The organism is Hymenobacter qilianensis, assembly GCF_014489555.1.
Classification (GTDB): Bacteria; Bacteroidota; Bacteroidia; order Cytophagales; family Hymenobacteraceae; genus Hymenobacter; species Hymenobacter qilianensis.
Window position 1 is genome coordinate 2,927,026 of the sequence record NZ_CP060784.1, and the last position, 57,230, is coordinate 2,984,255.

Annotated in this window: 51 protein-coding genes and 6 pseudogenes (1 of these 57 running past the window's edge); 26 read left to right on the forward strand and 31 right to left on the reverse strand. The window is 53.9% G+C overall.

The genetic code is table 11. The features are described from left to right. Window positions 1-574, reverse strand: a pseudogene (locus H9L05_RS13495) (threonine aldolase family protein) (it extends 475 nt beyond the left edge of the window). 105 nt (window positions 575-679) lie between these two features. Here H9L05_RS13495 and H9L05_RS13500 point away from each other — a divergent pair. Continuing rightward, window positions 680-1,048, forward strand: a complete 369-nt coding sequence (locus tag H9L05_RS13500) for a hypothetical protein (RefSeq protein ID WP_187734362.1) — start codon at window positions 680-682, stop codon at window positions 1,046-1,048. A gap of 102 nt (window positions 1,049-1,150) precedes the next feature. On the opposite strand, the gene H9L05_RS13505 is transcribed toward H9L05_RS13500, so the two are convergent. Further along, window positions 1,151-1,645: a metallophosphoesterase family protein gene (locus H9L05_RS13505; protein WP_187731412.1), complete on the reverse strand. Its 495-nt coding sequence runs from the start codon at window positions 1,643-1,645 to the stop codon at window positions 1,151-1,153. 230 nt (window positions 1,646-1,875) lie between these two features. On the opposite strand from H9L05_RS13505, the gene H9L05_RS13510 reads away from it, so the two are divergent. Further along, entirely contained in the window at window positions 1,876-2,577 is a 702-nt protein-coding gene (locus H9L05_RS13510) for an NUDIX hydrolase (protein ID WP_187731413.1), read from the forward strand. 22 nt (window positions 2,578-2,599) lie between these two features. Further along, window positions 2,600-3,088 (forward strand): hypothetical protein, encoded by a 489-nt coding sequence (locus tag H9L05_RS13515; protein ID WP_187731414.1) that lies wholly within the window; start codon window positions 2,600-2,602, stop codon window positions 3,086-3,088. Here the strand turns inward: H9L05_RS13515 and coaD are convergent. The 3 genes from coaD to H9L05_RS13530 all read right to left on the reverse strand — a co-directional run bounded on the left by coaD (window position 3,075) and on the right by H9L05_RS13530 (window position 5,153). Then, entirely contained in the window at window positions 3,075-3,557 is a 483-nt protein-coding gene (gene coaD, locus H9L05_RS13520; protein ID WP_187731415.1) for a pantetheine-phosphate adenylyltransferase, read from the reverse strand. The genes H9L05_RS13515 and coaD overlap by 14 nt on opposite strands. A gap of 51 nt (window positions 3,558-3,608) precedes the next feature. Beyond that, entirely contained in the window at window positions 3,609-4,496 is an 888-nt protein-coding gene (locus H9L05_RS13525; RefSeq protein WP_187731416.1) for a DUF3822 family protein, read from the reverse strand. A gap of 159 nt (window positions 4,497-4,655) precedes the next feature. Beyond that, window positions 4,656-5,153, reverse strand: a complete 498-nt coding sequence (locus H9L05_RS13530; RefSeq protein ID WP_187731417.1) for an NUDIX domain-containing protein — start codon at window positions 5,151-5,153, stop codon at window positions 4,656-4,658. 46 nt (window positions 5,154-5,199) lie between these two features. Between H9L05_RS13530 and H9L05_RS13535 the strand changes: the two genes are divergently transcribed. The 3 genes and pseudogenes from H9L05_RS13535 to H9L05_RS13545 all read left to right on the forward strand — a co-directional run bounded on the left by H9L05_RS13535 (window position 5,200) and on the right by H9L05_RS13545 (window position 7,833). After that, the gene (locus tag H9L05_RS13535; RefSeq protein WP_187731418.1) at window positions 5,200-5,634 is read left to right on the forward strand and encodes a PaaI family thioesterase; all 435 of its coding nucleotides are present in this window, start codon (window positions 5,200-5,202) and stop codon (window positions 5,632-5,634) included. A gap of 143 nt (window positions 5,635-5,777) precedes the next feature. Continuing rightward, window positions 5,778-7,189, forward strand: a pseudogene (locus H9L05_RS13540) (ATP-dependent DNA helicase). A gap of 107 nt (window positions 7,190-7,296) precedes the next feature. Beyond that, the gene (locus tag H9L05_RS13545) at window positions 7,297-7,833 is read left to right on the forward strand and encodes a DUF1573 domain-containing protein (RefSeq protein WP_187731419.1); all 537 of its coding nucleotides are present in this window, start codon (window positions 7,297-7,299) and stop codon (window positions 7,831-7,833) included. A gap of 86 nt (window positions 7,834-7,919) precedes the next feature. On the opposite strand, the pseudogene H9L05_RS13550 reads toward H9L05_RS13545, so the two are convergent. From H9L05_RS13550 to H9L05_RS13570, 5 genes and pseudogenes are all read right to left on the reverse strand, one after another. Then, a pseudogene (locus H9L05_RS13550) lies at window positions 7,920-8,296 on the reverse strand (DUF423 domain-containing protein). 85 nt (window positions 8,297-8,381) lie between these two features. Then, complete coding sequence (locus H9L05_RS13555) at window positions 8,382-9,062, reverse strand: YggS family pyridoxal phosphate-dependent enzyme (protein ID WP_187731420.1); 681 nt, start codon at window positions 9,060-9,062, stop codon at window positions 8,382-8,384. 167 nt (window positions 9,063-9,229) lie between these two features. Next, window positions 9,230-10,282: a vWA domain-containing protein gene (locus tag H9L05_RS13560; protein WP_187731421.1), complete on the reverse strand. Its 1,053-nt coding sequence runs from the start codon at window positions 10,280-10,282 to the stop codon at window positions 9,230-9,232. 88 nt (window positions 10,283-10,370) lie between these two features. After that, on the reverse strand, window positions 10,371-11,195 hold the full coding sequence (locus H9L05_RS13565) for a hypothetical protein (protein ID WP_187731422.1): 825 nt from the start codon (window positions 11,193-11,195) through the stop codon (window positions 10,371-10,373). A 138-nt stretch (window positions 11,196-11,333) separates the two neighbouring features. Beyond that, complete coding sequence (locus H9L05_RS13570) at window positions 11,334-12,236, reverse strand: DUF58 domain-containing protein (protein ID WP_187731423.1); 903 nt, start codon at window positions 12,234-12,236, stop codon at window positions 11,334-11,336. 37 nt (window positions 12,237-12,273) lie between these two features. On the opposite strand from H9L05_RS13570, the gene H9L05_RS13575 reads away from it, so the two are divergent. Further along, on the forward strand, window positions 12,274-12,672 hold the full coding sequence (locus H9L05_RS13575; protein WP_187731424.1) for a DUF4296 domain-containing protein: 399 nt from the start codon (window positions 12,274-12,276) through the stop codon (window positions 12,670-12,672). 159 nt (window positions 12,673-12,831) lie between these two features. On the opposite strand, the gene H9L05_RS13580 is transcribed toward H9L05_RS13575, so the two are convergent. From H9L05_RS13580 to egtB, 9 genes and pseudogenes are all read right to left on the reverse strand, one after another. After that, on the reverse strand, window positions 12,832-13,182 hold the full coding sequence (locus H9L05_RS13580) for a tRNA-binding protein (RefSeq protein ID WP_187731425.1): 351 nt from the start codon (window positions 13,180-13,182) through the stop codon (window positions 12,832-12,834). Window positions 13,183-13,204: 22 nt separating this feature from the next. Then, on the reverse strand, window positions 13,205-13,792 hold the full coding sequence (locus H9L05_RS13585; protein ID WP_187731426.1) for a DUF922 domain-containing protein: 588 nt from the start codon (window positions 13,790-13,792) through the stop codon (window positions 13,205-13,207). Window positions 13,793-13,904: 112 nt separating this feature from the next. Further along, complete coding sequence (locus H9L05_RS13590; RefSeq protein ID WP_317174961.1) at window positions 13,905-14,882, reverse strand: MATE family efflux transporter; 978 nt, start codon at window positions 14,880-14,882, stop codon at window positions 13,905-13,907. Between the two features lie 11 nt (window positions 14,883-14,893). Then, the gene (locus H9L05_RS26220; RefSeq protein WP_317174962.1) at window positions 14,894-15,265 is read right to left on the reverse strand and encodes an MATE family efflux transporter; all 372 of its coding nucleotides are present in this window, start codon (window positions 15,263-15,265) and stop codon (window positions 14,894-14,896) included. Window positions 15,266-15,361: 96 nt separating this feature from the next. Continuing rightward, window positions 15,362-15,511 (reverse strand): hypothetical protein, encoded by a 150-nt coding sequence (locus tag H9L05_RS13595; protein ID WP_187731427.1) that lies wholly within the window; start codon window positions 15,509-15,511, stop codon window positions 15,362-15,364. Continuing rightward, window positions 15,478-16,266 carry a pyridoxal phosphate-dependent aminotransferase gene (locus H9L05_RS13600; protein ID WP_187731428.1) on the reverse strand — a complete coding sequence of 263 codons (789 nt, stop codon included), beginning with the start codon at window positions 16,264-16,266 and terminating at the stop codon, window positions 15,478-15,480. Before H9L05_RS13600 ends, H9L05_RS13595 begins: the two co-directional genes overlap by 34 nt. Beyond that, window positions 16,263-16,514, reverse strand: a complete 252-nt coding sequence (locus H9L05_RS13605) for a hypothetical protein (protein WP_187731429.1) — start codon at window positions 16,512-16,514, stop codon at window positions 16,263-16,265. Before H9L05_RS13605 ends, H9L05_RS13600 begins: the two co-directional genes overlap by 4 nt. Before the next feature lie 5 nt (window positions 16,515-16,519). Next, window positions 16,520-17,487: pseudogene (gene egtD, locus H9L05_RS26895) on the reverse strand (L-histidine N(alpha)-methyltransferase). 100 nt (window positions 17,488-17,587) lie between these two features. Then, a complete protein-coding gene (egtB, locus tag H9L05_RS13615; RefSeq protein WP_187731430.1) occupies window positions 17,588-18,892 on the reverse strand; it encodes an ergothioneine biosynthesis protein EgtB in 1,305 nt (434 codons plus the stop codon). Between the two features lie 391 nt (window positions 18,893-19,283). Between egtB and H9L05_RS13620 the strand changes: the two genes are divergently transcribed. The 8 genes from H9L05_RS13620 to H9L05_RS13655 all read left to right on the forward strand — a co-directional run bounded on the left by H9L05_RS13620 (window position 19,284) and on the right by H9L05_RS13655 (window position 27,389). Then, entirely contained in the window at window positions 19,284-19,559 is a 276-nt protein-coding gene (locus H9L05_RS13620) for a KGG domain-containing protein (RefSeq protein ID WP_187731431.1), read from the forward strand. Between the two features lie 190 nt (window positions 19,560-19,749). Beyond that, window positions 19,750-20,832 carry an o-succinylbenzoate synthase gene (locus H9L05_RS13625; RefSeq protein WP_187731432.1) on the forward strand — a complete coding sequence of 361 codons (1,083 nt, stop codon included), beginning with the start codon at window positions 19,750-19,752 and terminating at the stop codon, window positions 20,830-20,832. 69 nt (window positions 20,833-20,901) lie between these two features. Continuing rightward, window positions 20,902-22,197, forward strand: coding sequence for an aspartyl protease family protein (locus tag H9L05_RS13630; RefSeq protein ID WP_187731433.1), 1,296 nt, complete (start codon window positions 20,902-20,904; stop codon window positions 22,195-22,197). A gap of 90 nt (window positions 22,198-22,287) precedes the next feature. Next, window positions 22,288-23,454 (forward strand): lysophospholipid acyltransferase family protein, encoded by a 1,167-nt coding sequence (locus H9L05_RS13635; RefSeq protein WP_223284428.1) that lies wholly within the window; start codon window positions 22,288-22,290, stop codon window positions 23,452-23,454. Between the two features lie 27 nt (window positions 23,455-23,481). Beyond that, on the forward strand, window positions 23,482-23,739 hold the full coding sequence (locus H9L05_RS13640; RefSeq protein ID WP_187731434.1) for a hypothetical protein: 258 nt from the start codon (window positions 23,482-23,484) through the stop codon (window positions 23,737-23,739). A 42-nt stretch (window positions 23,740-23,781) separates the two neighbouring features. Then, window positions 23,782-24,774, forward strand: coding sequence for an alpha/beta hydrolase (locus H9L05_RS13645; protein ID WP_187731435.1), 993 nt, complete (start codon window positions 23,782-23,784; stop codon window positions 24,772-24,774). Between the two features lie 238 nt (window positions 24,775-25,012). After that, window positions 25,013-25,519: a phasin family protein gene (locus tag H9L05_RS13650; RefSeq protein WP_187731436.1), complete on the forward strand. Its 507-nt coding sequence runs from the start codon at window positions 25,013-25,015 to the stop codon at window positions 25,517-25,519. Window positions 25,520-25,706: 187 nt separating this feature from the next. Continuing rightward, window positions 25,707-27,389: an ABC1 kinase family protein gene (locus H9L05_RS13655; protein ID WP_187731437.1), complete on the forward strand. Its 1,683-nt coding sequence runs from the start codon at window positions 25,707-25,709 to the stop codon at window positions 27,387-27,389. A 32-nt stretch (window positions 27,390-27,421) separates the two neighbouring features. Here H9L05_RS13655 and H9L05_RS13660 read toward each other — a convergent pair whose 3' ends face one another. The 4 genes and pseudogenes from H9L05_RS13660 to hppD all read right to left on the reverse strand — a co-directional run bounded on the left by H9L05_RS13660 (window position 27,422) and on the right by hppD (window position 32,384). Then, window positions 27,422-27,928 (reverse strand): hypothetical protein, encoded by a 507-nt coding sequence (locus tag H9L05_RS13660; RefSeq protein ID WP_187731438.1) that lies wholly within the window; start codon window positions 27,926-27,928, stop codon window positions 27,422-27,424. 78 nt (window positions 27,929-28,006) lie between these two features. Next, entirely contained in the window at window positions 28,007-29,170 is a 1,164-nt protein-coding gene (locus tag H9L05_RS13665; protein ID WP_187731439.1) for a porin family protein, read from the reverse strand. A gap of 136 nt (window positions 29,171-29,306) precedes the next feature. Next, a pseudogene (locus H9L05_RS13670) lies at window positions 29,307-31,042 on the reverse strand (phospho-sugar mutase). 209 nt (window positions 31,043-31,251) lie between these two features. Continuing rightward, window positions 31,252-32,384 (reverse strand): annotated as a pseudogene (gene hppD, locus H9L05_RS13675) (4-hydroxyphenylpyruvate dioxygenase). Between the two features lie 182 nt (window positions 32,385-32,566). On the opposite strand from hppD, the gene H9L05_RS13680 reads away from it, so the two are divergent. After that, on the forward strand, window positions 32,567-32,965 hold the full coding sequence (locus H9L05_RS13680) for a hypothetical protein (RefSeq protein ID WP_133272204.1): 399 nt from the start codon (window positions 32,567-32,569) through the stop codon (window positions 32,963-32,965). A gap of 120 nt (window positions 32,966-33,085) precedes the next feature. After that, the gene (locus H9L05_RS13685; protein ID WP_187731440.1) at window positions 33,086-33,442 is read left to right on the forward strand and encodes a DUF952 domain-containing protein; all 357 of its coding nucleotides are present in this window, start codon (window positions 33,086-33,088) and stop codon (window positions 33,440-33,442) included. A gap of 58 nt (window positions 33,443-33,500) precedes the next feature. On the opposite strand, the gene H9L05_RS13690 is transcribed toward H9L05_RS13685, so the two are convergent. From H9L05_RS13690 to H9L05_RS13700, 3 genes are all read right to left on the reverse strand, one after another. Continuing rightward, a complete protein-coding gene (locus H9L05_RS13690; RefSeq protein ID WP_187731441.1) occupies window positions 33,501-35,417 on the reverse strand; it encodes an ABC-F family ATP-binding cassette domain-containing protein in 1,917 nt (638 codons plus the stop codon). Between the two features lie 111 nt (window positions 35,418-35,528). Then, window positions 35,529-39,029, reverse strand: coding sequence for a PAS domain S-box protein (locus H9L05_RS13695; RefSeq protein WP_187731442.1), 3,501 nt, complete (start codon window positions 39,027-39,029; stop codon window positions 35,529-35,531). A 308-nt stretch (window positions 39,030-39,337) separates the two neighbouring features. Then, window positions 39,338-39,571, reverse strand: a complete 234-nt coding sequence (locus tag H9L05_RS13700; protein ID WP_187731443.1) for a hypothetical protein — start codon at window positions 39,569-39,571, stop codon at window positions 39,338-39,340. Window positions 39,572-39,686: 115 nt separating this feature from the next. Here H9L05_RS13700 and murI point away from each other — a divergent pair, with 115 nt between their 5' ends. From murI to H9L05_RS13730, 6 genes are all read left to right on the forward strand, one after another. Continuing rightward, window positions 39,687-40,523, forward strand: a complete 837-nt coding sequence (gene murI, locus H9L05_RS13705) for a glutamate racemase (protein ID WP_187731444.1) — start codon at window positions 39,687-39,689, stop codon at window positions 40,521-40,523. A 179-nt stretch (window positions 40,524-40,702) separates the two neighbouring features. After that, window positions 40,703-41,362 (forward strand): hypothetical protein, encoded by a 660-nt coding sequence (locus tag H9L05_RS13710; protein WP_187731445.1) that lies wholly within the window; start codon window positions 40,703-40,705, stop codon window positions 41,360-41,362. An 87-nt stretch (window positions 41,363-41,449) separates the two neighbouring features. Further along, window positions 41,450-42,622, forward strand: a complete 1,173-nt coding sequence (locus H9L05_RS13715; protein ID WP_187731446.1) for a glutathionylspermidine synthase family protein — start codon at window positions 41,450-41,452, stop codon at window positions 42,620-42,622. Window positions 42,623-43,256: 634 nt separating this feature from the next. Then, window positions 43,257-44,948, forward strand: coding sequence for a hypothetical protein (locus H9L05_RS13720; RefSeq protein WP_187731447.1), 1,692 nt, complete (start codon window positions 43,257-43,259; stop codon window positions 44,946-44,948). Then, the gene (locus H9L05_RS13725) at window positions 44,885-46,459 is read left to right on the forward strand and encodes a T9SS type A sorting domain-containing protein (protein WP_187731448.1); all 1,575 of its coding nucleotides are present in this window, start codon (window positions 44,885-44,887) and stop codon (window positions 46,457-46,459) included. The genes H9L05_RS13720 and H9L05_RS13725 overlap by 64 nt, the downstream gene beginning before the upstream one ends. 136 nt (window positions 46,460-46,595) lie before the next feature. Then, window positions 46,596-48,854 (forward strand): T9SS type A sorting domain-containing protein, encoded by a 2,259-nt coding sequence (locus H9L05_RS13730; RefSeq protein WP_187731449.1) that lies wholly within the window; start codon window positions 46,596-46,598, stop codon window positions 48,852-48,854. 76 nt (window positions 48,855-48,930) lie between these two features. Here H9L05_RS13730 and H9L05_RS13735 read toward each other — a convergent pair whose 3' ends face one another. From H9L05_RS13735 to H9L05_RS13745, 3 genes are all read right to left on the reverse strand, one after another. Beyond that, complete coding sequence (locus H9L05_RS13735; protein ID WP_187731450.1) at window positions 48,931-49,257, reverse strand: HesB/IscA family protein; 327 nt, start codon at window positions 49,255-49,257, stop codon at window positions 48,931-48,933. 91 nt (window positions 49,258-49,348) lie between these two features. Beyond that, the gene (gene iscU, locus H9L05_RS13740; RefSeq protein WP_084446771.1) at window positions 49,349-49,765 is read right to left on the reverse strand and encodes a Fe-S cluster assembly scaffold IscU; all 417 of its coding nucleotides are present in this window, start codon (window positions 49,763-49,765) and stop codon (window positions 49,349-49,351) included. Between the two features lie 96 nt (window positions 49,766-49,861). After that, window positions 49,862-51,076, reverse strand: coding sequence for an IscS subfamily cysteine desulfurase (locus H9L05_RS13745; RefSeq protein ID WP_187731451.1), 1,215 nt, complete (start codon window positions 51,074-51,076; stop codon window positions 49,862-49,864). Between the two features lie 166 nt (window positions 51,077-51,242). Between H9L05_RS13745 and mce the strand changes: the two genes are divergently transcribed. The 3 genes from mce to H9L05_RS13760 all read left to right on the forward strand — a co-directional run bounded on the left by mce (window position 51,243) and on the right by H9L05_RS13760 (window position 53,765). Continuing rightward, window positions 51,243-51,647, forward strand: coding sequence for a methylmalonyl-CoA epimerase (mce, locus tag H9L05_RS13750; protein WP_187731452.1), 405 nt, complete (start codon window positions 51,243-51,245; stop codon window positions 51,645-51,647). Between the two features lie 39 nt (window positions 51,648-51,686). After that, window positions 51,687-52,259 carry an L-threonylcarbamoyladenylate synthase gene (locus H9L05_RS13755; protein ID WP_187731453.1) on the forward strand — a complete coding sequence of 191 codons (573 nt, stop codon included), beginning with the start codon at window positions 51,687-51,689 and terminating at the stop codon, window positions 52,257-52,259. 75 nt (window positions 52,260-52,334) lie between these two features. Further along, window positions 52,335-53,765, forward strand: a complete 1,431-nt coding sequence (locus H9L05_RS13760) for a CCA tRNA nucleotidyltransferase (RefSeq protein WP_187731454.1) — start codon at window positions 52,335-52,337, stop codon at window positions 53,763-53,765. 311 nt (window positions 53,766-54,076) lie between these two features. On the opposite strand, the gene H9L05_RS13765 is transcribed toward H9L05_RS13760, so the two are convergent. After that, the gene (locus H9L05_RS13765) at window positions 54,077-56,722 is read right to left on the reverse strand and encodes a PspC domain-containing protein (protein ID WP_187731455.1); all 2,646 of its coding nucleotides are present in this window, start codon (window positions 56,720-56,722) and stop codon (window positions 54,077-54,079) included. A gap of 48 nt (window positions 56,723-56,770) precedes the next feature. Continuing rightward, window positions 56,771-57,130 carry a PadR family transcriptional regulator gene (locus tag H9L05_RS13770; protein ID WP_133274623.1) on the reverse strand — a complete coding sequence of 120 codons (360 nt, stop codon included), beginning with the start codon at window positions 57,128-57,130 and terminating at the stop codon, window positions 56,771-56,773. Window positions 57,131-57,230: the final 100 nt, after the last annotated feature.

Consider the following 57,230-nt stretch of genomic DNA (forward strand, 5'->3'; position numbering starts at 1 on the left):
CCATATTCCTGCGCCGACTGGCCAGTGGCAACCAAAGCGTTATAAACGCGGGCACCATCAAGGTGTAGGCTCAGGCTGTGGCGACGCGTCACTTCTGCTATTTGCTGAATGCTTTCCAGCGAATAGCAGCTGCCACCGCCACGGTTGCTGGTATTTTCGAGGCACACAAGGCGGGTGTCAGGATAGTGCACGTTATGAACAGGGCGAATAGCTGCTTCCACCTGCGCCGCTGAGATGCGGCCACGGTCGCCGGGGAGTAGGGCCGTTGAGGCACCCGAGTGAAAAGCAATGCCCCCACTTCCCAGAGATAGACGTGAGCAGTCTGCTCGCAGATAACCTCAGCCAAAGGCTCAGTCTGCGCTTTGATAGCAATCTGGTTAGTCATGGTGCCGGAAGGGCAGAACAGGCCGGCCTCCAATCCAAACTGAGCGGCGGCGGTTGCTTCTAGCTCCCGTACGGTGGGGTCTTCTTCGTACACATCGTCGCCGACCGGAGCGCGGAACATGGCTTCCAGCATGGCTGGTGTTGGACGGGTGACGGTATCAGAGCGCAAATCGATAATAGGTTCAGACATAGGGCTTGGGCGTGAGAATACAGATATACAAACGATGGTTTCAGGATTCAAAAATAAGACTTACTTTTGCCCCTCCTTTACAAATCGACTTTAACCGACCCGGATATGAGCGTCACCCGACTGAAGCGCAAGCACCGCAAGAACATTGCGCGCCAAAATAACAAGCAGCGTATCATTAAGCAGCTACTCCTCACGCCCGTTCTTAAGAACGTGGACATCGAAGAGCTGAAAGCCAGCTTCAATGGCGGCGCTGCGCCTGCCCAATCTGCAACGAAGGCTGAAAAAGCTGCTGCCCGCTCACAAAAGCAGGCTGATGCTAACGCTGCCGATGCAGCATCTCAGTCAGCTCCTACCCAGTCGGTAGAAGCCAACCAGACTGGTACTGAAGGTTTCGACGAGGCTGAAGCCGTAACCAAGCCAGTAAACGAAGACGGCCAGGAAGGCGACAAGCCTAAGCCTGAAATTGCCCTCTAAATTGGCCTGCCACCGGTGTCGGTTGGCTCTATAAATTACAAAAAGCGTCTTTCTTGCAAGGGAAAGACGCTTTTTTGTTGCAGATTTAGTTAGAGGAAATAGTTATTTCAGCCCTAGCTCTACCACCTGTAGCTTTTGAATTTTGCCCCCCAGCACCTCAAATAGCAACAGCGTGCGCACTTTGTGAAAGCCATGCCGGCCAGCAGCGCCCGGATTTAGGTGTAATAATCCCAGGTTCGGGTCGGGCATTACTTTGAGAATATGAGAATGACCGCTGATAAATAAGCCCGGACGCTCTTGGGCAAGCAATGGTCTGGCCGCCGGGCTGTAGTGGCCCGGATACCCACCAATATGCGTCATGAGCACGTGCAGGCCCTCAATCTCAAACGACTGGACCAGCGGTTGGGTGCGGCGTACATCCTGGCCATCAATGTTGCCGTAGACGCCGCGTAGGGGGGCAATTTCGGCCAGTTCCTCCGCTACAGCAGCAGTTCCGAAGTCGCCGGCGTGCCATATTTCGTCGCGGCCGGTAAGATGGTGGCAAATGCGCTCATCGAGGTAGCTGTGGGTATCTGATAGTAAGCCAATTTTCTTCATTCAAAGCAGGAATAGGATAGGAGGCAGGAGAGTATAAAACGCATAAAACATTGAATACGGCTTAGAAATCAACTATACTAGTTGAAACAACGGCATTCACCAACTCTTAAACATACTACCTCGTATCTTGCCCATCCGTTAAGTAATTTTCGTTTGCGGATATTTATCCGGTGTTTTACGGCAAGCTTTGCCTGATTTTTCTCTTTCCGCCCTCTCTTCATATTGCCCCGATGAATGTGTTCATCAACGACATTCCGCTGATCATCAAGAAGAACAGCGAGAAAGTATACAAGCACCGCTACGACCTGATTCTGAACGCGGAAGATGAGTTTATCTCCAAGGATCTGGTAGGCGACGTGCTGATACGCGACGTAACCGACGTGTTCGTCGATCGGTTATTGCGGCTGATGGAAGTGAAAAAGCTGAAAAAGCTGACCTCGCTGACCTTGCTAGCCCGCAAAAAGAAGCGCCTCATTCTGCATCTTAAAGACCAGTTCCGCATCGTGAAAGCGGCCGGGGGCTTGGTAGTGAAGGATGGTATGGTGCTGATGATCTACCGGCTTGGCAAGTGGGATTTGCCCAAAGGCAAACTCAAAAAGGATGAAGATCCGGCTTTGGGCGCCCTGCGCGAAGTAGAGGAGGAGTGCAACGTGAAGGTTGAGCTAGGTGATGAGCTGCCCAGCACCTGGCACTCCTATGCCTACAATGGCAATAAGATTCTGAAGAAGACGAATTGGTACGTGATGAAATGCCTCGACGATTCGCTCATCAAGCCTCAGGCCGAGGAATATATTGAGGAAGTACGCTGGATGACGCCTCAGGAGGCGCTGGCAGTACTTTCGGAGTCATATGCATCAATCACTTTAGTCGTGCGGCACTACTTGAGCGAAAAGGTTGGCACGACCTCTGCCGAAGAAGCTCCCGCGAAGTAGCATCTTCGCTACGTGGGAGCCTATGCGTTTATTTTACTCGTTTGTTTTTGTAGTCTTGGTCCTGAGCGCGGGGGCATGCACCCGCTCGCAGTCACCGAGTGAAAAAAAGCCCCCCACTGCGGTAGAGCCTCCCGTCACTGTACCAGTGGCCGTAGACCTGCCTTCCTTAATTGGCTATTCAATCGAGGAAGTTCGCCAACACCTTGGCGCACCGCGCGAAACGCAGGTGGAGCCGCCTGCTGCCCAGCCTAAACCACGGAAAGGCAGGTCGTTTCGGATAATAGATGAGGGCTGGATAAACACGTTTGAGACAGGCGGCGTTACGCTCATTGTTACTTTCAACGCCCGCACCCGTAAAGTGCGCGATATCGTGCTTACCGGCAGCAATGAGGAAGAACTCATGCAGCGCGGTAATCTGACTCTTACGGCACCCTCATACATCGTGCTGCCAGTATTTGCCCCTGAGGCAGCCACAGAACTATTGGGCGTACGGGTAATTAAGCGCCGCTAGCAGCTGCGTAAGCCGGTAATTTGAAGGGCACAAAGCTGTCTACATTGCCGCCAAAGCGGTGAACCTCCCGGATGATGGTGCTGCTGATGGCGGCTAAGGCAGGCGCCGTAATCAGAAAGACGGTCTCCAGTTCCGGATTCAGGTGGCGGTTGGCCTGCGCGATGGTATTCTCGTACTCAAAATCCGTGGTGTTGCGCAGTCCGCGCAACAGGTAGCGCGCGCCTACCTCGCGGGCAAAGTCAGCCGTTAATCCTTTGTAGGATCGTACAGACACGCGCGGCTCATCCCGAAAAACTTCCTCAATCATCGTCACCATTTGCTCTACGGGCAGGTAGCGGCTTTTGCTGCTGTTGTTGCCGATGGCAATAATCACCTCGTCGAACAAATTTGCCCCCCGGCGCACTACATCAAGGTGCCCATTGGTAAACGGGTCAAATGAGCCGGGAAATAAGGCAACGCGGGTTTTCATACAGTACAAAGAATTTGAGCACGCACAGGATAAGCAAGCAGACAATCTGCTTTACTCACAAAGATGCAGGCTATATAACTCGAAATAGCGGTACTCAAACACCTCATTCAGCCGATAGCTGTACGACAGATCCAGGGGGCGATTGCCAAACTTGAGGTGGCGAATGTACTTGCGCAGAATAGTAAACAGCTCGGAGTGGTGCATTAAATCGCCCCACAGCACCACTGGGTCCTGATCAGGATTGAGCTGAAGTTCCTGCATCACCAGGATGGTGTAGTAAATGAGGTCTTCGGCCGTGGTGAAGGCAAACGTGTTGCAAAACTCCGGACGCTTGCCCCGCACGGCCACAATCGTAACCTCCTGATGGCCAATGCTCAGATACAGGCGGCGGGGCGTGGCCTGCTGGCTCTGATGTACTACTCCTTCGAGCAGAGCGCTGGTTTGGTGGATGAGGCGTCCAGTGGGATATACGCTGCGAAACCAATCAGCAAGCGCTCTTTCGACTGCAAACACACTCACCATCTCCAAACCCGGGTGCGTGTAGTGATGCACGGTTTCATGGCCCGGATCGAAGGCGTGGTGCAATTGCAGATAACGGCTCTCGTCGCCGGCCCGGAAAAGAGGCTGGGGCAACTGCGTAAAATGACGGTTCTGCACCGCCAGCCGAACGTGGTTCCAGCCCGCCTGACCTACCAGATCGTGTTGGGCAGCCAGGGTGCGATATTGTCCGGCCAGCGAGGTAGCGGAGGGTGCGGAGTATTCTTCCAACACCACAAACTTATTGCGACGCACATCGGCTACACCTACGCGCAAACCCGCAGGTCCTGCTGTCAGGTAAAGATTGTAAGTGCCTAGCTGGGCAGCATCGAAGGTTTCGTCGCGCAGATCGAGCAGGGAAGTAGGCGACGAGGAGGAAAAAGTAGAAGAGGAAGCGGACACGGCAGAAAGGGCAATAAGCGCCAGGTAGGCCGCTAAAGGTAATGAGAGAATGGCTGAATGGCTAGATAGCTAAATGGCTGGCGGTTAAATGGCTGATTGTTCAACGAGCTGTAGACGCAACTAACTATCTAACCGCCAGGTGTCTAACCATTGTTCTATTTACTTAAACTGGATATTCGGAATGTAGATGTCATCAGGGCTGATGATTTGATGGAGAATGGGGTGAACCTGTGGAAGAGGCATTCCAACCAGCTGCCGGGGCGTGTGGAAGGCCAGCTGCGTAAGTAGCTGTGCATCTGCGGCATGTTCTGGGTCGGAGCCGAGCTTGGGAAGGGCAGCGGCATCTACGGGTTTTACCTCAAAAAACAGCTCCAACGCCTGCAGATTATCGCGCTGAAACTCGTGGAGATGTAGAAAGCGGCCTACTTTAATATCTAACCCGGTTTCTTCCTTAAACTCCCGGACCAAGCATTCCTTCACCGACTCGCCAAAATGCCAGCCCCCGCCCGGCGGCGACCAAAAGAGAGCAGCAGTGGGCAGCATTCCGCGGTGACCAGTAAGTAAGATGGCACCTTGGTGCACGAGCAGGCCGCAAACGCGCACGCGCACTTGGCCAGTATAGGCGTTGAGCAAATCGGGGTGGGATTCGGGGGGCATAAATGGATTGGTGGGGCCGGCCAAAACCGGGTATCTTTGACTATTGATGCCTCCTACGCAAAACTCCGCCCCAGCGCCCGATTTAGTCGACCGAATCCGGCAAAAGCTCACCCGCCAGCAGTTTATGCACCACATTGGTGCCAACCTCACGCTCATTGAGCCCGGCCGCGTCGAAGCCGAGCTACCCCTCGAACTTAAGCACCAGCAGCAGCGCGGCTTCGTGCACGGCGGCGTTATTGCCACCATGGCCGACCTGGTAGCTGGTTTTGCCGGCGTCACGCTCATCCCGGATAACTACGGCATGGTGACGGCCGATCTGAAAGTGTCTTACCTGAATCCGGGAGTTGGAAAAAAAATAGTAGCTAAAGGCTGGGTGCTGAAAGCCGGCCGCCGCCTGCATTTCTGCGAAGCTGAGGTGTGGTGCGATGACGTGCTGATTGCCAAAGCCACCGCGACAATGGCCGTGATTGAACCTCAGTAGGGTATATCTACTTTAGATGAACGGAACGTCATGCTGAGCAGCGCGAAGCATCTCGCGTGTTTGATTGCAATGGTAACCTAACGGCGCGAGCGAGATGCTTCGCGTTGCTCTGCATGACGTTCTGGTTTTAACATATTTAAATTATGCTCACTGTCCGCACGCCTTCTGTCCGCGATTATTTTCCTTACGAACCCACTCAGGATCAGGCCCAGCTATTTCGGCAGCTCGATGAATTTCTGAAAGACGACCTGCCCGGCCGCAAGGTTTTTGTGCTGCGCGGCTACGCGGGTACGGGCAAAACCACCGTGGTCAGTGCTCTGGTGCAATGGCTGCATCAGCTGGGTCGAAAGTACACGCTGATGGCGCCTACGGGCCGGGCAGCCAAGGTGATGAGCGCTTACTCGGGCGTAGCGGCCAGCACTATTCACAAGAAAATTTATCGCCAAACCTCCGGTACGCCCTCCGAAAGCCTGAGCTTCCAGCGCCAGCCCAACCGCACCGCCGATACGCTCTATATCGTGGACGAGGCCTCCATGATTTCCGACGAGAAAGCGTTTGGCGAGAATGGCTTGCTCGATGACTTGCTGGGCTACGTGTTCGAAAAGCCCACCAACCGCCTGCTGCTTATCGGCGACACGGCCCAGTTGCCGCCTGTAGGCCAATTGCTTAGCCCTGCCCTCGACCCTGAGCTGCTGGCCGGGCGCTTCCGAGCGAAGGTAGATTCGGTGGAGCTGCGCCAGGTGATGCGTCAGGCCGAGGAATCGGGGATTCTGGTGAATGCGACTATCCTGCGGGAAGAATTGCGGGAAGAAAAGCCCCACATCCAGTTTCATACCCGCGGCTACTCCGATATTTTTCCGGTGGGGGCGAAAAGCTGGAAGACGGGCTGCGCTGGGCCTACAAAAACTTCGGCCACGAGAATACGACCATCATTTGCCGTTCCAACAAGAACGCGAATATGTATAACCAGCACATCCGGCACGCGCTGTTTGGGGCGGAGGAGGAGATAGAGGCCGGCGACTACCTCATGGTGGTGCGCAACAACTACTTCTGGCTGCCCAAAGACTCCGAAATGGGCTTTCTGGCCAATGGCGACTTCGTGCAGGTCAGCAAAATCGTGCGGCGGCAGGAGGAATTTGGCTTCCGTTTCGCCGATGCCCGCATCCGCTTCGTCGATTACCCCGACGAGGAAGAAATAGAGGTAAAGCTGCTCCTGGATACCCTGCACACCGACGCGCCCGCCCTGCCCGCCGACCGCAGCAACGCCTTGTACCAAACCGTTTTGGCCGATTATGCGCACTTGGGCACGAAGCGCGAGAAAAGCGCCGCTTTACGCAAAGACCCGTATTTGAACGCTTTACAGGTGAAATTTGCTTATGCTCTTACCTGCCACAAGGCGCAGGGCGGGCAGTGGCAGGCCGTATTCGTCGACCACGGATTTTTGAAAGAAGACATGGTGAACGCCGAATTTGCCCGCTGGCTGTACACCGCCATCACGCGTGCCGCCGATCGGTTATTTTTGCTTAATTTCAATAGTAAGCTGCTGGCTGAATAAGTTAAAACGTATATCTGACTTGGGGCAAGCAATTTGTGTTAAGCCTTTCTTATCTGAAATCGATAACTCAACCATTTCTACCTCTCAACACTTTAAGCATTCAACTCATGAAAAAAGCACTTGTTCTGGCCTTGTCGCTTTCGCTGGCTGGCTTTGCCGCCCAAGCCCAAACGGCGGCCGTGAAGCCGGCCAACGCCCAGCAAAAAGTAGCTGGCCCGCAGATTCAGTTTGAGGAAATGAAGTACGACTTCGGCAGCGTGAAGCAGGGCGATATCGTAGAGCACGTGTTCAAATTCAAGAACATAGGCACTGCGCCGCTGGTCATTGCTAATATCGGTACTACCTGCGGCTGCACCGTGCCCGACTGGACCAAGGAGCCCATTATGCCCGGCAAATCGGGTACCGTAACGGCCAAGTTCAACAGCGCCGGTAAGCTGGGAATGCAGAATAAAGTCCTCACCATTGAGTCGAACTCAGCCGGTGGAAACACGATGGTAGCGCTGGTAGGCGAAATAAAAGACGCCGCCACGGCCACTACCGAAGCTATACCGGCCAAAACCGACGTTTCGACCGGGGAAGGCGACGCCAAGCAGAAAACCAAGATTGGCGACAGCAAAATCAAAGCGAAGCGTAAGTCTTCGTAATTAGAAAGCCCACAAAAAAGCCCCCAGATGCTAAATAAGCTTCTGGGGGCTTTTTTGTGGGCTGATAGCAAAGTGAATTCCTGCCCTTATAGTTGGCGGACCGCCCATAGCAGTCCTAACCAGCCGGCAATCAGCAGCAGGCCGCCAATGGGCGCTACGGCTCCCATTTTAGTAATGCCAGTAAAACAAAGCGTGTAGAGCGAGCCGCTAAACAGTAAAATGCCCCCAGAAACAGCCAGGCGGTTAAGCTCAGCCCGCGAATGTCGGGGCGCATGGCCAGCAGAATACCCACGGCCAGCAGCGCCAGCGTATGGAAAAACTGATAGCGCACAGCGGTTTCAAACGTATCGAAGCGGCCGGTTTCTTCCAGCATTTTGCGCAAGCCGTGTGCCCCGAAGGCGCCAATGCCCACGCCTAAAGCGCCAAGTAAAGCCGCGATTTGTAGAATTAAGCGAGCCGTCATAGTAGATCGGATGAGATGTATCGTGTGATGGAGAAGCGGTTTTTAAACCAGGAAAGAAAGTGGCTACTGAGCTTGAATTTTGTTGTTAGTCTTGTGGAACTGGCCGGGCACCAAAAATAGCGCTGCCCACCCGAATAAGCGTGCTTCCCTCTTCAATGGCCAGCTTATAATCGGCGCTCATACCCATCGAAATCTCCTTGAACTCGGGCTGGGGGGCAAAATACCGCTGCTTCAGCAACTCAAAATAGCCTCGCAGCTCCCGAAACTCGCGGCGGAGCTGGTCCTCATCGTCGGTGAAGGTGGCCACGCCCATCACGCCCGTCAGCTGCACGTGCTGCAAGGTGCGGAATGCCTCTGATTGCAGGATTTCTTCCGCTTCAGGCAGGCTCAGGCCCGACTTTGTTTCTTCTGCGGCTATATGAAACTGGAGCAACCCGTAGATAACGCGGTTATTTTTAGCGGCTTGCTTTTCAATTTCGAGTAGCAGCTTTAGGCTGTCGATACTTTGAATGGTATGTACAAATGGGGCGATATACTTCACTTTGTTCGTTTGCAGATGGCCGATAAGATGCCACTCCACGTCGGGGGGCAAATCGGGCTGCTTGGCGGCCATTTCCTGTACTTTATTCTCGCCAAAAAGCCGCGCGCCAGCATCATACGCTTCGCGCAAACGCTCTACCGGATGCGTTTTGGTGACGGCTACCAGGCGGCAGTTAGTGCCCTGCAACTCGTTTTGAAAAGCATGGAAATTCTCAGCAATAGACATTTAATTTCGATTAGTAATGATCAATTAATGCTGCTTAACATCAGCCCGTCATGCAGAACGAAGTGGAGCATCTCGCTCACACCGTTGGATTACTAATCTCTCGTCAGCATGCGAGATGCTTCGCGTTGCTCTGCATGACATACGTTTTGGACAGTGCAAGTTTTGATTTAGTCCTCCAAGGCATTGGTCAAAAACGTATTTTTCAACCCCAGCCAAACAAGCCACAAACCTATACAGCAGAACAGATACAAGCGGTAATAGTCTTTGGTGTTGCGAAAACGGGTCTGTTTAATTTCTGATTTTTCGAACGTATCAATCTGGCGAAACACCCGGCGCAGGCCGGCATTGTCGGTGGCGCGGAAAAACTGGCCTTCGCCGGCCTCGGCAATCTGGCGCATCGTGGTCTCGTCGAGGCGGGTTTCAACGTAGCGCACCCGGCCAGTTTCATCCGTTCCGTAGGGCACCGTGCCATCTTGCCCCAGCCCCACGGTGTAGATTTTAAGGCCGAAAGCGTGGGCCAACTGGGCGGCGGTGAGTGGGTCGAGGCTGCCGGCCGTGTTTTCGCCATCCGAAATCAGAATGATGACTTTCGTGCGGCTGCGGGAGTCGCGCAGGCGGTTGGTGGCTACGCCCAGGGCCGTACCGATGGCAGTGCCATCGTTGGCAATCATGCCCAGCCGCAGACCGTCGAGGCTTTCGCGCAGCAAATCGTAATCGGTGGTGAGGGGCGCCAGCGAGTAGGCATCACCGGCAAAAACCACCAGGCCCAGCCGGTCGCCGATGCGCCCGGCAACAAACTCCCGGCCTACGCGCTTGGCCGCCTCCAGCCGGTTGGGCAGCAAATCCTGAAGTTCCATTGACCCCGATACATCCATAACCAGCAGGATATCAATGCCCTCGCCGGTTTGCACTACGCGCTCGTCTGTGCGCTGGGGCCGCGCCAACGCCACGATGCCGAAGGCCAGGCTGAACAGCAGCACGATATCGGGCAAAAAGCGCAGCAAAGCGCTCCAGTCGCGCCGGGCCTGGCCCGCCACGAAAGCCACATCAAGGTGCGGGCGCCGCCGATGCACCAGCAGCCAGCGCAAGCCAAACAGCAGGGGCAAGGCCGGAATCAGCAACAACAGGCGCGGCTCCTGCCAGGTGTAGCTGCTCAGCGTGGCATAGCGCAGCCCATCGATTACGGGAGCCAAAAAGCGTTGCCAAAGCTGTTCAATCATGGTTGGTTTTAGTCCTTAAATACTGCGCAAATATGCCCGCTATGCATCACATGCTTTTCTGTCGCTGCCGCAACCCCCCCCGTTATTATCAGCTTCGGGCAGCTCCGCTAAGCAAGGTATAACGCCGGTCAGCAAAGTCGCGCAGCAGGTCGAACGCGGTGCCGGTTTCCGTATCGTCTTCGTTGAACTGATTGCCGTAAATCAGCCGATCCGTAATGCGCAGGGCGCGGCTCACCGACACGTCGTTTTGATAGTAAGCCACAATTTCGCGCGTGGTGAGGCTGTTGATGGTGTTGTTTTCGAGGGTTGTGAGGTAATTTTTCCAGAGCGTGATGGCGCGCTCCATATTGGTGAGGGAGCGCGACAGCTCAAACCGCTCGATGTGGCGCGCATACTGAGCCAGGAAGTACGCGTGGTTTTTGCGCAGCTTGTAGAGCTGGTAGCGGCGGCGCCAGTAGCTGCCAAACCCAAACCACAAGCCCGCGCTCACAAGGACTGCAATGCCCAACCCAGCTAGCCAAAACGGGTAGTTAAAAGCCTCATCTACCGGCAGTAACGTAGTGTTCTGCTTCAGCACGGGCGTAGTGGGCGGAATAACTTCTGGCACGGGCGCCGTGCGTACCAGTCGAATACTGGCAGCTGAAGTGTTGACCGTCAGCGTGTCGTGCCCGCGCAGAATCATCACCGGCAGACTCAGGCGCTGCACCGAGTCGAGGCTGAACGTGCGGAGCCGATACACGGTGCGGTCGAAGCTGCGGCCGCGGCGGGTGAGCGTAGGCTGGAAGGTTTTGCCTACATACTCGAAAGGCTTAAACGCGGCCGTAGAGTCAGGAAACACTACCTCCAGCTTGGGGTCGTGCCGAAAGGTAAGCTCATAGCTCACGATTTCTCCCACGCGCACCGTTTGGCGCAAAAATCGCCCCTGTGGCTGCTCGGGGGCAATTCCTGACCCTGCACAAAAAACGGAAGAAACAGCAGCCCTGCGCTAAGTGCCATCGACTGTAGATAGCTCCACAATAGCCTGGCTGGGGGGCTTTTTTTAGCTGAAACCTTACGCACGGCCGCCCCGCTGATTGCGCCGCCGAAACAAGCTGGCCAACTGCGTCACATAGTCGGCGTCGGTGGCAATGGATAAAAACTCCGTGCGGTGGCGCCGGCAGATCTGCCCGATCTGCTCGCGGTTCTGCTCATACGTGGCCCGATACCGCGCCCGAAACGACTCAGACGAAGTATTTACCCACATGGTACGGCCGGTTTCCTGATCATGCAGCGGCACAATGCCGAGCGGCGGAAATTCCCGTTCGCGCTTATCGAGCAACTGTAGTACCACCAAGTCGTGCTTGCGGGCCAGCATGGTCAGCTCCCGCTCGTAGTTGGTGTCGATAAAATCCGAAATCAGGAGCACAATACTACGGCGCTTCAGCATTCCCAAGGCCTGTTTGATGCCGGGCCCTACTGCCGTACGCGGGGAGCGGGGCGTCAATTCAAACAGGCGCTTAATGAGGCTATAGGCATGCCGGATGCCCTTTCCGGGGGCCAAATACAGCTCCTTCTGGTCGGAAAAAGCAAGGATACCGAGCTGTGCATCCTGGCGGGCCGCCGCCAACGCCAGCAGGCCGCAGATTTCGCGGCCCACATCGAGCTTACGCCGGCCGGCCGCGCCAACTTGCTGGGAGGCGCTCACATCGAGCAGCAGCAGAACTGATTGCTCGCGCTCCTCCTTGTAGGTTTTGACGAACGTGCCGTGCCCTTTGCTCGATACGGCCCAATCGATGGCCCGCACCTCATCGCCGTACTGGTAGAGGCGCACGTCGTCGAATTCAAGCCCCGTTCCTTTAAAGACGGAGTGAAAATTGCCCTGCAGCTGCGCATCCACTGTCTTGATGATGCGTATCTCCATCTGCCGAAGCTTACGTATGAGTTGCTGGAGCGGAGTGAGGTCGGCGGTATTCATTTCAGCTAAACTACGGGTTCCTCCTAACTTTGCCGTTGTGAAAAAGCTCCCTGCATCCCTTTTATCTACCCTGACTCTGCTGCTAGTGCTGGCATTTACGCAGTGTCAGCGCCCCGAAGAGCCCTTGGCGCCACAGCCGTTGCTACCTAAAGCCAAAATGGTGGCTATGCTCATAGACGTGCATTTGAACGAGAGCCGCGTGGATGCCGCCGCTTTGCCCCCCGACTCGGCCCGCGCTGCCTTCAACCTGCTGCATCGTCAGTTGCTTACTCGCTACAACGTTACCGACACCATTTTTCAGCGCAGCTACCGCTACTACGCCATCCACGACAAAGACCTGGACGACATTTATGGCGCCGTAATTGACAGCCTCTCAGCCCGCGAAGCGAAGCTGGGGGCCAAAGATCAGGCGGAAGCCGCCAAGCGTCGGCAGTAAGAAGTTTTTTATTTAATCGCCATTCGGCCGTCATGCAGAGCGGAGCGAAGCATCTCGCGTGCTGATGAAGGATTACTAATCTTAGTAAACACGCAAGATGCTTCGCTCCGCTCTGCATGACGGCCGAATGGCCTCGTTGACTTAATGCTTATTTAAGAATCATATCAGCCGGCTGCCATTGGGCACTGCGCCTGCCACCGACGCCAATACGATATCACCGTTTTCGTCGGCAGCGCCGGTGACCAGCACTTCCGAACGGAAGGGACCAATTTTCTTAACCGGAAAATTAACCACACACAGCACCTGCTGGCCAACAAGATCCTCGGGTTGGTAATGGCGGGTAATCTGAGCGCTGGAGCGTTTGGTGCCAATCTCGGGGCCGAAGTCGATCAACAGCTGATAAGCGGGTTTGCGTGCTTCGGGAAAAGTTCGGGCTTCTAACACCGTACCGACACGCAAATCAACGCGCTCAAACTCTGACCAGGTAAGCGGAGCTAAGGATGTTTCCATGCCCGAAAAGTAGCAAAAACAACTATTTCGCGGACGTAGGCTTAGACGCGTACTGCTCCAGCAAAGCCATTCGCTGCTTCACCTGAATCTCCCAGGTTTTCTGACGGTCCAGGTTCAGGCCGTGGTTGGTTTCCTGGTCGTAGCGTGCTTCCTCTTTTTGCCACTCCGTAAAAATGGCGTTGGTTGCGTTCTTAAAAGCGGGTTGCAGGCGTTTGCAGTCCAGCTTAAGCAGCGCTATTTTCTGGCGCATGCGCCGGGCGTGCAGCTCCGTTATGTTGAAGTGGATCTGCTCGTGACGCAGCAAGTTGGGCGTGGCCGTGGCTGAGTTGCGCACCCATGATTCGGTAGGTACGAATACGGCCTGCACCGAAGACGTGAATTTGAAATCGACGCAGCCCGCCTTTACATCAATGGTGGCTGAGGTAAGAGCCGCCAGCCGGTCGGCCGGGGTAGGCTTGCTCTTAAAGTCGGCCCAGGTAAGCGGCCGGTTCGCCGACCAAACGATGGTGCCAGGCGCATCGGCCGGTGCCGGGGTGCTTTGGGGTGGGCTAACAACCGTCAGGAAAGGCAGCAGAAGGGAAATAAAGGAAAGCGATAAGCCATGCAACATAAGAGAGGAGTCTGGGGGCTTTTTAGGAAAGAAAAGCGATTCTGGGGTATGAACGCAGCTACCTGCCGGTTGCGTGCAAACGTTCTTTCTAAAAAATAATGCCAGCCTGGCTTTAATGCACCGCCATAGCGGCCGGCACCGGCACCGCGCTATGCTGACGGAAGCGCCAGAGCAACAGCCCGGCTACCAGCGTAAGGCCTGTAAGCAAGCCTATCCAAATGCCGATTGCGCCCATATTCAGCTTAAAGCCAAGGAAGTAGCCCAGCGGCAACGCCACGGCCCAATAAGCCAGCAAAGCCACCAGCGAAGGAATTTTAACATCCTCCAGGCCGCGTAGTGCGCCCAGCCCTACTACCTGCAAGCCATCCGAAATTTGAAACAGCGCCGCAATTAAGAGCAGCGTAGCCGCCTGCGCTACCACGGCCGCATCGTTGTTGTAGAAGTACGGAATAAAGTCGCGGGCCAAGATCAAGATCAGAGCCATCAGGCTCATAAACAGGAACGTGAGGCCGTAGGCGGTAAAGCCAGCCTGCCGCGCACCTTCCGCGTCGCCGAGGCCGCGCATATTGCCCACCCGAATGGTAGCCGCCGCCGCAATACCGCTGGCCGCCATGTAGGTAGCCGAAGCCACATTGATGGCAATTTGGTGGGCCGCAAGGCTGGTAGTGCCCAACCAGCCAATCATGATGGCCGAAAAGCTGAACGCGCCCATTTCAAACATCATCTGCACGCCAATAGGCGAGCCCAAACCCAGCAGGCGGCGCAGCGTGGGGCCGTGGAGGCCCAGCCCGCTTGCCGCTGCCTCGCGGTGGGGCCGCAGGCGGGCCGCCCGCAACACATACGTAGCCATCAGGATGGCCATCAGAACACGGGAAATGAGCGTGGCCCAGGCCGCTCCAATCATGCCCATCTGCGGGGCGCCAAGGTTACCGAACACGAACATGTAGCACAGCAGGGCATTCAGCAAATTGGCCCCCACTGACAAATACATGGCCTGCCGCGTAAGGCCAAGCCCCTCGGCAAACTGTTTGAAGCCCTGAAAAATCATCAGGGGCAGAAACGACAGGAAGATGAGGCGTACCCACGGCATTGCCAACGCCACTACTTCCGCAGGCTGATTGAGGTAGCGGAGCTGGGGGCAATTATTAACCCTAAACCAGCCAATCCTACGCCAGCCAGGGTGCTGAGCAACACACCATTTACCAGCAGCCGCCCCAGCAGGGGCATATCACGCTTGCCATCGGCGGCCGCCACCAGGGGCGTGATACCCATCGATAAACCCAGCCCCAGCACCATCACCACGGTGCTCACGCTCACGCTCAACGACACGGCCGCCAAGGCTACTTTGCCGGTCTGGCCGACTACCACGCTATCGACTACGTTTACCAGCACGTGGCCTAATTGGCTCAGTATTACTGGGTAAGCCAGTAGCAGCATGGGTTTGATATGCGGACGAACAGCGGTGAGCGGCATGATGAAGCAGAAAAAGAGCCGCAAAGGTACGCCTCTAATTCGGGCTATGAATCAGTCAGATACTAGTAAACAGGTATCTTACTGCTGGCTTACCTGCTATTTCTGCTCCAGGAGCACCACTTGCAAACGCCGCAGTGCCTCCCGCAATTCTGGCTCCGGTAGGGCGTAGGAGATGCGCACAAAGCCCGGAGCGTCGCAGGTGGCGCCATCCACTACATCCACCCCGCCGGTCCGGAGCTTGGCCACCAATGCAGCCGAAGCTTCTGCCGGTAATTGAGTGGGGGCAAAAAATGCCGTAAATCAGCAAAAACGTAATACGTGCCTTCCGGCTCCACGAAGCGGACGCCAGACAGCGCCGACAAGGCCTCCAGCAGCAAAGCACGGGTGGGAGCTAATTGCACCAGCAGCTCCTTCGCAATGGCCGCGCTATGCTCCGTAGCCGCCAGTGCCGCGTGCTGGTTTGGCACCGGTACGGCCGCGCCGGTGGCAAATTGCCCCCCAGCAGCGGCCTGAACTACGGCTGGCGGCGCTACCAGATAACCCACGCCCCAACCAATCAGCGCCAACGATTTGGAGAAACCATTCACGACCAGGTGCTGCCCGTGTGGGTCGGGAAACGCCAGCAGGCAAGGCACCGGAGCCGAACTGAAATTGATGAGGTTGTAGATCTCATCGGAAAGAACAAACAAACCTGGGTGGCGGCGCGTGACGGTTAACAGCGCCTCTATCTCATCATGCTGGTAGATTCGGCCCGTTGGGTTGTTCGGATTCGAGAAGAGAAACACCCGAGTGCGGGGCGTAATGGCGGCCTCCAATGCCTCGGGTGGCAAGGCGTAGCCATCGGACGGGGCAAGCGGGAGTGGGCGAATGATACCGCCCGCTTGCGTGATTAACTCACCAAATCCAAACCAATTGGGGGTGGGTACTAACACCTCGTCGCCGGGGCGCAGAATGGTTTTCAACAATGCAAACAGCGCCGCCTTCACTCCAGGCGTGATCATAATATGGACGGGCGTGACCTGGGGGCATTTTGGCGATGAAAATTGACTCCTATTGCCTCTCGCAGCGCCAGCAAGCCTTCCACCGGCCCCTGCAGCAGGCGGTCAGCCTGGATAGCGGCTATGGCCCGCTCCGCGGCTACTGCTGGCGTAGCAAAATTGCCGTAGCCCGAAGCCAGATTGATAACTGCCGGGAAATTCGCCGCAGCGGGCGGTGCGGTCTGTAAGGAATCGGGGAGCAAAGCGGCCACGGGTTTTATGCTTGCGGAGCCAAGACTACATCAGCGAAATAGGCCTGCTCATCGGTGAAAAAATTCTGCACTTCCAGCCCCGCTTCCGTCGCTAGCTGACTGATGAGGGGCCGGGTAAATTTGTATGAATTTTCGGTATGAATAATCTCCCAGGCCGCGAAATCAATGGTTTGAGCCAGCGCTTCCAGATGCACCTGCTGGGCGCAGGTGCTGACCAAAAACGACCGCACGACCCCCGCAATCGGATCATAATCGGTGTAGTGATGCCAATAAGCCAAGTCAAAATTGCCCCCCAGCTCCCTATTTAGGCGGGTAAGCAGGTTGAGGTTGAAGGCCGCTGTTACGCCCTGCGCATCGTCGTAGGCGGCACGGATCAGGCGGGGGCTTTTTGCAGATCGAAGCCGATGAGCAGGCGGTCGTCGGGGGAAAGAGGCTGGGTGAGGGCGCGCAGAAACTCGCGGCGGTCGGAAGGGGAAAAGTTGCCAATATTCGACCCCAGAAACAGCACCGCCTTGCGACCCGGCCGGGCGGCCATCAACGTCAGTGCCGCCGTGTATTCGGCGGCTACCGGCTCTACCCGCAGTGTGGGCAGCTCGGTACGCAGACTAGCTGCCAGCCCATCCAAAGCGCCCGACGAAATATCAACGGGTACGTAGCTAAAATTGGCCCCCAGTGTCAGTAACTCACGCAGTAATATCTTGGTTTTGAGCCCATCACCGGCGCCTAGTTCTATGAGGTAAAACGGCTCGTCAGAAGTCGGACGCAGGGCAGCGGCTATGGCGGCCCGATGGGTAGTCAGCAAGCCAAACTCCGTGCGGGTTGGGTAGTACTCTGGCAGCGCCATAATCTGCTGAAACAGCTCACTGCCCGCATCGTCGTAGAAGTACTTAGAGGAAAGCGTTTTAGGTGTTTTCTGCAAACCAGCCGCTACATGACGGGCAAGTTCGGTGGTGGCAGTGGCAAGGTGGGGCATAAAGAGCAGTTACAGACGACAGATATATCAGTAGTATTTTCGGCTTGACTCCGCAGCTATAATAAGCTTAGAGACTTTGACCAGGAATGGTAGTCAAAACTCAGCGTGCCAGGCGGATACCCGTGAACTGCCAGCGCTTATCCGCGTGAAAGAAATTGCGGTATGTGAGTCGGATATGGCTTGCGGAAGTGGCGCAGGAGCCGCCGCGTAGCACCAGCTGATTCAGCATAAACTTGCCATTATACTCGCCTAAAGCGCCGGCGGCGCGCTCGTAGCCGGGGTACGGGTGATAAGCCGAATACGTCCATTCCCACACGTCGCCTAACAGCTGATGGCACTGCTCGGGGTCAGCATCGGCGGGAAGTGGTTGAGGGTCGAGTAGGTTGCTTTCCAGGAAGTTGCCGGCCTCAATCTGCGGCTGAAACTGACGGGCGGCTATTTCCCATTCCTGCTCAGTGGCCAAACGATAGCCAGTCCAGTGAGCATAGGCATCGGCCTCGTAAAAGCTGATATGCGTGACGGGGGCGGCCCAATCGATGGGTTGCAGGCCGTGGTGCGTAAAGCGGTGCCACACGCCCTCTTTCTGCACCCAGTACAGCGGTGCTTCCCAGCCAGCTTGCTGTGCTAAGTCCCAGCCTTCGCCCAGCCAGTAGCGAAAATCGTGGTAGCCACCGGCCTCCATAAACTGGCGGTACTCGCCGTTGGTCACCAAGCGGTTTTGCAGCGAGAAATCAGCCACATAGGTGTCGTGGGGGGCTTTTTCATTATCAAAGCAAAAGCCTTCGTCCTCAAACCCAATCCGGTAAACGCCTCCCGCAACCGGCAGCCAGGTAGCCGGGGTGGGCTCGGGCGTGGGCGCTGCTTTTGGCGCCGACTTATACGCCGGAGCCAACGGGCTGGTGCTCAGAATGTACTTGATGTCCGTAACGAGCAGTTCCTGGTGCTGCTGCTCATGCTGAAGGCCCAGCTCAAAGATTTCGGCGAAGCTGGGGGGCAAATCGTTGGCAGCGAGCGTGGTAAGCAAGCGCGCCATGTGCTCATCTACGTGGGCGCGGTAGGCGTACACATCGGCGAGGGCAGGGCGGGAGATCGTGCCCCGGTCGGCGCGGTTTACGCGGCTGCCCAGCGAGTTGTAGTAGGAGTTGAACAGGTAAGCGTAATCAGGATGAAAGACTTGATAGTCAGTGAGATATTCGCGTAGCAGGAAGGTTTCAAAAAACCAGGTGGTATGCGCCAGGTGCCACTTCGGCGGGCTCACATCGAGCATGGGCTGCACCACGGTATCTTCCGGCAGCAAGGGCCGGCATAGTTCCTCGGTTTGCTGCCGCACGGCGTGGTAGCGGACAGGCAGTTGCGCCAGCGCGGGCTCGGCGACGATCTGGGGGACAAATACGGAGGAAGACATAGACAAGGGAGTGGGGTTAACTACTTATTAACCTTAACTGAAAAAACGACGACGGGTTTTGCCTCTGGTGGCTTAGAGCCCAATTCATCGGCTCTAATACTTCGGAAAATACCGGATTAAAACGCTCGAAAAAGACTATGTAAATGATGCTTCGCGGCTAGTACGTAGCACGACAGTAGTAGCGGGTACTTATCGCGTTTATAGCAAGCTCGACTACGGAGCGCACGTCGGTACAAAGCGGTATTTTGAGCTGTAAAGGCGTTTTTTGCTTCCGAAATCGCTATCCTTACTGTCGGTATCCCGTTCAACTTATAAGCGGTTCCGCCTCCCTTTTGCACTCCTTTGCACGCGATTTAAATAACACACTTAACTCTCCCTAACTCTCAACGCTATGATAACGAACCAGCAAAACAAGCGCGACTCTGCCGCAGCCCAATCTTCTGGCCGCACTGGTGCGGCTAAGCAGACAACTTCTTCAGGCAAAAGCCTGCGCGGCTTCGCTGCCATGGACCCTGCCGAACAGCGCCGCATCGCCAGCGAAGGCGGTAAAGCCTCGCACGAAAGCGGCCGCGGCCACCGGTTTACATCAGAGGAAGCCCGCGCCGCCGGCCGTAAGGGGGGTCAGGCGAGCCGCGGACGGAGCAACCAGGGCGGTGCTACCCGATAGTTTCCATTGATGTAACGACGGCACTGCTCCCGTAGTGGTGCCGCCGACTTTAAAAACCAGCCTCCGCGCTTAGCGCGAAGGCTGGTTTTTTTGTTAGTTACTTGTCCGATGGTTGAATATGTTCCAACGTGTCTGTCATGCTGAGGATACGAAGCATGATGTTTTAAGAAACATCGTTTCCTGTTTTTTAATGCTCCATCTCACCTATTGCCAGCGCGCCTTGCGCTTCAACTTTCCGGCCCGTACCTCGCGCGGTGCGCTTACGGAGCATGTAGCCTATTACCTGCTATTGCGCGATTCGGCGCAGCCGGAGCATCTGGGTATAGGGGATGCAGCGCCGCTAGCTGGTCTCAGCCCCGATTTTGGGTTAGCTTTCGAGCCGCGCGTAGCCGCGTTATGCGCCGCTTTCAACCGCTGCCAGCTCCCCGATTTGCCCCCCAGCGCTACCAACGAGCTGGTCGATGAGCTGGTAGAGCCAACCTGGCCCGCGCTGCGGTTCGCCCTCGAAACGGCTCTGCTGGACTGGCAGCACGGCGGCCGGCGCCAGCTTTTCGACAATGCCTTCAGCAGGGGCGAGGCCGGAATTCCCATCAACGGGCTGGTCTGGATGGGCGAAGCGGCCTTCATGCAAACCCAGATTCAGAAAAAGCTGGCCGATGGCTATTCCTGTTTGAAGATGAAGATCGGGGGAATTGATTTTGCCACTGAATTACAGCTGCTGGCCGAAATCAGGGCCGTGGCTGGCCCCGAGCAGCTGACGCTGCGCGTGGACGCCAACGGTGCATTTGCCCCCCACGAAGCCCTGAGCAAGCTGGAGCAGCTGGCCCGCTTCGATTTGCATTCCATTGAGCAGCCCATTGCCGCCGGACAGCCGGCGCTTATGGCGGACCTGTGTCGGCAGTCGCCGGTTCCTATTGCGTTGGATGAAGAATTGATTGGCGTAACGCGGCCCGAGCAGCAACACGCGCTGCTTGCCCAGATTCAGCCCGCCTACATTATCATCAAGCCTACGCTGGTGGGCGGGCTGCATGCTACGCGGCAGTGGCTGCGCACGGCAGAGGCCCATAATGCCGACTGGTGGCTGACCTCGGCCCTGGAGTCGAATGTGGGGCTGAATGCCGTTAGCCAGCTAGCGGGCGAGTACGTTCGCCCCGATTTTCCCCAAGGGCTGGGCACGGGCCAGCTTTATCATAACAACGTGGCGGCACCGCTCCGAATAGCATCCGGCCACCTGCATTATGACCCGGCAGGGGAGTGGGAAATTCCGTGCTAACATAGGTTGTTGAGAACTGGTGGTAAGGCGGTTTTTTCAGTAACTTACCCAACCCACCACCCTCCCTACATGATTGCCTCTTGGCTCGTTACCCTGCTGCTTTTAGGTAGAACCCTACGGGGCTGGGGGGCTTTTTTGGGGTTGCTGCTAAGCTTAACAGCCACTGGCCAGCCGGCTAAGTCCACAGCAGCATTGTTCGCTTTCAAGAGCGACCGCACGCGCAGCCTCACGGTGCCCGTAGAAATGCAGCGCAACCTGATTATTATCAGCGCTTCCCTCAACGGGCAGGGGCCTTTCAACTTTCTGCTGGATACCGGCGTGAGTACGTCCATTCTCACCGACCCGACGCTGCGCACGAAGTTGGGGCTACGGCTGGGGCAGCGCTTTCGCGTAGCCGGGGCCGGCGAGGATCAGGCCCTGGAAGCCTTCCAGACCGATAGTGTGCACGTAACCTTAGCCGATGGAAAGGTGGTAGCGCCGGCACTCACGTTCCTGATTCTTTCCAGCGACGTGCTCAACCTGTCGGGCTACGTGGGTATGCCCATTCACGGCATTCTGGGCTACGATGTCTTCCGCAGCTTTGTGGTGCGCATTCACCCCGCCGAGTCCCGGGTAATCCTCATTAATCCTGCGTCGTTTCGGGCACCTAAGGGGCGTCGCTGGACTACGATGGGCATCGATCTGGAAGGCAGCAAAGCCTACTTGCGTACCGAGGCCGTGGTGCACGATTCGCTGAAATTGCCGCTCAAGCTCGTGCTCGACACCGGCGCGGGCCACGCGTTGTCGCTCGAAACTGCCTCCGACCCGCGCCTTACCCTGCCGCCCCGGCGGGTGCGGTCGCAGCTGGGCCGGGGGCTCAATGGCCTGATCAATGGGTATTTGGGACGAGTAACCTCTTTGCAGCTAGGTAAATACAAGGTCAAATCCTTGGTTACCTCTTTCCCCGATGCTGCCGATGTAAGCCACCGGGCAGAGGTATTTCGCAATGGCAACATCGGCTTGGAGCTGCTCAAGCGTTTTGATATTATCATTGATTACTCACGTAATCAGCTCTGGCTGCGCCCCAATAGTCTCTACCGCGACCCTTTCGAGCACGACATGAGCGGCCTGGATTTGCTGGCTACCGGCTCCGACTATCATAAATATATTATTCTCAAAGTAGAAGAAGGCTCGCCGGCCGCCGAAGCCGGTCTGCAGCCCACCGACGAGATTATCGCCATCAATCTGATACCCGTCGCGGGCCTTTCGCTCACTCAGATCAGCCGGATTCTGCACTCCGACGATGGCCGCCAGCTCCTGTTCATCGTGCGCCGCGCCAATGGTGAGTTGATTACAACCAGTGTGCGTCTGAGGCGTCAGATTTAGCCATCTGAGCAATCGGCGGCGGTTGACCTTGCTTACAAATTGCCCGTAAAACCACTACATTAGAAGCCCACCTACTTTGCTTTTCGCCTGATGCCAACGGCCCCTTCGCCCGCGCTGCCGCTACCGTCGCCTGCCATCCTGGCTAATCAGCATATCTACTCCGATTACTTCGACGAGGATTACGTGCGAGCGGTAGATAAGCACCTTTTGCAGCTACTCGACCGGGTGTGGTTTCGCTCCAAGCTGGTGGGTTTCGAAAACTATCCGCAGCGCAATAACCCGGAGCGCCCGCTGCTTTTTGCCAGCAACCATTCGGGCATGGCGTTTCCCTGGGATGCGATGGTGGCCCTGTCGCACTTGCTGCGCATCCTGCCTGGTATGTACCACTTACCGCGGCCCCTTTCAGCGCCTATGCTCTCCCAGTCGGTGCTAATGAACCCGTATCTGATACCGAACTTCTGGAAGAAATGCGGCTGTGTTGATGCTACCACGCTCAATTTTGAGACGATGATGTACTGCAACGACCACAACCTGATGCTCTACCCCGAGGGCGTGCCGGGCATTGGCAAAGGCTTCAACCGCAAGTATCAGCTGCAGCGCCTCGCTACCAGCATTATCCGGCTCGGCATCGAGCACCGCACCGATATTATGCCCTATTATACCGTGAATGGGGAATACCTGAACCCCTACGCCTACAGCTGGGACTGGCTGAATAAATGGACCAAGAAGATTGGTATTCCCTTTATTCCCGTGGGGCCCATTATTATCATGGTGCTGCTTCAGCCCTGGTTTTTTTATCTGGCTTACCCGGCCAAGCTCACCTTTGTGCTGGGCACGCGCATCAAGCCCTACGAGCTCACCGAAAAGCCCCCCAGCGAGCTGACCCGCGAAGATTACTTGGCGCTGTCGGAGCAGGTGCGCCAACAAATGCAGACCGAGCTGGATGCCGCCGTGCGTGCCCACGGGCAGCAGCCGTACCGCTGGGGCGAGCTTTGGCAAAGGATAAAGGCCAATTGGAGCTACTTCCCCTTCTTTCTGCCCTTCGCCTGGCCCGAGCTCTTCCGGGAGTTTGAGCGCCAGTATGCCGAGCGAGGTCCTGAGGGTGTAGATCTTCGCCTCACCAAGCCCGGCTCCTGGCTGCGCATGATCTGGCGCAACCCCTTCACCCTCACTTTCTTCATTCCCGTATTAGGATGGATACCCATTGCTATCCGGGGCTACAAAGGTCATCGGATTGGGAAATCAATTATTAATTAAGAATTAGCAATTAATAATTGGCGAGTCATGAGTACAAGTGAATTAAAAAGACAGCTTGATTTATTAGGAGTCAAATCCAAAAGTTATTCATTGTTTGGCGAGCTGACACCGGATACTGTAGTATTAGTTCGTAACTACTATAAATGGGAAGTATTTTATTTAGATGAACGAGGGGGAAGAAACGATGAGAAAAGTTTTGATTCTGAGAATGATGCGTGTGATTATATCTATAAGATGTTTGTTAAAACGAGAGAGATTGAAAAGAAATTTGGCGTAAACACATAAAGAAATTCTTCATTACTAGTTCTTAATTACTAATTAAGAAAAATGCCCTCCACCCAGCATTTACTGCTCAAACAAATCCTGACGGCGGCAACCGGGCCCCTTGCCCGGCGGCGGCCCGGCCTTGGAGCCATGCGCCTAGCCATGGAAATGAGCTCGTTGTTTCAGTTTATGCCGTGGGGTGTTCACCTCGAAAAGACAACGATTGAAGGCATGAGTGCCGAGTGGGCCCGCCCTGTTGGTGCCAATCCGCACCGGGTGATGCTGTACCTGCATGGTGGCGGCTACGTGCTGGGCTCCCTGAATACCCACCGGAGCCTGGTGGGCACGCTAGCCAAACGCTGCAATACCAATGCCTTAGCCATCAACTATCGCAAAGCGCCCGACTATCCTTTCCCCGGCGCCCTCGACGATGCCCTGCTGGCCTACCACTGGCTGCTGAAGCAAGGATTTGCCCCCCACAACATCATTTTGGCCGGCGACTCGGCCGGCGGCGGCTTGGCGCTGGCCTTGCTTATTGCCCTGCGCGAAGAAGGCCAGCCCTTGCCGGCTGCTGCCGTCGGCCTCTCTCCCTGGACCGACCTCGATATGCCCGATGCCCTGCTGCGCCGGGTGGCACGCGAGGAAACCCAGCTGCTGGAGGCGCTTGAAATGCGCGGCTGGGGCCCTCACTACGCCGGCGAAACGCCTCTTTCTCACCCGTTAGTGTCGCCGGCCCGCGCCGCGGTGCACGGGTTGCCGCCGCTGCTCATTCAAATATCAGATTCGGAAGTGCTGTGCGAAAGCGTATTGTGCTTCACCGATAAAGCCCGCACAGCGGGCGTAGAGGTTACTTTACAGTCATTTACAGGCTTAGTGCACTGGTGGCACCTGTTCTGGCGATTGTTGCCCGAAGCCCGCGAAGCCCTGGACGGTGTAGCCATATTCGTAGATAGCATCTGGGCAACTCAGCCGGTTGTGTTGCACTTGCCCACTCTCAGGCCCACTAGCCCGATAGTCATTGCAAGTGCGGCGCGCCCCCGCAAAAGGGCCGCATAAAATGGAGACGAAAAAAAGCCCCCCGGGCACTTTAAATAGGTGAAAAAGCCCCCCAAACCTGATAGTATAGCATGGCTGTGATAAGGAGCTTGAAAAATTTCTGCCTCAGCACCAACTATATAGCTATGTTTTCGTAGGTTTGTCGAAAGTAGTCGGCTTGCATACTATTTTTCCCGGCGAGCGAAACCGCAACGCCGTTTTTCGTTTCATTTCACCTCCTTTTAACTAACCCAACAACATGGAAGATCTGTTTAAAAAATTCATCAATGCAGGCGTTGGCTTTGTATCGCTGACCAACGACCGTGTCCAAACCACCATCGATAAGTTGGTGAAGGAAAGCAAGTTGTCGGAGAAGGAGGGGCAGAAAATCATGGACGATCTGAAAAAGAACACCGACACCAAGCGTAAGGAGTTGGAAGCCCAGATCACGGGCATCGCCAACCGCCTCATGAAAGGTGTGGGTGTAGCCTCCAACGCCGACGTAGAGGAGCTAAAGCGCAGTGTGCGTGGCACTAAAGCGGCAACCAGCTCTGCTTCCGGCAGCAAAAGCAGCGCGAAGCCTGCCTCCAGCACTACGGCCAAAGCCGCTGGTGCTACCAAGAAGGCCGCCGACAAAGTGAGCGGCGCCGCTGGCACCGCCCAGAAATCGGCCGCTGCAAAAGCAGGTGCCGCCAAGCCAGCCGCTAAAAAAGATGCGCCAAAGGCTGCTGACAGTGGCAGCAGCGCCGCCCCCAGCGCTTCGTAATTCTGCTGTTAGCGCAACGCGTGAAAAGCCAGCGCCGCTTCTGCGGGCGCTGGCTTTTTCGTAGGCAAACACTACGTGTTGCAATAGCAGCAGTGCAGTTTTGATTTTTGCTTTGCTGGGGGCATTTTGCTTACCTTTCCTGTCGAGGCTGGCCAAGCTACCTTTTCACGGGCTTCTTTTTTCGGGCATGTTCAAAAACACGATTTCTAATCTGGGCCGCATCCGGCAGGTAATGGAGGTGCTGGTGCGCTACGGGTTTGAGGATGTAGTAACCAGTACGGCGCTGCGCCGCTTAGTGCCGCAGGGACGCCGGGTATCGTGGCAGCACGCGGAGAAAACGGTGTTTGACACCAACCGCTGGCAACGCATTCGCTTGATTATTGAAGAACTAGGTCCCACGTTTATCAAACTGGCCCAAGCCCTGAGCAACCGCCCCGATTTGCTTCCCGAGGCCCTGATCGACGAGTTTGAAAAGCTGCAAAGTGACGTGCCGCCCTTCCCAGTGGTCACGGCTCGCCGCCTGATCGAGGAAGAATTGGGAAGGCCCATCTCGGAAGTCTTCAGCGAGTTTGATGATACGACGCTGGGTTCGGCCAGCATCGGGCAGGTACACAGGGCGCGCCTGCTCACGGGCGAGGAAGTGGTGGTGAAAGTGCAGCGGCCCGGCGTGCAGGAGAAAGTCCGCACCGACCTGAGCTTGCTGCGCGAGCTGGTGCGCCTCACGGCCGGCTTTCTGCGCAAGCAGGGCCTGAGCAATCCGCAAGATATTGTAGACGCCTTCGAGCGCAGCATGACCAAGGAACTGGACTACACCTCAGAGGCCCGGAGCATGGACCAGTTTCGCAAGCTCTACGAAGACTACGAGACGTTTTATGTGCCGAAGCCTTACCGCGAGTTCTCTACCAGCAAAATTCTGGTTATTGAGTTTGTGAGCGGCTGCAAAATATCCAACAAGCCGCAGCTGCTGGAATGGGGCCTCGACCCGGCTAAAGTGGCCGAAACGGGCATGGATATCTACCTGACTCAGATTTTTGAGTTTGGCGTTTTTCACGCCGACCCGCATCCCGGCAACGTACTGGTGCGGCCCGACGGCACCATCGTGCTCATCGACTTCGGCATGGTAGGCAAGCTCACCAAGCAGCAGAAATACGCGTTTGCCGGCGTGTTTATCGGGATGGCGCGGCAGGACGCACGCAGCATGGCGCTCAATTTCCGCCGCCTCGCGCTCCACGCCGAAATTCCGGATATGCGCCGCTTCGAAGCCGACCTCAACGAGCTGATTGAGGACTTTACGGTACTCGACGTGAAGGAGATGAGCATGTCGGACCTCGCCGACCGCCTGCAAGTTATCATCTACGATTACAAATTGCAGGTGCCGGGGGCCGTTTTCCTGATTCTGCGGGCGCTGGTAATTCTGGAAGGTATCGGCAAGGTGCTGCACCCGTCATTCAACACATTTGAGTTTGTGCGTCCCTACGGCGCCCGCATCATTGCCGAGCAATACTCGCCCGAAAACCTGATGAGCGAAGCCCAATATACGGGCGTGCAGCTCCTGTCTTTGCTGAGCACATTGCCCACGGATGTGCGGCAGATTATGCGCAAAATTTCCCGCGGTGATTTGCGGGTGAAAGTAGAATTGGGCGGTTATCAGTCGCTGCTGCGCAAAGCCGATCAGTTGGTGAGCCGCACAATTATTGCCCTGCTGGCCGTGGCTTTTCTGCTGTTCTCAGGTCTGAGCTTGATGGGCAGATATTCAGCCGAAATGGCCTATCACCGCGGCATTCCCATGCTGACGTGGTTCGGGCTGGGCGTAACGGGCTTTCTATTATTGGTGCTGGTGATAATGGGGCTGCGGAAGCCGCGAGACTAGATCATTAAGCATTTGCTTTGTAAAGCAAATGCTCAAACTACTTTGTCATAAACCTTTGCTTCTACACCAAGAAAATCGGCGAGAGCATAAGTCAGATCTAAAGCAGACTGGCGGCCATACGATTTATGGATGATTACTCCTTCTGTAGAATTAGGAATGGAAAACATAATGATGTAGCGTTGGTCCGCGTCAGTCCGCATACGGCCAGGTTTACCGTGCGTCACTAAGTCGGAATAATACTTCATGATTACGCGTTGAACATTCGGCAATATTTCCCACTCACCAATTCTAAATCCTAGTATTAGGGTAAAAAAACGATAACGCTGGGCGTCTGTTTCTACCTCAATTCCTTTACGTGTAGTACCGGTTAGTATCGCAATGATAATTGCGATAAAGCCCTGAAACATATAGCCGTGATAAATGACATACAATCCTCCTATTGCCAGTAGTAACGCTTGCCATACACTGGCTTGACCTAATATGAATACAGCATTAGAAGGTCTAGATGGCTTAATAATAACGGTAGAGTTTTCAGTCATAGGTTTCGTGGAAATAGATAATAAATGTAGAAAAGGCCAAGCTATTTAAAGCTTGGCCTTTTCTACTTCGTACAACTTTTAGAAAGCAATACCTAAAACCAGATGAATAGAATGCTGTCGTCTTAAATGCACAGCGTAGCCTGTATGTGCGACTCCATGATTCATTCTATTATAGCGCATCTCAAGGCTAAGAATAGGTGAAGAAGGCCGGTGAATCATAATTCCACCTCCGGCTGCTACACCAAAGGCGCGTTTACTTACTTCGATGGGGTCACTCTGCGGGCTAGTAGTAGGGGCAAATGTGTCTGCCGAGGAGTCACTGATTTTGATTGCCACATTTGGGCCTGCGTTCAAGTAAGGCCGCCACACACCTTGCCCAAACTCGTAACGTACTAATAAAGGGATTTGAATTTGAGAATAATTGATGCGAATCGTGTGGATATTCTCCGGATTCCCGAGGTTATAGTAATAAAGTTCATAGGGGCCATAGGAGCCCCGCAACTGTACATAATTAGCTTCCAGTTGTAGCGAGAAATGCGTTAGGGTAGAGAAATTGACACTAGCACCTACCTGATAACCAGTTGCGTCTTTCCGCTCACCAAAACCAGCGTAGGATATTCCATCCAAGTCAAACCTTGAACTGTTAATACCTGCCTTCACGCCGAAGGAAGCTTGCCAACCTAACGCATGCTTAACTACAGTGCTAGGTTGTGTTGGGTGACTACACTGGTTGTAAGCCATGATGAGCTGAATCATTCCCTGAGTAGTATAGGGATAACGGCTTTGAATTTCATCGGAGCCAAAGTTGAGCGATGGGCATCCAGGTAGCGTTTGGGCTAACGTAAGCTGATGCGTAGCCCGTTCAACCACCTTTACATGGGCGGAGTCGGCTACTTGCAAATAGTACAGCTTTTCTTGCTTCTCATTCTCAGCAGTGTACAAGCTAGCATAGCCTACTACGAGTGGAACCAGAAATTGAGAGGGGCCACCTAAACCAATTTTTTTACTAACTCTGACGGGCCCGGTATTGCTGCCGTAGCTGCTGATTTCTTCGGCGCCAAACTCAATTGGCTCTATGCCTGGGCGGTAGAGACGCACTTTGTTGTTTTGTTTTCCAACAAGCTGTACACGTCCACGTAACGTGTCGCCTTTAGCCGTTACTACATAATAAGGTCCATTGCTTTGAGCATTTACACCCTTGAAAATCAAGCAAGAAATAGCAAATAGTAAAAGTTTTTTCATTAACAGGAAAGGGTGCTTGTATTGGACGAAGCGTATGTTTTAAAAGAATGCACGCAATAAATAAATGTATTTAAATAGCAAGTAGCCCGGCAAAAACGCTTACCGGGCTACTTGCTATCTACACTATTTCAGTGATTTACTTCAACTGCATATCCTCAATTATGCTGGCTATTTTGCCCCCCAGCGCTTCGTAGCCCTGCTCGAATTTATCTACTGAATCGAGCGGCTGTTTTACGCTGAAATAGAACTTGATTTTTGGCTCGGTGCCGGAGGGGCGGGCGGATATTTTGCTGCCATCTTCGGTTATAAACTGAAGCACGTTGGATGCCTCTAAACCAGTGCGTGTTTCCTGCCCGTTGCGCAGGTTGCGGACGATGCCCGTATGATAGTCGCGGATTTCTACTACCGGCGAGCCGGCAATAGTGTGAGGCGGCTGAGCGCGCAGGTCGCGCATCATTTCCTGAATCTCTTCGGCGCCGCGCTGGCCTTTTTTAGTGAGAGAAATGAGGTCTTCGCGGTAGAGGCCGTAGGTGGCGTACATCTGCACCATTTCCTCATACAGGGTACGGCCGTTGTCTTTGGCTACGGCGGCCATTTCGGCCAGCATCGCGCAGGCCGACACGGCGTCTTTATCGCGCACAAAGTCGCCAATCATGTAGCCGTAGCTTTCCTCGCCGCCGCCGATATAGGTTTCCTTGCCTTCCAGGTTACGGATGAGGCCGGCGATATACTTGAAGCCGGTCAGCGTCTGGTACGACTTCACGCCGTGGGCCTCGGCAATATCACCCAGCACTTCGCTGGTTACGATGGTATACACAATGAAATCCTGCTCCGTCATTTTGCCCGCTTTCTGGCGCGCCGACAGCAGATAATACGTTAGCAGAGCGGCGGTTTGGTTGCCGTTTACCAGAACCCATTCGCCTTTCGTGTTTTTTACGCCGATGCCTACACGGTCCGCGTCGGGGTCAGTGGCAATAACAAGGTCGGCATCAAGCTCGCGGGCCTGGTCGAGGGCCATTTGCATGGCTACTTTTTCCTCGGGGTTGGGCGACTGCACGGTTGGGAAGTTGCCGTCGGGGGTGGCTTGCGCCTCTACAATGCTGACATTGGTAAAGCCGAAGCGCTCCAGCGCTTTTGGCACCAACGTAATGCCGGTGCCGTGGATAGGCGTGTACACGATTTTCAGGTCGTGCTGACGCTTAATGGCTTCGGGGTTGATGCTGAGCTTTTGGACTTCGCTCAGATATGCATCGTCAATTTGCCCCCCAATCAGGTGGATACGCGACTCAACGGCCTTGAACTTAACCGCATCCACGCTCTGAATCTGATTTACTTCGTGGATAATATTCGTGTCGTGGGGGCTACTACCTGGGCGCCGTCGTTCCAGTATACTTTGTAGCCGTTGTACTCCTTGGGGTTGTGCGAAGCTGTGATAACCACGCCGCTCTGGCAACCCAAATGACGGATGGTAAACGACAGCTCCGGCGTGGGGCGCAAGGCTTCAAACAGATAAACCGTGATGCCATTGGCGGAAAAAATACCGGCAGCAATACGCGCAAACTCGGAGCTGTTGTTGCGCGAGTCGTGGGCCACGGCCACCTTTATTTCCTGACTCGGAAATGAGTCCAGCAGGTAATTGCACAGGCCTTGGGTAGCCATGCCCAGGGTGTAGCGGTTCATACGGTTGGAGCCCGTACCCATCACGCCGCGCAGGCCGCCGGTCCCGAACTCCAGATCGCGGTAGAAGGCGTCATTCAGGGCTTCTTCCTGATTGCTGTCTAGCAGCTGTTGGATGTCGGCTTGGGTTTGGGCGTCGTAGTTGCCTTTGAGCCAGGTGTTTATTTTCTGCTGAACGTCGGAGGTTATGGCCATTGGGAGAAAAGAGATTAGATGCGGTTTGGCTGAAGAACGAGTGTAAAGAAAAGAGGTTTACTGAAAGCAGCCTAGCAAAAGAACGTCATGCAGAGGCGAAGCCGAAGCATCTCGCGTGTGGAAGTGAGGTTAGTATTCTCACCAAACACGCGAGATGCTTCGGCTTCGCCTCTGCATGACAGTCTTTCTTGAGCGCCTTGCTACAGATTTTACAAGTTGCCGCGCAGTGCCTGCTCGCGCTCAATGGATTCGAACAGGGCCTTGAAATTGCCTTTGCCGAAGCTCTTGGCGCCTTTGCGCTGAATGATTTCATAGAATACCGTGGGGCGGTCTTCCACGGGCTTGGTGAAGATTTGGAGCAGATAGCCTTCCTCGTCGCGGTCCACCAGAATGTTCAGATCCTTCAGCGTCTGCAAATCCTCATCGATGCTGCCGATGCGCTCCAGCAGGTCGTCGTAGTATACGGCCGGCACGGTCAGGAACTCTACGCCGCGGCGGCGCAGCTCCGTGACGGTGTGGCGAATATCTTTGGTGGCAATGGCAATGTGCTGCACGCCGGGCGAATGATAGAAGTCGAGGTACTCTTCAATCTGCGACTTTTTCTTGCCCTCGGCCGGCTCGTTGATGGGAAATTTTACGTAGCCATTGCCGTTGCTCACCACCTTGCTCATCAGGGCCGAATACTCGGTGGAAATGTCCTCGTCGTCGAAGGTGAGCAGGAGCTTGAAGCCCATCACGTCCTCGTAAAACTTCACCCACTGGTTCATCTCGCCCCAGCCCACATTGCCTACGCAGTGGTCCACGTGCAGGAGGCCCACAGGAGTTTGTTGGGGCACCAAGCTGGTTTTGGCCACGAAGCCCGGCATAAATGCCCCCGGTAGTTGCGGCGCTCCACAAACGTGTGAATGGTTTCGCCATAAGTATAAATGCCGGACAGCGTTACTTCCCCATCTGCGTCGCTGATGGTATAGGGCTCGAAAGCGGCCCTGGCGCCGCGCTTAGTGGTTTCTTCGAAGGATTTGCGGGCATCATCCACCCACAGCGCCATCACTTTTACGCCGTCGCCGTGCTTGCGCACATGCTCCGAAATGTCGGAGTCGGGAAGGAGGGAAGTGGTGAGTACCAACCGGATTTTGCCTTGCTGCAACACGTAGCTGGCCCGGTCGCGCAGGCCGGTTTCGGGGCCGGCATAGGCTACCAGCTCATAGCCGAAGGCAGCCTGGTAATAGTAGGCCGACTGTTTGGCGTTGCCGACATAAAACTCGACGTAATCGGTACCGTTCAGGGGAAGGAAGTCGTGGGCGGGGTGGGCCTGCACGGCCGGCGAGGTCATCGTCTGCATAGCGGATGGGGTGGAAATCGGGTGAGAAAAATGTTAGTTTGGTAAAAATAAGAGTTTAGCCTAAATCGTTCGGGCAAGCACGCCAGTCCGGTAGGCTGGGGGGCAAAATTCTGCGGTGTCGGACCCGAAACAGAATTGCCGAATCCTACGCACCTTTGTACTACACTTATGCCTGAGTAGCTATGAATAAAGAGGAATTAAATAAAGCCCTGGTCGCCCTGATCGAGAAGAAGCAGGAACTGCACAAGCTGCCTTACAACCACGACAGCTACGACGACATCGAGGAGGAACTGCACGATCTGGAAGACGACTTCAACGAGGAGTACGGCGCTTATCTGGAAGAAGTACTGGAAAAAGTTCACCAGCAGCTTTGCCCCGATACCGACGTGCTGCTGCCCACCGCCTACCTACCCAACGATGTAGGCGGCGACACTGGCTACGAGCCTTCGCATAAGGAAGGCGTCTGGGTCGATTCGGATGAATTTCCGGGCAAAGAAGCTCGCCTGGTGCTCGTGCCCAATCCCACGCGCCTGATTTTGTCGGTAGGCAAAAAGGTGCGCAAGGAAGTGTGGCAGGCGTAAGCTTATGGTGCTGACGTATGTCAGGACAACTTGCAGTAGGGACTGAAAAGCCTGTCATGCAGAGCGGTAGCGAAGCATGACAGGCTTTTCAGTCTTTGTTTTTCTGAATAGAATAGCAGCATGATTTACCGAATCGCGGAGCTTGCCGACTGGCAAGCAGCCCAGCAAACCGGCTTCTTCGCCAGCGCCGACTTATCGGCGGAAGGCTTTATTCACGCCTCCGAGCTGTACCAGGTAGAAGCCACCGCCAACGGCTACTACGCCGGCCGCTCCGATATTCTGCTCCTGGAACTAGATGAATCGGAACTGTGGGTGGCAGCCGTGCCCGTGAAGCGCGAGTACGCCGAAGCTCGCAACGATTATTTTCCTCACATTTTCGCGCCGGTTCCGTTGGCGGCCATTGTGCGGGCGTTGCCTTTCCAAACTGGTTCCGATGGCCAGCACACGTTGCCGCCGGAGCTGGAAGATGAAGTTTGATCCAAGAAAAAAGCCCCCAGATATCTAGGGGGCTTTTTTATGTAACATGCTGGCGCTGCTAGATCAAGTCGGCCAGCTCCAGCCACCGCTCGCCTTTGCTGTCAAGGGCCGCGTCGGTGCGCTTGAGCTCGGCGGCCCAATCGGCCATATCTTTATGGGAGCCGGTGCCAGCGTTGAGCTTTTCGATGAGCTGCTGCTTAGTTTCTTCGAGCTTCTCGATTTCCTTTTCTAGGGTTTCGTACTCCTTTTTCTCAGCAAACGTGGCTTTCCGCTTCGGAGCTTCAGCGGGGGCAGCCGCAACCGCTTTTACTGGTGCGGCTGAGGGCGCCACGCCAGCGGCAGCTTTGGCCGTTTTGGCTTGCTCTTTCGCGTATTCTTCGGCGTTATTTTCCTTCTGCCACTCGCGGTAATCAGTGTAGTTGCCGGGGAAGTGGCGAATTTGCCCCCCAGGCTCCAGCACAAACACGTGCTCCACCAGCGCATCCATAAAGTAGCGGTCGTGGGACACGATGAGCAGACAGCCGCCGAAATTCAGCAGGAAATCTTCCAGAATATTGAGCGTGATGATGTCCAGATCGTTTGTTGGCTCGTCCAGAATTAGGAAGTTCGGGTTCTTGATCAGCACGCGCAGCAGCTGCAATCGGCGCTTTTCGCCCCCCGAGAGCTTGCTGACCAGCGTGTATTGCTGGGCCGGCGGAAACTGGAAGTGCTGCAAAAACTGCGAGGCCGTCACCACTTCGCCGTTGGCCATTTCCACCACTTCGGCCACTTCCTTCACAATATCAATGACGCGTTGGGTAGGGTCAAACTCCAGCTCCGTTTGGGTGTAATAGCCAAAAACGGTGGTCTGGCCCTTGTCGATGGTGCCGCTATCGGGCTCCTGACGGCCGGTGAGCATATTCAGCAGCGTCGACTTGCCGGCACCGTTCGGCCCGATCAGGCCAATCCGGTCCTTTTTCTTGAACACGTAGCTGAAGTCATCGAGTACCACTTTGTCGCCAAATTGCTTGTGCAGGTGCTCCACCTCAATGATTTTGCCCCCCTGCCGCGTGGTTTTCACCGACAGCTCCAACTGCGGCCCGCTGATCTTGGTTTTGGCCTTTTCCTGGGTTTCGTAGAAGGCATCGATGCGCGCCTTTTGCTTGGTGCCGCGGGCTTGCGGCTGCCGCCGCATCCAGTCTAGCTCCTTGCGCAGCAGGTTGCGGGCCTTTTCTACTTCGGCTACTTCAATCTGCTCGCGCTCGGCCTTTTTCTCTACGAAGTAGGAATAATTGCCCTGATACCGGTGCACGCGGCCCTGGTCGAGCTCCACAATTTCGTTGGCCACTTTATCTAGAAAGTAGCGGTCGTGGGTCACCATCAATAAGGTCAAATTAGGCGACGCCAGCCGGTTTTCGAGCCACTCAATGGTATCGAGGTCCAGATGGTTGGTAGGCTCGTCGAGAATAAGCACTTCCGGCTCCTCAATCAGCACCCGCGCCAGCGCTACGCGCTTGCGCTGACCCCCTGAAAGCTTACTAACGGGCCGCTCCAGCAAGTCACCCAGAATGCCCAGCCGCCCCAGGATCTGCTTTACCTGCGACTCGTAGTCCCAGGCATTGAGCGCGTCCATGCGCTCCATCACGCGCTGCAAGTCGTCGGATTTGTGGTTGGCGTCATTCACCACGTGCTCGTAGTCGCGGATGGCGGCCAGCGTGTCGTTTTGGCTGGCAAAAATGGTTTCTTCTACGGTCAGGGCCTCATCAAAAATGGGCTGCTGACCCAAAAAAGCCACCCGGATATCCTTGCGCACGCTCACCGAGCCTGTGTCGCCGGGCTCCAAACCAGCCAGAATGCGAAGCAAAGTCGTTTTGCCCGACCCGTTGATGCCCACCAAAGCCACCCGCTGGCCCTGGCTCAGGCCAAAAGAAAGGTCGCGGAACAGCCAGCGGTCGGCGTAATTTTTTGAGATATTCTCAGCTGATAACAGATTCATGCCACAAAGGTAGGCAAGGCATTCCAGCAAGGAAGCAGAAGAGTCGATTCCCGGAAGAGTAATCTGGCCAGCAGGGCATAAACGATACGCTTTATACTGCCGAATAAGCCGCTAGGGGGCTTTTTTCTCGGCTAACGCTTTCACATCGAGGCGCATCTGCTCAATTATCTGTCGTAGCAGACTATTCACGGCCTCAATGCGGGGTTTCAAGGCCTGCAGATTGAAGTCGCCTTCCCATGAATCCAGCTGCTCTACCAGGTGACGTGCCTGCTGCACATGTAGGTGATCGAGGCTGGGCTTAAGCTTATGAGTAGCGGCTTTCAGCAGCTTCACATCGTGGGTTTGCAACGCCTGCGCAAAGTCGCGCACTGCTTCCTCACAGCTCTCCATAAAGCTATCGAGCATAAGGACCACGAAATCGTCGTCGCCCTGGCCTACTTGGTGCAGCAGGTCAAGCTTATAAAGAGACGAGCTGGAACTGACGAACGGGGCAGGAGCTATGGGCAGCGCAGCCAGGTCAGCGTCAGCGGGCCCCAGCACCCAGTCGCCAATCAGTTTTAGCAGCTCATCTTCCCGAAACGGCTTCGCCAGGTAGTCATCCATGCCAGCCGCCAAGCATTTTTCCCGCTCGCCTTTGATGGCATTCGCCGTTAGCGCAATAATTGGGGTTCTTAAGTCCAGCTGCTCACGCAGTATAGCAGTAGCTTCCAGTCCATTCATGACGGGCATTTGCATATCCATCAAAATCAGGTCGAAGCGCCGGGTCTGCAATAACTCTACTGCCAGCGCGCCGTTCTCCACCTCAACTACCTGAATATGAGAGTTGTTAAGTAAGGCCTTTGCAATCTGCCGGTTAAACTTGTTGTCCTCCACTAGCAGCACCTGCTTCCCGCGCAGCTTTTCGCGTAGGCCTTGGTCGACGGATTCCTTGCGTGGCAAATCACTTTCGCTGCCTATCTGCAACACCAGAGAAAACGAGCTGACTGTGCCTTGGTATTTCTCGCTTTCAATCTGCAATTCGCCCCCCATCAGGTTCACCAGACTTTTACTGATGCTGAGCCCGAGGCCGGTGCCGCCAAATTTGCGGGTTACAGAGGGGTCTTCCTGGCTAAACTCTTTAAAGATATGACGCAGGTAGGTTGGGTCGATGCCAATACCCGTATCGGCTACTGCAAACCTGATTTCCACGGCGTCATCAAACTGTCGAATCAAATCACATGAAATCGTGACGCGGCCTTTCTCCGTAAATTTAATGGCGTTGCCGGCCAGGTTCAGCAGAATCTGGGTGATGCGGTAAGGGTCGCCGAGCAGCACCGGCGGCAGTTCCGATGACACTTTCGTTTCAAAGAACAAGCCTTTCTCTTCCGCCTTGTAGTGCAGGGTTTGCTCAATCTGAGCCATAAACTGGCTGGCGCTGAAGCCGATATTTTCGACTTGCAGCTGGCCTGCCTCAATTTTAGAAAGGTCCAGAATATCGTTGATGATGACCAGCAGGTTCTCGCCCGATATAGTAATGGCGCGCAGGTACTCATCCTGATCTGGAGCGAGCGGGGTTTTGGCAAGAAGCTGCGCCATGCCTAGAATGGCGTTCATGGGCGTCCGAATTTCGTGGCTCATATTAGCCAGAAATAGCTCTTTGGCTTTCGACGAGTCCTCGGCTTGCTCCTTGGCTTTCCGCAGCTTATGCTCCAGCGTTTTCTGATGGGTGATATCCAGCGTGATATGAATGGAGCCAATGGCCTGGCGGTCATCATTGTATACTGGCGCACGGCTTACCATAAGCCACTTCTGGCTGCCATCTTTGCTTAACACCATGCGCTCATAAGCATCCGGATCATCCTGCACCGCCGCCGATGCCTCCTGCGCCAGCAGCGAATGCAAGAGTTGCTGCTCCAGAATTTCGGCGCTGGAAAACCCGAGCATATCACTGAAAGCCTGGTTGATATACAGAACCTGCTCCGTTAAATCAGTCTCGATAAGGCCCAGATTCATCCGCTCGATGATGCGCCGGTACTTCTCTTCGCGCCGCTTCAGAATATCCTCCGCGTTTTTCTGCTCCGTAACGTCCTGAAACTTCCATAGATAGCCCAGCGAGGCGTTGTGGCTGAATATGGGGATAAAGTCGCGCTGGAATACTTTGCCATTGCGGCGCGGAAGCAACTCGCCAATTACGGCCTGCTGCTCCAGAACGCGGCCATCGGAGCCCTCCAGCCAGCCCAGCTCTGTGGGAAGCCCGCCCGCGGCCAGCAGCGCCGCCGTTTCTACGCCTACCAACTGCTCAGGCAACACCTGCGTGTTCAGCATCCGGCAGAAGGCCTCGTTTACCAGCACCACGCGGCGGTGTTCATCCTCTATCAAAATACCTTCCTGAAAGTTGGCAATGGTAGTCGACAAACGACGAGTAGAGGCTTCAATAGCCAGATTAGCTTGCTTGATAGCCGAAATATCCGTGTGTACGCCGGTCATAATGAGCGGCGCACCATTGGCGTCACGCTTGGTTATAAGGCCGCGGGTCAGCACCCATTTGTACTCACCATTCTTGCACAGCAGCCGGCGCTCAACGGAATAAATGGGCAGGTCGCCGCGCAGGTAAGCGTCGGAGGCCTGCATACTGGCCACATGGTCGTCGGGATGAACGTGGTTTTGCCAGGCATGAAAGCCCGTCGGAAAGTCCTCGTTCGGGTAACCCAGCATCGTGCGGTAGGCGTTGGAGAAGTACTCATCGCCCGTTTGGTAGTTAAACTCCCACGCGCCGTCGCCAAACCGCTCTATAGCTAAGTGCCAGCGCTGTTCGCTATCCTGCACCGCTTCTTCAGCCTCTTTCAGGGGGGTAATATCCTGTATAATTCCGCTGTACAGAACACCCTCGGAATCGGTGGTCGTGGGTTGATAATTAGCTTGAATCCAGCGTAATGGTTTGCCCGGTACCACCAGACGGCCCTCAAACGAGGCTGCTTCGGCGCTGGGAGGCTGCTTCCAGAACTTAACCCACGCTGCCAAGTCGTCGGGGTGAATGACTTCTTCTAGTTGGGCTAAATTGGCTGGTTCAAACCCAAATACTGTCCTCACATTGTCACTCAGGTAGGTGAGGTGCGAGGCGCCGTCGTAATTATTTCGCCACTGAAAAAGTACGCCCTGAACCTGCTCTAATAAGTGGCGCTGTAGCGTTTGGTAAGCTTGGGTTGCTACCTGTTCAGCTTTCCATTTGGTGATATCTTCTAGCAGTACAAAAAAGCGAGTAGGCTCGTGCGGAGTGGTCGGCGCGCTGGCCTGCAACTTGGCACGCAACCAACGAGTGCTACCATCGGAGGCAATTGCTTGGCCTTCGTAGTGCAAAGAAGTCTGAGCGTTCAGGCTGGTTGTGGGGGGCAAATGTGGCGCTACATCAGCGTGCTCGGGGGGCAAAATTTGCCATAGGATCTGCCCTGATAGCGTGCTGGCCGTGTTACCAAAAAGCGTAGAAAAACTCTCGTTCACCCATTCCAGACGGCCTTGGTCGTCGATGATAGCCACGGCCGCAAAAGCTTGTTGAATCAGTAGTAGCGCCTGTTTCAACTGATCCGTTAAGCCAATGGGCAGCGTGGTGTCCTCAAGCAGTTTGCTGGGAGTCACCCGCGCTGGTATCGAGGACGTGTGAACACCACTTCGCTTCATCGCATTAACAGCACGTCGGCCTTCTTTTTATAGATAAAATCTCAATTTACTTATTGGTAATTCACTGAAACTGCAGCTTCAAGAGCCCAGTTTATCTCAACAATATACAGGGAAAAGGAGAAATATTGAGTTAATACCGATGCCAAATAAGTATTAACACTTATCCTGCTGGACATTCAAAAAGAAAATTCGAGAACGTGCAAACTCGACAGTAAGCCGCATGGCACTGCGCTTGCCCACTTTCGATACACTGCTTATGGATAAGCCTAGATGACCCGCACGCGGTCTACATGCAACTCGTCGCGCAGAATTTCGAGGCCTTTGTAGGCAAGAGGGCGGCCAGTATTGGTTGTTAGCTCGCCACCGTCGCGGTATAGGTGAGCTACGTCGAGCACGAGCTGCGTGTATTTCAGCTCACCCAACTCAATAGCTACCGGTCGACCTCGGCTAAGATCGAAGGCAGCAAGGGCATGGTCAATTTCATTCAGAATCTTACTCATGGAAAGGGAGAACTTGAGCGAGAGAAGCGCCAAGATAGAAGATTACTAAAAATTACGTAATTCAGAAGACCTCAAATTGCCAGCGAGGTTGCCTAAAGCCCGTACCTTCGCCTCCATGGCATCTTCTTCTGCTTCCGCCGATTTGCGGACCCGGCCCATTGGAATGTTTGATAGTGGTATCGGTGGGCTTACCGTGGCACGGGCTGTCAGCCGCCTTTTGCCCCACGAGCAACTCATTTACTTCGGCGACACGGCCCACCTGCCCTACGGCGACAAAAGCACGGCTGCTATTCAGGCTTACTCGATCAAAATCTGCGACTTACTACTCAAGCAGCAATGTAAGGTAATTATGATTGCCTGCAACTCGGCTTCGGCAGCGGCCTACGAGCTGGTGCGGGAATATGTGGGCTCTAAAGCGCGGGTACTCAATGTAATTGACCCGATTGTAGCGCATGTGGGCAAAGCGTACGCTGGTCGCGCTGTGGGGCTTATTGGCACCAAGCAAACCGTCAATTCCAACGTGTACAAAAAAAAGCTGGACGACCTCGACGCCGGCGTGCAGCTACACTCCCTGGCCACGCCGCTGCTGGCCCCGATGATAGAGGAAGGCTTCTTTAATAATAGTGTCAGCGACAAGATTATTCAGAATTATCTCACCAATCCGGCCCTTGACGATATTGAGGCATTGGTGCTGGCCTGCACGCATTATCCCATGATCAAGGAGCAAATTGCCCACTTCTACGAGGGCAAAGTAGAAGTATTGGACGCCTCCGACGCCGTGGCCACCCACGCTCAAGCGTATCTGGAAGAGCACAACTTGGCTGCGCGGCCCGCCAAAAAGCCTCCCACGCATCATTTTTACGTTTCTGACTTCACCCAGTCTTTCGAGGAAAGCACCCGTATCTTCTTTGGGCAGGAGGTTCATCTGGAGCACTATCCGCTCTGGGAGTAGTCTATATACCAACGAATCCAGCGGGCTATTTTACAGCACTTTGGACCCGCTTGGCAGCTAATAATAAGCGAAAGTGGATTCGACCTTTTTCAGCACTATTCACGTTTAGGAAGTCGGATTAATTTGCCTTTCATGAGGCCCGCAAAGCCTCCGACATACGCATCAAGGAGTTAAAAACCATGAAAAAGACCTATCACCGTCTCGGCGACTGGCGCCGCAATACATTAATGGTAGCGGCAGCTGCTACTTTGGGCTTGTCGGTGCTGCCGGCTTGCTCGGGCAATAGCAGCTCCGAAACTAATCAGGAACAGTGGAGTGGGGGCGAAACCTATTCGCAGGGTGTTATCACGGAAATGACCGAGGTGCAGCCTGGCGAGTGGAAAGTAACCGCTGAGCGCCCCGCTGGCAAAGAGGAAGTGGCCGCCATTTTGAAGCACTTTGATGGCAAGGTAGACACGCTGCAGGGACAAGCTTTACAGAAGCAAATGCAGGATTACAGCCAGCAACATCCCGAAAACCGGGTGGCTGGCACCGGCATGATGGATATTCTGATGTGGAGTGGCATCGGCTACATGGCTGGCCGCTTCCTGACCCCCAATCGAGGGGCATATGCCAACCCGGGCCTGCTGCAGCAGAATGCCGGCTGGCGCCAGAATGTAGCGCGGGAGCAACAACAGGGCCGTGGCTTCTTCGGACGTGGCTTTACTGGCAGCCGCACTTCTGGCGCTGGCATTCGTCCGAGTACCTCAGTAAACCGGTCGGGGGTGCGTAGTACCGCACCGCGGGCCGGACGTAGCAGTGGCTTCTCGAATCGGGGAGGCGGCAGCTTCGGTGGTTAGATAAAAAACAGTGTTCCTCTTATAATTTGCCCCCAGCACCTTATATAAGGAGTTGGGGGCAAATACATAGTATACAGTTACCAACGTATGATAAAGCTGTTACCTCTGACAGGTGATATTGTGCCTGCTGTCCGTGGCTTAGGCTGGGATTGGGCCATCGAGGAAGCCTGTGCGGCTTACGTAGCGCGCGAAGCCATTGTGTTGACTGAGGCCGAGGCCGATACCTTTCTCCAAGCTGCCGATACGCTCTACGAGATGCTCGTGGCCTCTATTCCCGACCCCATTCCGGATGATCTTCTTCAACTACTGGCTATTCCTCCTAACCTTTGGGCGGCAGTGCGCCACTCCTGGAATGATGACCGCCACTGGCACATATATGGTCGGTTTGACCTCGCTGCCACGCCCGATGGGCCTAAGCTGCTTGAGTTTAACGCCGACACGGCAACCAGTCTTCCCGAAACAGCCGTGGTGCAATGGGCTAGCTTGGTGGCCTCAGGCACTTCCGACGAAAGCCGGCAATCTAATGGGCTGTTTGAGGGGCTGAGCGCACAATTTACCCAGTGGCTTGACCTCAATCCTGATTTGGAGCCCAGCTTATTAATCGTGTATTTGCCCGGCAGCCCAGAAGATGAAGCCAACTGTACCGTGTTGGCCGAAGCTGCCCGCGAGGCTGGTTTCGAGCAGGTAGAGCTATGTCCGGTAGATAACATGCAGGTATCGGTGGCAGGGGAGGAGCGAGGCGTATGGGCCCCGATTGAAGATGGGCAATGGCAACGCTTCGGTTTCCTGTTTAAGCTGGTACCGTGGGAAATTCTGGCCCAGGAAGAACCCGCACTTACCGCTGACTTAAGCGAGTTACTGTTAAGTCGCGACGTAATTATCGCTAATCCGGCGTATGCTCTTTTGTTTCAAAGTAAGGGTATTCTAGCGTGGCTTTGGCAAGTATACCCACATCACCCGCTGCTGCTGGAGGCAGCCTTGCAGGATTTGCCGGGCCATAACGTGCGCAAGCCGCTTTTCGGACGCGAAGGCCAAAACGTAGCTGAGATGCAAAATGGGCAGGTGGCTCACGAAGTTCCGGGCGAGTTTGCCCCCCAGCCCCAAGTGCGTCAGCGCTGGGCCGAACTCCCCACCGATGAGCAGCAGCGGCTGTATCAGGCAGGTGTGTTCTGGGCTGGTGAAGCTTGCGCTTTGGGCTTCCGTCGTGACAAAGGCTTTATAACCAACCTTTCAGAGTTTGTACCTCATATTCTAAGTTGAAGTTACCCCTTTATGATAGCATGAACTTAGTTTGCTATCCATTGCTGAACGAACGCAATTACGCTGACAGCAATGACGCTTCATTCAGTGTATAGATGCAAGCACTTCTACTTAGTCTGGTAGAGGTGGAAGACTTACAAAATGCCCAGCCTATATAGGTCGCCATGCAGATGGTGAAAACTATGTAGGCTGGGTTTTCTATTGTCGAAAAAAAATAAGCCGACGACAGAATTAAGGTATGCTAATTGTAGTAGGAGGTCTAAAAAGCGAGTTTGCATAATGCTGAGAATCAGCAGTATGGCTAATCCAAAAAAAAATTGTATTTCATCGCTATTTTAATAACGGAATTTATATATGCACCTGTCGCAATATATTCGTACCTCTTGTGATTCAATGCATCTAGTGATACAGTAATAGTTTGATTTTACACTTGCTTGTTAAGCACGATATATGTCAATTTTATATGCTGTGAAAACTTTTAGATGTATTAATTGTATAGAAAAGTTATAAATAGTATTTAAAATATTTAACAACAGGTTCTTGTAAAATTCGTATTAGAGTTAAATCTATCATCTTTTAAAATGATCTTGAACAAGTCACTTCTCATTCCCACTAAACTTTCTTTCCCAAGCGTATGAAAAACACTTACCTAAGTCTCGCATTCCGACAGATGCGACCTCGAGTTTGGACTCTTTTATGTTTGATGCTTTTGCCGTTTCTAGGCATGGCGCAGAGAATTGATTTCACACCTAACCGAGGAACCTTCTTCGAGCCTGATCCAACACCGGTTAATACATATTCGGATGAAGTAACTTACACAGTAACAGGTACTGGCCTAACTTCTCCTATTACCGTAACCGCTCCCGATGGTTTTCTTGTTAGTTTGACAAGCGGTGGCGCTTATAGTACTTCTATCGATCTTCCAGCAAATGGTGGACAACTTTATATTGTATTCTTTCCGACTTTAGGAGAAGCTTATAATGATAAAGTTTCGCTAAGCAGCACAAATGCAGCTACAAAAAGGATCAACGTAGCAGGCACAGGTATTGCTCCTTCTGTTACGCCCAGTACCAATAGCTTAGTTTTTGGTAGTGTTACAATCAACACTTCATCTACAAAGCAAGTAATTATAAATGGAGAAGATCTACAAGGAGATTTAACGCTCACAGTTCCTGCTAACTCAGGCTATCAAATTGTATATGATGGTATTACAGCCAATTCAGTTACGATCCCTAATAAAGCGAACAACCGGCTAACCAATGTTAGTTTTGACGTAGTGTTTTCGCCTACTGCGGTGAAGGACTACAATGAAGTGCCCCTCCAGATTACAAGCACTAACCTTACACCTGCTGTAATAATAAAACTTAATGGTTCAGGAGTTCCGCAGCCTCTGTTGGTAGTAGAGCCTACTAGCCTACCAGATTTCGGGGCAGTTGTACAAGGACAGACCTCGTTTATTCAGTCTTTCAGGGTAACGGGTTCGTTCTTGCAAGGCCAAGTGACTGTTGCTGCTCCCGCCAATGGTTCTTTCCGGATCCGTACGGGAACAGGCACTTTCTCTACTAATACCATCACCTTAAACATCGCCAATGATGGTTCGGTAGAGGCCACGGTTGATGTAGTATTTGCACCAACTGCTACTGGTGCAGTAAGTGGTGCAATTGCCATTGCCTCTTCAGGTGTTACATCTGCCCAAGTTCAGGTTAGCGGAACAGGTACAGCTGTTGGCCAGCCTGCAATTGTTGCTTCACCAACTCTACTTGACTTTGGAACGGTAAGCAGCAATGGTTCGGCTACTACCCTGACGTTTACTTTGAGTGCCACCGGCCTTACTGAGGCCCTCGTATTGACTCCTTCATTCATTACTTCTGGTGGTGAAGAGATTCGCAATATTGAGTTCCGTGATACTTCGGTGCCAAGCCTATTTCAAAACCGTCCGCTGACGATTAACCAAGTAAACGGTAACATTCAGACTCGTACGATTGAAGTGAACCTGGCTGGAACAATACCCACTGGTAAATTTCGTGGCTCCATAATTCTGAGCAGCTCAGGCAGACAGACGGTTGTGACAATTGAAGCCAATAGTACCGGTAATCAGTCTGTTATTGTAACGTCTCCTGGCGCATTTTCACAGTTTACCACTGTTCCTAATGTGCCTTCGGCGGTACAGTCTTATCAGCTATCAGGACAAAACCTGTTACAGCCTATTACCGTAACTGCCCCCTTCTTTTTCAAGTATCAAAGTTTGCTGATTTCAGTGACTTGGCAGACCCAAGAGCGACTGGTAACGCAATCACTTTTGCTCCTAATAAAGGCAGTGATCTAACGCCAGCTGTCAATGTCTATGTACGTTTCTATCCTACTACTGCTACAACGGTTTCGGATGGTGTCAGAAACACAAGCGCTCCGGCCACTGGTACCAGCATTCCAGTATCTGCGACCAGCGTTCCGTCTATTCAAACGGCCGATGTTGCTCTTATCAAGCAGGTAGTGATCTACACTTCCAAGGATGCGTCAACCCCGATTACTGTGCGTGCCTCACGAGTACAGCGCGATATTACTCTCTCAGTAGCGCAATCGCCTAATTCGTTCAACCCGAATGTAACTCCTCAGTATCAACTGTCACTGGACGGCAAAACGTTTGGATCAACAGTAGTTCTGCGTCCCAACTTGGACCCAAGTAGCGCGGCGATTTATACTGTAGATCAGCCAGTTTATGTTCGCTATAATCCTACTTACCTAGGTGTTGCAGATGCTGCATTGCAGTATCAAAGTGGTGACTTCGCAGTGCAGACAGCCCAGTCTTTTACTGCTAACGGTTTGATTACTGGCCAGTCGATTGCTACTGAGCCCGCTCAAACATTGGTAGCGGCACAACAGTCCATTACTCGTAGCGCTGATGGAAAATCAGCTACAGTAACCTTTAATCCAGTACCAGAGCGTACCGGCACTTCAACGTACGGCGAAGGCCGTCTGATTGTAGCGAGTGAGAATGGTACTTTAACCAACGCTCCGGCTAGCCAGCCTAATGATGGTGAGGGGTATGAGACAGCTAATGGCGTGTATAATGGTCAAAATCAGGGAACAATCGCTCCGGGCTTCTACACCGTATTTGCGGGTACTGCTGTTCCAAGCACAACCATTACCGGTCTGGATCCTTACAAGACATACTACTTCTACGTTTATGGCTACAACAACATCGACCCTACGCAGAATATCAGCGTAACAGGAGCAGAGAATTACCTTACCCCCACTACTCCAACCACGCTGGTGGGAATTGAGTCTGTGGGATTGCCTCCTATCATCCTGCCAGTAGAACTCGTGTCGTTCACGGCTAAGCTGCAAAACAATAAAGTCAATTTAGGCTGGGTTACTGCTTCTGAGAAGAACAACAAAGGCTTTGAAATTCAGCGCAGCCAAGATGCCACGTCGTTCACCACTATTCTGTTCAAAGACGGCAAGGGATCTACGAACAATAAGAGCACTTACGCTGCTGTTGACGAGCAGCCATTGTCTGGCGTGTCTTACTATCGTCTCAAGCAGATCGATAATGATGGCAAGATCAGCTTGTCAGGAATCGTTACCATTACTAACACCGAGTTAGCGGAAGTTGCGATGTATCCTAACCCAACCCACGGCGTCCTGAATATCCGCTTGCCCTACACCAGCAAAGCAGAAGCGCAGGTAACCATAACTGATCTGAGCGGCCGTGTAGTACGCACAGAGAAGTTGGCTGCCAACGGTGAAGTAAGCATCAGTTCTTTGGTCAACGGTACTTATTTAGTGACCGTGAATGATGGAGTGAAGAAGGTTACTCGCAGAATCGTGAAGAACTAACCTGTATATAAATAGCTAGTAAAAAGCCCCCCAGATTCTGGGGGCTTTTTTTATTTAGTCAACTGACTTGGCACGGTTTGAGGTAAGCGGCATCCTCACTTCGTTCTTTATTCATATTCTTCCTCTTATTTAAAGCATGAGATTTTTTGCCGCTTACTTACGCTTACGACACGCCTTGTTTACAATTGGTACCTTACTTATCTGTTTTCTATTCGTACCAACAGTCTATGCAGCATCCTATACATGGGTAGGAACAGGCGGTAATAATAATTGGTCTAATGCCAATAACTGGGATCCGGCACGCACTCCAGCCAACGATGACGTGCTGATTTTTGACGGCAGCCGAACGGCTTCGGCCAGCGTGTACGTAGACTTTGCCTCACCACAGGTTATTGGTCAGTTACGGTTTATTAACAACATAACAGTAGTGTTGATGGTGCAGCCTAATTCTGATGCAACTGCAGCTCCGCCAGCCCGGCAATTGTCGATGGCTACTGCTTTAACGGGGGCCAATTTCGAGATTGATGCCGGTAGCTCTGTGCAGGTAAAAAGCCCAGATGGAGTGAAGTCAACGGCTGGAATGGGCTTTCATCTGGGTACAGAAGGCACAGCTACTATTGCTGGTGCCCTTATATTCGGCAGCAGTAGTACAGCATCACTTACTAACGACCCACATCAATTAATTTCTCAGAAGAAGGGATTTAACACTATCCATTTTGTCGCCGGTAGCACTTTTAGGGCCGATAAGACATTTACAGGCTCTCCTTTTAATGATAAATCAGAGTCTGGTGGCACCACTATTTTTCAAAGCGGCTCTACCTACGATCATCGCGGCGGTGGAGCGCCATTTGGCACAAGTCTTCCTACTGCCCCAGTGACTATTCTGGAAAAAGGCAATCGCTACATATACTCGGTTACGTCGACTGCAGCTGGGCCACAATTACCTGGTCGCACTTACGGTTATATAGAATATAATCGCCCGACTACGGCTACCGGCATTGTCGGAGGCAGCGCCACTGTGAGCCTCACCGGTTTGCCTCTGCTAATTCTTGACGACTTAATTATTACAACAGGAAATGTTCGACTGAATCTTGCCAATATTGCTATTCAGGGCAATTTGATAATGAATGGCGGCACCTTAGCAAATACAATAGGCGCATCTACTATAACTTTCAAGGGCGCTAGTAGCCAGCTTGTTACAAGTACAGCTGCCATACCTGTCCTGTTTGGTAACAATATTACGCTTGCCGTTGACAATGCTGCTGGTGTAACCCTGCAAACACCTGTTCAGATATCCAAAGCATTAACCCTTGTCAATGGGGTCGTAAACACTTCTGCCGGAACGCTTACTTTACTGGCTGGGGCTACTGTTGCAGCTCATGATAAGAGCTTTGTGAGCGGTCCGCTTACCAGAGTGGTGGCGGCAAGCGGCAACACTAGCTTAACATTTCCACTTGGCTTCGGCACGGCATTTCGTCCCTTGATACTGAGCGTCAATCACAGCGACGGGACAGAAGTGCGCTATACGGCTGAGCAAATAAAGGGGAAACCAACCACACGGCTCTTCTCTGCCGAAGTCAATAAAGTATCGGCGGTACGATACTTCAACGTGAGCAGCAGTACTGCTGCCAGCAACCTACTTAGTGGTAGCATTCAGCTCAGCTATGGCACCGATGATCAAGTAGATAATGCGGAAAAACTGCGTATCGTTAAATCCTCACTTGATAATCAGAGTTGGGAAAATATTGGCGGAACGGGCAGCGCTATACCTGCTGGTATTATTACCTCCACAGTCCCTTTAACTAGCCTCGGCACTTTTGTTTTATCCAGTACAGAAGTGAGTTCTACGACCGGAAATAATCCGCTTCCTGTTGAGCTTATTTCATTTTCAGCTGAACGTCGGGCGCAAGGCGTGCTGCTGCGGTGGGCTACTGCCAGTGAAAAGAACAACACTGGCTTTGAGGTAGAACGTAGCGCTGACGGTCGCCTATTTGAGACTATCGGTAACGTAAAAGGGCAAGGCCAGAGCACTCAAAAACAAACGTACAGCATCGTGGATACAGCACCTTTCAGCAGTTCTACAGCCTACTACCGCTTGCGACAGCTGGACTTCGATGGTACAGTAACCTACTCGAACGTTGTAGTCGTGAAGGGTGAGTATAAGGAGGCGCTTTTTCCTAATCCTGCTCGCCACCAGCTTACCTTTCGTTTGCCGTACAATGGGGCGGCCGACTACCGGATTCTGTCCTCAACTGGTCGGACTTTACAAAAAGGACAGTCTTCCAGCGACTTAACTACACTCGATATATCAGAGCTGCCTGCTGGATTCTATTATCTGGAGATAGCGGCCGCGGAAGGACGGCTAGTTCGTAAGTTTATCAAGCAGGCGGACTAGTCAGCACAAAGAGAACCTGTTAATCACAAAAAAGCCCCCAGAACTAGTCTGGGGGCTTTTTTATAGATAATGGAATCTATACAGAAAAGCTTTCGCCGCAACCGCAGGTGCGGGATGCATTGGGATTATCGAAGTAGAAACCTTTGCCATTGAGACCGTCGGAAAAGTCGAGTTCAGTGCCAGCCAGATAAAGAAAGCTCTTCATATCTACGACTACACGCACGCCTTTATCTTCAAACTCCTGGTCCATAGGCTTAACTTCGTTATCAAAATCAAGCTTGTAGGAAAGGCCCGAACAGCCACCCCCTGCCACGGAAGCACGCAGACGATACGTCTCGTCGAGCTGTGCGTCGCGCATCAGGTGCGTTACTTTTTCCTTTGCTTTATCAGATACAGTAATCATGTGAATTGCCAGTTACGAGTTGTAAGTTGTCAATTATGAAGGGCCTGCCTTCAATCAAAAGCAAGCTCTTCATACTAACATTCGCAACAGATTAATGGTGCGATTTGGCTTCTTCCAGGGCTGGCAAGCCATTCTTTACGCGGTAGTCGTTGATGGCCGATTTGATGGCATCTTCAGCCAGTACCGAGCAGTGAATCTTCACGGGAGGAAGAGCAAGTTCTTCCACGATTTCCATGTTGTCGATGCTCAGTGCTTCGTCTACCGTTTTGCCTTTCAGCCACTCAGTTGCTAGCGAAGAAGAGGCAATAGCCGAACCACAGCCGAACGTCTTGAACTTAGCGTCGGTGATGGTATTGGTGGCTTCGTCTACCTCAATTTGCAGACGCATTACGTCGCCGCACTCAGGAGCGCCCACTAGGCCGGTGCCTACGTTCTTTTTGCTTTTGTCCAGCGTGCCCACGTTGCGCGGGTTGCTGTAATGATCAATTACTTTATCGGAGTAAGCCATTATGGTAGAGTTGAGAAGTTAGAGATGAGATGTGAGACTAAAACTAGCAACAGACAAAAGAGTCTCACTTCTCATGTCTCAATACTTAGGTCTAAATCAATGTTCAGCCCACTCAATCTTGCTGAGGTCAACGCCTTCCTTGAACATCTCCCATAGCGGAGACATCTCGCGAAGCTTGTTCACCGCTTCTTTCACGTGGTTGATGGCGTAGTCGATCTGCTCGTCGGTGGTGAAGCGGCTCAATCCAAAACGAAGGGAGGAGTGCGCCAAGTCGTCGCTCAGACCTAAAGCCTTCAATACGTAAGAAGGCTCCAAAGAGGCTGAAGTACAGGCAGAACCGGATGATACGGCTAGGTCTTTCACGCCCATCATCAGGCCTTCTCCTTCTACATACGTGAAGGAAATATTGGTTACGTGCGGTAGGCGATACTCGCGGGAGCCATTTACGTAGCTTTCTTCAAGTTCCAGCAGAGAGTTCTCAAGCCGGTCGCGCATAGCGGAGAGGCGCTTGGCGTCGCTGTCCATTTCTAAGCGAGCTAACTCACAAGCTTTGCCTAAACCGACGATGCCAGGAACGTTGAGCGTACCAGAACGCATACCACGCTCGTGTCCGCCACCGTCCATCTGAGCAGTAACTTTTACCCGAGGGTTCTTACGACGTACGTACAACGCACCTATACCTTTCGGGCCGTACATCTTGTGACCAGTGAACGCCATGATGTCGATACCATCAGCTTGAACGTCAACTGGAATCTTGCCAACAGCCTGGGTACCATCCGTCATGAACAGCGCGCCGTGCTTGTGGGCAATGGCGGCAATTTCACGAATAGGCTGAATGGTGCCAGTTTCGTTGTTGCCGTACATGATGGTCACCAGAATGGTCTGGGGAGTCATGGCGGCTTCGAGGTCGGCTAGGCTAATGAGACCTTCGCGGTTAACCGGAAGATACGTCACTTTGCCCCCGAGCTTCTCGATATGCTTGCAGGTATCAAGTACAGCTTTGTGCTCAGTGGTAGCGGTGATGATGTGATTACCCTTCTGGGAATACATCTCAAACACGCCTTTGATACCTAAGTTGTCTGATTCGGTAGCGCCTGAGGTGAAGATAATCTCCTTGGGGTCGCTATTGATGAGTTGAGCAATCTGCTCGCGGGCATAATCCACAGCCTCTTCCGCTGCCCAGCCAAAAGGGTGGTTACGGGAGGCCGCGTTGCCAAATACCTCTGTGAGGTAAGGCATCATCGCTTCCAGTACACGCGGGTCGAGGGGCGTGGTGGCGTTGTTATCGAGGTAAATAGGTAGCTTGAGCATGGCTCGAATTTCAGTAAGTCAGCGGAAAACCAATGAAAGTCCAAAGGTAACTCAGTGGAGAATCATTCGCATCTAGAACAGCAAAACAAACAAACTGGTTTTACTTTGCGCCCACAAAAGTAGAGATATTCTAAGTAAGCTTCTTCACCCGCATCGTTCGCCCCCTATGTTTACAAATTTAGAACACCTCGGCTTAGCCGTACACGACCTAGAAGCCGCCACTGCGCTATACACTATTCTCTTAAACCAAGAGCCGTACAAAAAGGAACATGTAGCCAGCGAAGGGGTAGATACGGTCTTCTTTCGGGTGGGCGGCTCTAAGATTGAGTTATTAGCTGGTACCACGCCCGATAGCGCCATTACGCGCTATCTGAGCAAGAAGGGCGAAGGCATTCACCACGTAGCGTTTGAAGTGGCTGACATTCGGGCGACGATGGCGCGGCTAAAGGAGCAGGGCTTCATGCTCCTGAATGAGGAGCCCAAGCGCGGTGCCGACAATAAACTAGTGTGCTTCGTGCATCCGAAAAGCGCGGCCGGCGTATTGGTAGAGCTGTGTCAGGAGATTGTCTGAGCAAGCAAAACGTTATTCTGTCCTCCATTTACTACCTCCGTGGCCAATTTTCAACAAGAAGTAGAAGCTGCCGTCGAGGCGTTGCTCTTTCAGCAAATCATCCTGTATCCGACCGATACAGTGTGGGGAATCGGCTGCGACGCCGAAGTGCCACGTGCCGTAGAGCGCCTCTACAAGTTAAAGGAGCGCCCCGAAGGCAAACCCAGCATTGTGCTGGTTGCTGACTTGGATATGCTGCGCCACTATACTGCTGAGGTGCCCGCTGGGTTGGAGCAAGCTATAGCCGAGCAAACCCGCCCCACTACGTATATTCTTCCGGCCAATCATCGGTTGGCCTCACAGCTATTGGGGCCGGATGGCACTATAGGCTTGCGAATTCCACAGGATGAGTTTTGCCACAAACTGGTGCGCCGCCTCGGTCACGGTGTGGTTTCTACCTCCGCCAACCGGGCCGGGGAGCCCACGCCGGCTACCTACGCCACCGTTGACCCAAAGCTTGTGCGTGCCGTGGACCACGTGGTAGGCTGGCGGCAGGAAGATGTGGGCAGCACCGCGCCTTCCCGAGTGGTGCGTTTTGGCGCCGATGGACAGTTGGAAGTGGTGCGCGAGTAGAGGCTCAGGCCACGAATTTGCCCCCAGCCAACGTGGGAGTGCTACCTTTGCGGCATAAAATGCCCCAGTACTCTTATGAAGTCTCCCGAGCTACCCGACCTGCCTATTTTTCGAGTTATTGCCGATGCCGCCGGTGAGTTGAATTTTCCGGCCTACGTGATTGGCGGCTACGTGCGCGATTTGGCCCTGAATCGGCCCAGTAAGGACATCGATGTAGTGTGCGTGGGCGACGGAATACAGTTGGCGCAGGCCGTGGGCAAAAAGCTGCCCGGCCGGCCTCGCGTAACGGTGTTCAAAAACTTCGGCACGGCCATGCTGCCTACGCCGGAGGTAGAAATTGAGTTTGTGGGTGCCCGTAAGGAGAGCTACCGCAGTGAGTCGCGGAAGCCGGAAGTGGCGGCTGGCACGTTGGAAGAGGACCTAGCGCGGCGCGATTTTACCATCAACGCCTTGGGTTTGAGTCTGAACCCGGATGATTTCGGGGCGCTGGTAGACCGCTACGATGGCATGGGCGACCTCAAGCGCAAAACCATCCGCACGCCCCTCGATCCGGATATTACTTTCTCCGACGACCCTTTGCGCATGATGCGCGCCGTGCGCTTTGCCACCCAGCTCGACTTTGACATTGAGCCGGATACCTACGACGCCATTGCCCGCAACAAAGAGCGTATCCGCATTGTATCGCAGGAGCGGATTACCGATGAGTTGAACAAGATTATATTAGCCCCCCAGCCTAGCTACGGCTTTAAGCTGCTGTTTCAGACAGGCTTGTTGCAGCTTATTTTTCCGAAAATGGCCTTGCTGCAAGGCGTAGACAAAGTAGGCCAGCACGCACACAAAGACAATTTCTACCACACCCTACAGGTGCTCGACAACGTGGTGGCGGCCGGCGGCGACCTGTGGCTGCGCTGGGCTGCCATTCTGCACGACATTGCCAAGCCCGCTACCAAGCGCTTCGACCCCAAAGTAGGCTGGACGTTTCATGGCCACGAAGACCGCGGGGCGCGCTGGGTGCCTCAGATATTCACGGAGCTGAAGCTGGCCATGGGTGAAGAAATGCGCCAGGTACAAAAGCTGGTGAAGCTGCATCTGCGCCCCATTGCCCTGGTCAAGGAAACCGTAACCGACTCGGCTGTGCGGCGGCTGTTATTTGAAGCCGGCGACGACATCGACCGCCTCATGCTGCTCTGCCGGGCCGATATTACCAGCAAAGACCACCAGCGGAAGGAGCGCTACCTGCGCAACTTTGGCGTGGTAGAGCAGAAGCTGAAAGAGGTAGAAGAGAAGGACCACCTGCGCAACTTCAAGCCGGTGATTACCGGCGAAGTCATCATGGAGACTTTCAATCTGAAGCCTTCCCGCGAAGTGGGGGAGTTAAAGGAGGCCGTACTGGAAGCTATTCTGGATGGAAAGGTGCGGAACGAGCTGGAGGAGGCGTATGATTTCTTACTGAAGCTTGGAAAAGCAAAAGGGCTGACTCCGGTTCAGCCCTCAGCTCAGCAGTAGCTGTTTATACACTGCGATTAAAAGTTTCAGGGCCAAGCGGTTCGCACTCAATTGAATGCGGACCGCTTGGCCCTGAAACAAATGTGAGGAAGCCTCTACCACCAGTTGCAGCTCGATGGTAGAAAGACTTCCTCAGGGTCCACCTTTCACTCACTTTTAGACCCTATACTTTGTTCACCTTTGTTCACCGCAATAATAGATGGTGATTGTGAAGGCAAGGTTGCCCGGTTGTCACGTTTTTGTTGCGCAGAATTAGCGGCTCGCCTACATGCTTGGTAAAAAAGCCCCCGGTTAGGTGCTGGGGGGCTTTTTTACTCGTTAATGCGGGTGATGCGCGAGGCACCTACGTCGCTCACTTTCACGCTGGCAGGGTTGCCGCTGTACTCAATCACGCTGGCACCTACGGCATCAGCACGAAGCGACTCCTCGATCCGCAGGCGGGCCTTACTCATGCCAGCCAGATCAACATCGGCCGAGCGGGCAGTGAAGCCGGCTGCCGCAAGCTCGCAGGCTCCGGCACCATCCACTTCCAGCGTCTCGGCGCGGCCTTGCAGCGTAGTGCGGCAGGCACCGGCCAAATCCAGATTCAGGGTGCGATAGTCGCCATTCAGCCGTAAATGGCTGGCGCCGGCCTGGTCCACTTCTAGGGTCGATTGATTCGTGAAGCCCGATACGTCGGCTCGAACGGCTCCTGCTAGAACTAGCTTGTCCAAGGCAGGCATCTCAATGGTAATCAGCACCTTTTCGCGGTTTGTATCACGGCCCCAGTTGCCACCAAAAAGCGAACGGTTGCGGTTGCGTACTAACAGCTTATTGCCTTCGCGGTCTACTTTCAGATCACGCAATTCCCGCTCTGGACCAGCAGCCGTCACCCGAAAGGTGTCGCCCGGCCGAATAACTGTCCGGTAGGAACCAGCCACGGTTACTTCGCGAAATCCGTCCTGGTTATACGTCTCACGGCCCGAGCCATAGTCATCGGCGTTGGTGGAGAAGCTAGGCGCGCCGCCGTAGTCCAGCGACACGTTTGTGTCGCCGGTTTCTTCGTCTTCATCAATGTCGATGTTGATTTCACCTTCCTCGTCTGTGTTCTCGTCCTCGTCCGTAGTTCCGTGCAGATCTTCTTCTGTGCAGTCCACGCACTCGAGTTCGTTGCCTTTTAGGCGGTAGAGGTGTTGCTCCACGTTCTCGGGCATGTCATTGTCGACGAAGTTGTCGCTGCCGAGCCAGTGCGCAGCGCCTTGGCTCAACCGAATGGTCCGGTTGCGCGGCAATTTGAGTGTCACGTTCACTTCCTGATCGCGGAAGCGGGCGGTTGGGCGAAAAGTAAAGTGGTCATCGAAGCGCAGGGTGGTGTCGTTCACCTGGCGTACGTTATACGCTACACTGCTAAGGGCCGTCTGGCGGGCTTCTTCCTCGGTAGCGCCTTCAGCCCGGAATGTTTTGTCAACTGAAACAACCTGATTGCTGTCTACGGCGGCTATCTGCGCGTTCACCCACTGGTCGTGGCCATTGTCGGTTCCTCGGATATCCAGATAGATATTGGAAGCGCGCAGGGTTGGAAAGGCCTGATTTTGAGTTACGTCGGCTTCTTCCTGGAAATCATGGCTGATGCGGGTGGCACCAATGGAAGTACCCACTACACCCAGCAACCACAGGCCGAGCAGCGTCAGACCAACAGTGCGAGTAAGAATGGAGCGGCGGAGCAATAAACCCAGGCCGCCTAGCAGCAACGCAAGAGCAGGAATGGCAGCGGTCAGATAGAAGGCAAACATTGCCCATACTGGAACGCCGTTGAGGAAGACGTGAGCTGGAATGTCACCTGTCATGAAGCTGTTCGTAGCTGGAACCATGCCTAGGCCGATACCCAAGGCTATTGTGAGGCCCAGCAGCATAGAAAAGCCGATTATCACGAGCAGAATCCCGGCAAACACACGAATCAGGGAGCCGAGGAAGTTAACCAGCGGACGGAGGTTGCGGGCTAGCTCTTCCAAAAATGTTCCTACCTGGCGGCCGCTCCCTGTTGTGCCGCCAGCTTCAAAAGCGTTGTTGCGCAGGCTATTGTCGATGCCGGAGAGCGTTACCGCGTCGCCGCGCATCCGCATCTTTTCAGATACGGTGCGGGCTTCGGGTATCACAATCCACAACAACAGGTAGAGCAACAGGCCAAAGCCGGTAAACAAACTCAGCACAAACAGGATGCGGATGAGCGTGACGTCGGCTTTGAAGTAAGCGGCCAGACCGGACGATACGCCACCGATTTTACCGGTATCCGTGTCGCGGAAGAGCTTCCGTTCGCCGGCTGTCTCGCCGATTCCCACGGGATCGGGCAGGTCGTTGCGCTTGGGCAGCACGGCCCACAGAATAACATAGGCCAGAATGGTGAAGGCAGGCAGCGCACCCACAAAGTCGCCGATAACTACCGAGAACAGGGAGGCCAGTGCTATCAGCCGGATCCAGACGGCATTGATGCCGAAGTAGTGGGCCAAGCCGGCGCATACACCAGCTATCTTTTTGTTGGCCACATCGCGGAAAAGACGACGGGGTTCGGCATCATCAGCGGCGGCGGTAGCGGAAGCCGCCCCAGCACCAGCGCCAGTGGTATTATAAGCGTACTCGGGGCGAGCGTAAGTGCCAGCAGCCGTACCGCTATTTACGGCGGAGGCTAACAGCTCTTCGTCGTCCTCGGCATCGTCGGCGGCTTGGAAATCGCGCACCCGGCCCATTTTGGCGGTCATGGCCTCTACATCCTCCAGCGAAATAATTTGCTTGGTAGGGGAGAGACGAGCCACGAATAGCTCGGCAATGCGGCTTTCAATGTCGGCCACGATTTCCTCGTGTCCGCGGTAGCCGCTGAAGTGGGCTTTTACCTCCGCTAGGTAGCGGCTGAGTACGTCGTAGCCATCTTCCTCGATGTGAAAGATGATGCCCTGGAGGTTGATACTGATGTTCTTTTTCATCTCAGTGCTGCAAGTCAGGAAAACTTCGAAAGAAAGGTGGAAGCGGCGCTACTGCTGCGCCGGAGCAGTGCCGTTCACATGCGGCTTTTGGCGAATGATGCGGATAGAGTCGGCGACCTCTTCCCAAGTCAAGCGCAGCTGGTGCAAAAACTCCAGACCAACGGAGGTTAGGGTATAATACTTGCGCGGTGGTCCTGACGTGGACTCCTTCCAAGTATAATCAAGTAAACCCGCATTTTTTAGTCGGGTCAGGAGCGGATACAGCGTGCCTTCCACTACGATCATGCGAGCGGAAGTTAGCTCTTCCAGCATATCGGAGGCGTAGACCTCGCCGCGGGCGATAATTTCCAGAATGCAGAATTCCAGGATGCCCTTCCGCATCTGCACTTGGGTGTTCTCTACTTTCATGGGCTTGAGGCAGATATCGGTGAAGAATGAGTCAAAGATAACAGAAGGTACTATGTAACGCAAGGTACTTGTCAAAATAATTTTTGTGAAGTACTCTAAG

Excerpts from the sequence above, each read along its gene's own strand:
- H9L05_RS13500 (WP_187734362.1), top strand. The coding sequence starts at position 680 with ATGAGCGTCACCCGACTGAAGCGCAAGCACCGCAAGAACATTGCGCGC.
- H9L05_RS13505 (WP_187731412.1), bottom strand. The coding sequence starts at position 1,645 with ATGAAGAAAATTGGCTTACTATCAGATACCCACAGCTACCTCGATGAG.
- H9L05_RS13510 (WP_187731413.1), top strand. The coding sequence starts at position 1,876 with ATGAATGTGTTCATCAACGACATTCCGCTGATCATCAAGAAGAACAGC.
- H9L05_RS13515 (WP_187731414.1), top strand. The coding sequence starts at position 2,600 with ATGCGTTTATTTTACTCGTTTGTTTTTGTAGTCTTGGTCCTGAGCGCG.
- coaD (WP_187731415.1), bottom strand. The coding sequence starts at position 3,557 with ATGAAAACCCGCGTTGCCTTATTTCCCGGCTCATTTGACCCGTTTACC.
- H9L05_RS13530 (WP_187731417.1), bottom strand. The coding sequence starts at position 5,153 with ATGCCCCCCGAATCCCACCCCGATTTGCTCAACGCCTATACTGGCCAA.
- H9L05_RS13535 (WP_187731418.1), top strand. The coding sequence starts at position 5,200 with ATGCCTCCTACGCAAAACTCCGCCCCAGCGCCCGATTTAGTCGACCGA.
- H9L05_RS13545 (WP_187731419.1), top strand. The coding sequence starts at position 7,297 with ATGAAAAAAGCACTTGTTCTGGCCTTGTCGCTTTCGCTGGCTGGCTTT.
- H9L05_RS13555 (WP_187731420.1), bottom strand. The coding sequence starts at position 9,062 with ATGTCTATTGCTGAGAATTTCCATGCTTTTCAAAACGAGTTGCAGGGC.
- H9L05_RS13560 (WP_187731421.1), bottom strand. The coding sequence starts at position 10,282 with ATGATTGAACAGCTTTGGCAACGCTTTTTGGCTCCCGTAATCGATGGG.
- H9L05_RS13570 (WP_187731423.1), bottom strand. The coding sequence starts at position 12,236 with ATGAATACCGCCGACCTCACTCCGCTCCAGCAACTCATACGTAAGCTT.
- H9L05_RS13580 (WP_187731425.1), bottom strand. The coding sequence starts at position 13,182 with ATGGAAACATCCTTAGCTCCGCTTACCTGGTCAGAGTTTGAGCGCGTT.
- H9L05_RS13585 (WP_187731426.1), bottom strand. The coding sequence starts at position 13,792 with ATGTTGCATGGCTTATCGCTTTCCTTTATTTCCCTTCTGCTGCCTTTC.
- H9L05_RS13590 (WP_317174961.1), bottom strand. The coding sequence starts at position 14,882 with ATGCCGTGGGTACGCCTCATCTTCCTGTCGTTTCTGCCCCTGATGATT.
- H9L05_RS26220 (WP_317174962.1), bottom strand. The coding sequence starts at position 15,265 with ATGCCGCTCACCGCTGTTCGTCCGCATATCAAACCCATGCTGCTACTG.
- H9L05_RS13600 (WP_187731428.1), bottom strand. The coding sequence starts at position 16,266 with ATGATCACGCCTGGAGTGAAGGCGGCGCTGTTTGCATTGTTGAAAACC.
- egtB (WP_187731430.1), bottom strand. The coding sequence starts at position 18,892 with ATGTCTTCCTCCGTATTTGTCCCCCAGATCGTCGCCGAGCCCGCGCTG.
- H9L05_RS13620 (WP_187731431.1), top strand. The coding sequence starts at position 19,284 with ATGATAACGAACCAGCAAAACAAGCGCGACTCTGCCGCAGCCCAATCT.
- H9L05_RS13625 (WP_187731432.1), top strand. The coding sequence starts at position 19,750 with ATGCTCCATCTCACCTATTGCCAGCGCGCCTTGCGCTTCAACTTTCCG.
- H9L05_RS13630 (WP_187731433.1), top strand. The coding sequence starts at position 20,902 with ATGATTGCCTCTTGGCTCGTTACCCTGCTGCTTTTAGGTAGAACCCTA.
- H9L05_RS13635 (WP_223284428.1), top strand. The coding sequence starts at position 22,288 with ATGCCAACGGCCCCTTCGCCCGCGCTGCCGCTACCGTCGCCTGCCATC.
- H9L05_RS13640 (WP_187731434.1), top strand. The coding sequence starts at position 23,482 with ATGAGTACAAGTGAATTAAAAAGACAGCTTGATTTATTAGGAGTCAAA.
- H9L05_RS13645 (WP_187731435.1), top strand. The coding sequence starts at position 23,782 with ATGCCCTCCACCCAGCATTTACTGCTCAAACAAATCCTGACGGCGGCA.
- H9L05_RS13650 (WP_187731436.1), top strand. The coding sequence starts at position 25,013 with ATGGAAGATCTGTTTAAAAAATTCATCAATGCAGGCGTTGGCTTTGTA.
- H9L05_RS13655 (WP_187731437.1), top strand. The coding sequence starts at position 25,707 with ATGTTCAAAAACACGATTTCTAATCTGGGCCGCATCCGGCAGGTAATG.
- H9L05_RS13660 (WP_187731438.1), bottom strand. The coding sequence starts at position 27,928 with ATGACTGAAAACTCTACCGTTATTATTAAGCCATCTAGACCTTCTAAT.
- H9L05_RS13665 (WP_187731439.1), bottom strand. The coding sequence starts at position 29,170 with ATGAAAAAACTTTTACTATTTGCTATTTCTTGCTTGATTTTCAAGGGT.
- H9L05_RS13680 (WP_133272204.1), top strand. The coding sequence starts at position 32,567 with ATGAATAAAGAGGAATTAAATAAAGCCCTGGTCGCCCTGATCGAGAAG.
- H9L05_RS13685 (WP_187731440.1), top strand. The coding sequence starts at position 33,086 with ATGATTTACCGAATCGCGGAGCTTGCCGACTGGCAAGCAGCCCAGCAA.
- H9L05_RS13690 (WP_187731441.1), bottom strand. The coding sequence starts at position 35,417 with ATGAATCTGTTATCAGCTGAGAATATCTCAAAAAATTACGCCGACCGC.
- H9L05_RS13700 (WP_187731443.1), bottom strand. The coding sequence starts at position 39,571 with ATGAGTAAGATTCTGAATGAAATTGACCATGCCCTTGCTGCCTTCGAT.
- murI (WP_187731444.1), top strand. The coding sequence starts at position 39,687 with ATGGCATCTTCTTCTGCTTCCGCCGATTTGCGGACCCGGCCCATTGGA.
- H9L05_RS13710 (WP_187731445.1), top strand. The coding sequence starts at position 40,703 with ATGAAAAAGACCTATCACCGTCTCGGCGACTGGCGCCGCAATACATTA.
- H9L05_RS13715 (WP_187731446.1), top strand. The coding sequence starts at position 41,450 with ATGATAAAGCTGTTACCTCTGACAGGTGATATTGTGCCTGCTGTCCGT.
- H9L05_RS13720 (WP_187731447.1), top strand. The coding sequence starts at position 43,257 with ATGAAAAACACTTACCTAAGTCTCGCATTCCGACAGATGCGACCTCGA.
- H9L05_RS13730 (WP_187731449.1), top strand. The coding sequence starts at position 46,596 with ATGAGATTTTTTGCCGCTTACTTACGCTTACGACACGCCTTGTTTACA.
- H9L05_RS13735 (WP_187731450.1), bottom strand. The coding sequence starts at position 49,257 with ATGATTACTGTATCTGATAAAGCAAAGGAAAAAGTAACGCACCTGATG.
- iscU (WP_084446771.1), bottom strand. The coding sequence starts at position 49,765 with ATGGCTTACTCCGATAAAGTAATTGATCATTACAGCAACCCGCGCAAC.
- H9L05_RS13745 (WP_187731451.1), bottom strand. The coding sequence starts at position 51,076 with ATGCTCAAGCTACCTATTTACCTCGATAACAACGCCACCACGCCCCTC.
- mce (WP_187731452.1), top strand. The coding sequence starts at position 51,243 with ATGTTTACAAATTTAGAACACCTCGGCTTAGCCGTACACGACCTAGAA.
- H9L05_RS13760 (WP_187731454.1), top strand. The coding sequence starts at position 52,335 with ATGAAGTCTCCCGAGCTACCCGACCTGCCTATTTTTCGAGTTATTGCC.
- H9L05_RS13765 (WP_187731455.1), bottom strand. The coding sequence starts at position 56,722 with ATGAAAAAGAACATCAGTATCAACCTCCAGGGCATCATCTTTCACATC.
- H9L05_RS13770 (WP_133274623.1), bottom strand. The coding sequence starts at position 57,130 with ATGAAAGTAGAGAACACCCAAGTGCAGATGCGGAAGGGCATCCTGGAA.